The sequence below is a fragment of the endosymbiont of Riftia pachyptila (vent Ph05) genome, assembly GCF_000224455.1.
Lineage (GTDB): Bacteria > Pseudomonadota > Gammaproteobacteria > Chromatiales > Chromatiaceae > Endoriftia > Endoriftia persephonae.
In genome coordinates this window covers 1-53,028 of the sequence record NZ_AFOC01000009.1, presented here as the reverse complement: position 1 = coordinate 53,028, position 53,028 = coordinate 1, and the positions used below count along the sequence as shown (strand labels likewise).

At 58.0% G+C, this 53,028-nt stretch carries 53 protein-coding genes, 1 tRNA gene and 4 pseudogenes; 18 read left to right on the top strand and 40 right to left on the bottom strand.

The features are described 5' to 3' along the window. The 7 genes and pseudogenes from RIFP1SYM_RS02590 to nagZ all read right to left on the bottom strand — a co-directional run. Window positions 1-565: pseudogene (locus RIFP1SYM_RS02590) on the bottom strand (hypothetical protein); the annotation flags it as partial. 133 nt (window positions 566-698) lie between these two features. Beyond that, entirely contained in the window at window positions 699-1,394 is a 696-nt protein-coding gene (locus tag RIFP1SYM_RS02585; protein ID WP_138921796.1) for an SH3 domain-containing protein, read from the bottom strand. 32 nt (window positions 1,395-1,426) lie between these two features. After that, window positions 1,427-2,173: an S-methyl-5'-thioinosine phosphorylase gene (locus RIFP1SYM_RS02580; protein ID WP_005959087.1), complete on the bottom strand. Its 747-nt coding sequence runs from the start codon at window positions 2,171-2,173 to the stop codon at window positions 1,427-1,429. Window positions 2,174-2,307: 134 nt separating this feature from the next. Then, entirely contained in the window at window positions 2,308-2,913 is a 606-nt protein-coding gene (locus RIFP1SYM_RS02575) for a peroxiredoxin (protein ID WP_005959086.1), read from the bottom strand. 213 nt (window positions 2,914-3,126) lie between these two features. After that, window positions 3,127-3,576, bottom strand: coding sequence for a hemerythrin domain-containing protein (locus RIFP1SYM_RS02570; protein ID WP_006474433.1), 450 nt, complete (start codon window positions 3,574-3,576; stop codon window positions 3,127-3,129). Window positions 3,577-3,825: 249 nt separating this feature from the next. Beyond that, window positions 3,826-4,383, bottom strand: coding sequence for a hypoxanthine-guanine phosphoribosyltransferase (locus tag RIFP1SYM_RS02565; protein ID WP_005959084.1), 558 nt, complete (start codon window positions 4,381-4,383; stop codon window positions 3,826-3,828). A 16-nt stretch (window positions 4,384-4,399) separates the two neighbouring features. Continuing rightward, window positions 4,400-5,449, bottom strand: a complete 1,050-nt coding sequence (gene nagZ / locus RIFP1SYM_RS02560; protein WP_005959083.1) for a beta-N-acetylhexosaminidase — start codon at window positions 5,447-5,449, stop codon at window positions 4,400-4,402. 143 nt (window positions 5,450-5,592) lie between these two features. On the opposite strand from nagZ, the gene RIFP1SYM_RS02555 reads away from it, so the two are divergent. Further along, window positions 5,593-5,970 (top strand): flagellar basal body-associated FliL family protein, encoded by a 378-nt coding sequence (locus RIFP1SYM_RS02555; protein ID WP_240991618.1) that lies wholly within the window; start codon window positions 5,593-5,595, stop codon window positions 5,968-5,970. Here RIFP1SYM_RS02555 and RIFP1SYM_RS02550 read toward each other — a convergent pair. The 9 genes and pseudogenes from RIFP1SYM_RS02550 to cysM all read right to left on the bottom strand — a co-directional run bounded on the left by RIFP1SYM_RS02550 (window position 5,963) and on the right by cysM (window position 15,239). Then, entirely contained in the window at window positions 5,963-6,760 is a 798-nt protein-coding gene (locus RIFP1SYM_RS02550) for an ABC transporter permease (protein WP_006474431.1), read from the bottom strand. The two genes, RIFP1SYM_RS02555 and RIFP1SYM_RS02550, sit on opposite strands and share 8 nt — an antisense overlap. Further along, entirely contained in the window at window positions 6,760-7,683 is a 924-nt protein-coding gene (gene nikB, locus RIFP1SYM_RS02545; RefSeq protein WP_005959080.1) for a nickel ABC transporter permease, read from the bottom strand. The genes RIFP1SYM_RS02550 and nikB overlap by 1 nt, the downstream gene beginning before the upstream one ends. Then, window positions 7,676-8,182 carry a L,D-transpeptidase gene (locus tag RIFP1SYM_RS02540; protein ID WP_005959079.1) on the bottom strand — a complete coding sequence of 169 codons (507 nt, stop codon included), beginning with the start codon at window positions 8,180-8,182 and terminating at the stop codon, window positions 7,676-7,678. The genes nikB and RIFP1SYM_RS02540 overlap by 8 nt, the downstream gene beginning before the upstream one ends. Next, on the bottom strand, window positions 8,179-9,681 hold the full coding sequence (locus RIFP1SYM_RS02535; RefSeq protein ID WP_005959078.1) for an ABC transporter substrate-binding protein: 1,503 nt from the start codon (window positions 9,679-9,681) through the stop codon (window positions 8,179-8,181). Before RIFP1SYM_RS02535 ends, RIFP1SYM_RS02540 begins: the two co-directional genes overlap by 4 nt. Before the next feature lie 9 nt (window positions 9,682-9,690). Beyond that, window positions 9,691-10,158: a CYTH domain-containing protein gene (locus RIFP1SYM_RS02530; protein ID WP_005959077.1), complete on the bottom strand. Its 468-nt coding sequence runs from the start codon at window positions 10,156-10,158 to the stop codon at window positions 9,691-9,693. A 3-nt stretch (window positions 10,159-10,161) separates the two neighbouring features. Then, window positions 10,162-11,495, bottom strand: a pseudogene (rlmD, locus tag RIFP1SYM_RS02525) (23S rRNA (uracil(1939)-C(5))-methyltransferase RlmD). Between the two features lie 136 nt (window positions 11,496-11,631). Then, window positions 11,632-12,093 (bottom strand): YdbL family probable chaperone protein, encoded by a 462-nt coding sequence (locus RIFP1SYM_RS02520; RefSeq protein ID WP_005959075.1) that lies wholly within the window; start codon window positions 12,091-12,093, stop codon window positions 11,632-11,634. Between the two features lie 161 nt (window positions 12,094-12,254). Continuing rightward, window positions 12,255-14,366 (bottom strand): translocation/assembly module TamB domain-containing protein, encoded by a 2,112-nt coding sequence (locus RIFP1SYM_RS02515; RefSeq protein ID WP_005959074.1) that lies wholly within the window; start codon window positions 14,364-14,366, stop codon window positions 12,255-12,257. Then, window positions 14,347-15,239 (bottom strand): annotated as a pseudogene (gene cysM / locus RIFP1SYM_RS02510) (cysteine synthase CysM). Before cysM ends, RIFP1SYM_RS02515 begins: the two are co-directional and overlap by 20 nt. A 182-nt stretch (window positions 15,240-15,421) precedes the next feature. On the opposite strand from cysM, the gene RIFP1SYM_RS02505 reads away from it, so the two are divergent. Further along, on the top strand, window positions 15,422-18,136 hold the full coding sequence (locus RIFP1SYM_RS02505; RefSeq protein ID WP_005959071.1) for an ATP-binding protein: 2,715 nt from the start codon (window positions 15,422-15,424) through the stop codon (window positions 18,134-18,136). A gap of 7 nt (window positions 18,137-18,143) precedes the next feature. Here the strand turns inward: RIFP1SYM_RS02505 and pdxJ are convergent, their stop codons facing one another. The 13 genes and pseudogenes from pdxJ to rpoE form a co-directional block, all read right to left on the bottom strand. Continuing rightward, the gene (pdxJ, locus tag RIFP1SYM_RS02500) at window positions 18,144-18,881 is read right to left on the bottom strand and encodes a pyridoxine 5'-phosphate synthase (RefSeq protein WP_005959070.1); all 738 of its coding nucleotides are present in this window, start codon (window positions 18,879-18,881) and stop codon (window positions 18,144-18,146) included. A gap of 39 nt (window positions 18,882-18,920) precedes the next feature. Then, the gene (gene recO / locus RIFP1SYM_RS02495; RefSeq protein WP_005959069.1) at window positions 18,921-19,631 is read right to left on the bottom strand and encodes a DNA repair protein RecO; all 711 of its coding nucleotides are present in this window, start codon (window positions 19,629-19,631) and stop codon (window positions 18,921-18,923) included. Beyond that, window positions 19,631-20,526 (bottom strand): annotated as a pseudogene (era, locus tag RIFP1SYM_RS02490) (GTPase Era). The gene recO and the pseudogene era overlap by 1 nt, the downstream one beginning before the upstream one ends. After that, window positions 20,519-21,196, bottom strand: a complete 678-nt coding sequence (gene rnc, locus RIFP1SYM_RS02485; protein WP_005959066.1) for a ribonuclease III — start codon at window positions 21,194-21,196, stop codon at window positions 20,519-20,521. The pseudogene era and the gene rnc overlap by 8 nt, the downstream one beginning before the upstream one ends. Further along, window positions 21,193-21,540: a DUF4845 domain-containing protein gene (locus RIFP1SYM_RS02480; RefSeq protein ID WP_006474417.1), complete on the bottom strand. Its 348-nt coding sequence runs from the start codon at window positions 21,538-21,540 to the stop codon at window positions 21,193-21,195. The genes rnc and RIFP1SYM_RS02480 overlap by 4 nt, the downstream gene beginning before the upstream one ends. Window positions 21,541-21,599: 59 nt before the next feature. Continuing rightward, a complete protein-coding gene (gene lepB, locus RIFP1SYM_RS02475; protein WP_006474416.1) occupies window positions 21,600-22,412 on the bottom strand; it encodes a signal peptidase I in 813 nt (270 codons plus the stop codon). A 99-nt stretch (window positions 22,413-22,511) separates the two neighbouring features. Beyond that, window positions 22,512-24,314 carry a translation elongation factor 4 gene (gene lepA / locus RIFP1SYM_RS02470; protein ID WP_005959063.1) on the bottom strand — a complete coding sequence of 601 codons (1,803 nt, stop codon included), beginning with the start codon at window positions 24,312-24,314 and terminating at the stop codon, window positions 22,512-22,514. Window positions 24,315-24,412: 98 nt separating this feature from the next. Then, entirely contained in the window at window positions 24,413-24,655 is a 243-nt protein-coding gene (locus RIFP1SYM_RS02465; protein WP_005959062.1) for a glutaredoxin family protein, read from the bottom strand. Further along, complete coding sequence (locus RIFP1SYM_RS02460) at window positions 24,652-26,082, bottom strand: DegQ family serine endoprotease (RefSeq protein ID WP_005959061.1); 1,431 nt, start codon at window positions 26,080-26,082, stop codon at window positions 24,652-24,654. Before RIFP1SYM_RS02460 ends, RIFP1SYM_RS02465 begins: the two co-directional genes overlap by 4 nt. Before the next feature lie 39 nt (window positions 26,083-26,121). Continuing rightward, complete coding sequence (locus RIFP1SYM_RS02455; RefSeq protein ID WP_005959060.1) at window positions 26,122-26,592, bottom strand: SoxR reducing system RseC family protein; 471 nt, start codon at window positions 26,590-26,592, stop codon at window positions 26,122-26,124. Further along, window positions 26,589-27,590, bottom strand: a complete 1,002-nt coding sequence (locus tag RIFP1SYM_RS02450; RefSeq protein ID WP_006474413.1) for a MucB/RseB C-terminal domain-containing protein — start codon at window positions 27,588-27,590, stop codon at window positions 26,589-26,591. The genes RIFP1SYM_RS02455 and RIFP1SYM_RS02450 overlap by 4 nt, the downstream gene beginning before the upstream one ends. 227 nt (window positions 27,591-27,817) lie before the next feature. Continuing rightward, window positions 27,818-28,198, bottom strand: a complete 381-nt coding sequence (locus RIFP1SYM_RS02445) for a sigma-E factor negative regulatory protein (protein WP_005959057.1) — start codon at window positions 28,196-28,198, stop codon at window positions 27,818-27,820. Window positions 28,199-28,212: 14 nt separating this feature from the next. Then, the gene (gene rpoE, locus RIFP1SYM_RS02440; protein ID WP_006474411.1) at window positions 28,213-28,791 is read right to left on the bottom strand and encodes an RNA polymerase sigma factor RpoE; all 579 of its coding nucleotides are present in this window, start codon (window positions 28,789-28,791) and stop codon (window positions 28,213-28,215) included. Between the two features lie 185 nt (window positions 28,792-28,976). On the opposite strand from rpoE, the gene nadB reads away from it, so the two are divergent. The 4 genes from nadB to RIFP1SYM_RS02425 all read left to right on the top strand — a co-directional run bounded on the left by nadB (window position 28,977) and on the right by RIFP1SYM_RS02425 (window position 33,182). Next, complete coding sequence (gene nadB / locus RIFP1SYM_RS02435) at window positions 28,977-30,605, top strand: L-aspartate oxidase (RefSeq protein ID WP_005959055.1); 1,629 nt, start codon at window positions 28,977-28,979, stop codon at window positions 30,603-30,605. A gap of 143 nt (window positions 30,606-30,748) precedes the next feature. Further along, complete coding sequence (locus RIFP1SYM_RS16815) at window positions 30,749-31,162, top strand: transposase (RefSeq protein WP_081417688.1); 414 nt, start codon at window positions 30,749-30,751, stop codon at window positions 31,160-31,162. A gap of 104 nt (window positions 31,163-31,266) precedes the next feature. Beyond that, window positions 31,267-32,280, top strand: coding sequence for a phosphotransferase (locus RIFP1SYM_RS02430; RefSeq protein ID WP_005959054.1), 1,014 nt, complete (start codon window positions 31,267-31,269; stop codon window positions 32,278-32,280). Beyond that, window positions 32,247-33,182, top strand: coding sequence for a 3'(2'),5'-bisphosphate nucleotidase CysQ family protein (locus RIFP1SYM_RS02425; protein WP_005959053.1), 936 nt, complete (start codon window positions 32,247-32,249; stop codon window positions 33,180-33,182). Before RIFP1SYM_RS02430 ends, RIFP1SYM_RS02425 begins: the two co-directional genes overlap by 34 nt. 60 nt (window positions 33,183-33,242) lie before the next feature. Here the strand turns inward: RIFP1SYM_RS02425 and RIFP1SYM_RS02420 are convergent. After that, a tRNA-Ser gene (locus tag RIFP1SYM_RS02420) sits at window positions 33,243-33,333 on the bottom strand. A 171-nt stretch (window positions 33,334-33,504) separates the two neighbouring features. On the opposite strand from RIFP1SYM_RS02420, the gene RIFP1SYM_RS02415 reads away from it, so the two are divergent. Beyond that, window positions 33,505-34,173 (top strand): Bax inhibitor-1/YccA family protein, encoded by a 669-nt coding sequence (locus RIFP1SYM_RS02415; protein WP_005959052.1) that lies wholly within the window; start codon window positions 33,505-33,507, stop codon window positions 34,171-34,173. Window positions 34,174-34,245: 72 nt separating this feature from the next. Then, on the top strand, window positions 34,246-34,425 hold the full coding sequence (locus RIFP1SYM_RS02410; RefSeq protein ID WP_005959051.1) for a hypothetical protein: 180 nt from the start codon (window positions 34,246-34,248) through the stop codon (window positions 34,423-34,425). A gap of 41 nt (window positions 34,426-34,466) precedes the next feature. Here the strand turns inward: RIFP1SYM_RS02410 and serS are convergent, their stop codons facing one another. The 7 genes from serS to ald form a co-directional block, all read right to left on the bottom strand. Continuing rightward, the gene (serS, locus tag RIFP1SYM_RS02405; RefSeq protein ID WP_005959050.1) at window positions 34,467-35,735 is read right to left on the bottom strand and encodes a serine--tRNA ligase; all 1,269 of its coding nucleotides are present in this window, start codon (window positions 35,733-35,735) and stop codon (window positions 34,467-34,469) included. Window positions 35,736-35,738: 3 nt separating this feature from the next. Further along, complete coding sequence (locus RIFP1SYM_RS02400; RefSeq protein WP_005959049.1) at window positions 35,739-36,050, bottom strand: DUF190 domain-containing protein; 312 nt, start codon at window positions 36,048-36,050, stop codon at window positions 35,739-35,741. Then, on the bottom strand, window positions 36,047-36,418 hold the full coding sequence (gene crcB, locus RIFP1SYM_RS02395; protein WP_005959048.1) for a fluoride efflux transporter CrcB: 372 nt from the start codon (window positions 36,416-36,418) through the stop codon (window positions 36,047-36,049). The genes RIFP1SYM_RS02400 and crcB overlap by 4 nt, the downstream gene beginning before the upstream one ends. A 249-nt stretch (window positions 36,419-36,667) precedes the next feature. Beyond that, window positions 36,668-37,996, bottom strand: coding sequence for a replication-associated recombination protein A (locus RIFP1SYM_RS02390; protein ID WP_005959047.1), 1,329 nt, complete (start codon window positions 37,994-37,996; stop codon window positions 36,668-36,670). Beyond that, window positions 37,993-38,634 carry an outer membrane lipoprotein periplasmic chaperone LolA gene (gene lolA, locus RIFP1SYM_RS02385; RefSeq protein WP_005959046.1) on the bottom strand — a complete coding sequence of 214 codons (642 nt, stop codon included), beginning with the start codon at window positions 38,632-38,634 and terminating at the stop codon, window positions 37,993-37,995. Before lolA ends, RIFP1SYM_RS02390 begins: the two co-directional genes overlap by 4 nt. A 1-nt stretch (window position 38,635) precedes the next feature. Beyond that, window positions 38,636-40,894: a DNA translocase FtsK gene (locus tag RIFP1SYM_RS02380; RefSeq protein ID WP_240991621.1), complete on the bottom strand. Its 2,259-nt coding sequence runs from the start codon at window positions 40,892-40,894 to the stop codon at window positions 38,636-38,638. Between the two features lie 83 nt (window positions 40,895-40,977). Further along, window positions 40,978-42,066, bottom strand: coding sequence for an alanine dehydrogenase (gene ald / locus RIFP1SYM_RS02375; protein WP_005959044.1), 1,089 nt, complete (start codon window positions 42,064-42,066; stop codon window positions 40,978-40,980). 265 nt (window positions 42,067-42,331) lie between these two features. Between ald and trxB the strand changes: the two genes are divergently transcribed. Beyond that, entirely contained in the window at window positions 42,332-43,297 is a 966-nt protein-coding gene (trxB, locus tag RIFP1SYM_RS02370) for a thioredoxin-disulfide reductase (protein ID WP_005959043.1), read from the top strand. 50 nt (window positions 43,298-43,347) lie between these two features. On the opposite strand, the gene RIFP1SYM_RS16245 is transcribed toward trxB, so the two are convergent. Beyond that, a complete protein-coding gene (locus tag RIFP1SYM_RS16245; protein WP_010087871.1) occupies window positions 43,348-44,013 on the bottom strand; it encodes a flagellar brake protein in 666 nt (221 codons plus the stop codon). Between the two features lie 175 nt (window positions 44,014-44,188). Between RIFP1SYM_RS16245 and aat the strand changes: the two genes are divergently transcribed. The 3 genes from aat to infA all read left to right on the top strand — a co-directional run bounded on the left by aat (window position 44,189) and on the right by infA (window position 46,011). Then, window positions 44,189-44,905, top strand: coding sequence for a leucyl/phenylalanyl-tRNA--protein transferase (aat, locus tag RIFP1SYM_RS02360; protein WP_005959041.1), 717 nt, complete (start codon window positions 44,189-44,191; stop codon window positions 44,903-44,905). After that, the gene (locus tag RIFP1SYM_RS02355) at window positions 44,902-45,654 is read left to right on the top strand and encodes an arginyltransferase (RefSeq protein ID WP_005959040.1); all 753 of its coding nucleotides are present in this window, start codon (window positions 44,902-44,904) and stop codon (window positions 45,652-45,654) included. Before aat ends, RIFP1SYM_RS02355 begins: the two co-directional genes overlap by 4 nt. A 138-nt stretch (window positions 45,655-45,792) precedes the next feature. Continuing rightward, window positions 45,793-46,011, top strand: coding sequence for a translation initiation factor IF-1 (gene infA, locus RIFP1SYM_RS02350; protein ID WP_005959039.1), 219 nt, complete (start codon window positions 45,793-45,795; stop codon window positions 46,009-46,011). Window positions 46,012-46,041: 30 nt separating this feature from the next. Here infA and clpA read toward each other — a convergent pair whose 3' ends face one another. Further along, window positions 46,042-48,291, bottom strand: coding sequence for an ATP-dependent Clp protease ATP-binding subunit ClpA (clpA, locus tag RIFP1SYM_RS02345; protein ID WP_005959038.1), 2,250 nt, complete (start codon window positions 48,289-48,291; stop codon window positions 46,042-46,044). Between the two features lie 24 nt (window positions 48,292-48,315). Then, window positions 48,316-48,636, bottom strand: a complete 321-nt coding sequence (gene clpS, locus RIFP1SYM_RS02340) for an ATP-dependent Clp protease adapter ClpS (RefSeq protein ID WP_006474402.1) — start codon at window positions 48,634-48,636, stop codon at window positions 48,316-48,318. A 325-nt stretch (window positions 48,637-48,961) separates the two neighbouring features. Here clpS and RIFP1SYM_RS02335 point away from each other — a divergent pair, with 325 nt between their 5' ends. The 6 genes from RIFP1SYM_RS02335 to RIFP1SYM_RS02310 form a co-directional block, all read left to right on the top strand. Beyond that, on the top strand, window positions 48,962-49,171 hold the full coding sequence (locus RIFP1SYM_RS02335) for a cold-shock protein (RefSeq protein WP_006474401.1): 210 nt from the start codon (window positions 48,962-48,964) through the stop codon (window positions 49,169-49,171). A 209-nt stretch (window positions 49,172-49,380) separates the two neighbouring features. Next, window positions 49,381-49,944 (top strand): pseudouridine synthase, encoded by a 564-nt coding sequence (locus tag RIFP1SYM_RS02330; protein ID WP_005959036.1) that lies wholly within the window; start codon window positions 49,381-49,383, stop codon window positions 49,942-49,944. Continuing rightward, window positions 49,941-51,038, top strand: a complete 1,098-nt coding sequence (gene mnmA, locus RIFP1SYM_RS02325; protein WP_006474398.1) for a tRNA 2-thiouridine(34) synthase MnmA — start codon at window positions 49,941-49,943, stop codon at window positions 51,036-51,038. The genes RIFP1SYM_RS02330 and mnmA overlap by 4 nt, the downstream gene beginning before the upstream one ends. Before the next feature lie 9 nt (window positions 51,039-51,047). Continuing rightward, on the top strand, window positions 51,048-51,674 hold the full coding sequence (gene hflD / locus RIFP1SYM_RS02320) for a high frequency lysogenization protein HflD (RefSeq protein WP_005959034.1): 627 nt from the start codon (window positions 51,048-51,050) through the stop codon (window positions 51,672-51,674). 126 nt (window positions 51,675-51,800) lie between these two features. Beyond that, a complete protein-coding gene (locus RIFP1SYM_RS02315) occupies window positions 51,801-52,250 on the top strand; it encodes a hypothetical protein (protein ID WP_006474397.1) in 450 nt (149 codons plus the stop codon). Window positions 52,251-52,314: 64 nt separating this feature from the next. Then, on the top strand, window positions 52,315-53,028 hold a 714-nt coding region (locus RIFP1SYM_RS02310), incomplete at its 3' end, for a YciK family oxidoreductase (protein WP_039959605.1).

Sequence of the window (53,028 nt, the reverse complement as noted above, 5' to 3'; positions counted from 1 at the left end):
GATTCTTAGCCAAGGACCGGATGTAGGCGAAAGCGACTATGATTATCAATAGTGCCACAACCACCTTCATCCAGAATCCGGAAGATGATGAACTCTCTGTAGACGACATTGGGGGGCTCTCCTTTTGCTTGATAGTTGTCGATGAATGGGAGTTTGCAGGGGCGGGAGTCTCAATTTCCTGACTCGCTTCAACTGGCGAATCCGGTTTCTTCCTCCCTTGAGAGGATTGCACTTGCCCTACAACCATCTCAGATGTCTGTGTTGTGGTTGTGTCAGATTTCTGACTAATGGAGGCAACAGCTACTAAGGCGGCAGTTTTTTTATCTGCTTGGGGGCTATCTGAAGAATCCGTGCTGGATGCCTGACTTTTTGCAACCCTCTTTTTCGCCACTTTTTTCTTTGAGGCTTTCTTTTTAACGGCCACCTTTTTGGCGACCTTCTTCTTTGCCGTTTTCTTCTTTGCAGCTTTTTTCTTGCTTACCTTCTTCTTCGCTGTAGCCTCCTCCGCTGGGGGAGCCAAGTCAGCGGAATCAGGGCCCAGTTCTTTCTCTTCCGTATCAGCCATGGCGATTTAACTCCAGATTCGAAAAATACTGATGCGGGCAATCGTATCAGCCGGCTCCTGATAGGTAAATGAATCTCCGAATTTCAGATCAGAGTGTTCTAATATTATCCGGAGAGATGGAAAGTGATTTTGCTTACGGAGTCGTTCTTACGGTAAGCCAATCGGCGATCCAACCGCGTTTTTTCGTATCAGGATTGATGATATACGACCAGTTGCCATGGTGGCCGATCTCGACCAATTCTGAACCTTCAGTCACAGTTTCGACAATCTCATTGCCAGTTCCTGGACCAGCGCGCAGATTAGCGCGCTTCACCTTCACACGAAGTCTATCCCCGATCCAGGGGAGCTGAAGAATGCCATTGAGGTGCTCGTCCACCAGCGAGCTACCAACTTGTACAAACTCTCTGATGATCTCCTGAGCATCGGTTTGTCCGCCACGTGCTGCCTTCAGAAACCAGCGCAATGCGGCTTCGGTATCTTTTTTGATGCCCTCCCCGGTTGTATAGGTGAGTCCAAGGGTAAATTGGGCCTCAAGATGGCCTTGCATGGCCGCAGCTTCCCACCAACGGATAGCTTTCTCCACATCAACCCGGAGGCCATTACCGTTAGCATAGAGCCAGCCCAGATTATAGGCAGCCTCAGCATCGCCTGCATTTGCCAATGGTCGCCAAATGCAGAACGCCTCGGCAAAATTGCCTTGACGTAGAGCATCAAGCCCCTCCTCCACTGTCTCTGAGGCAGCAAAAATTGGACTGGATATGGGCAAAAAGAGAAGTGCCCAGATTAGGCTGGTAAAAAAGCGGGGACTGCTTGTGCGGTCAGCTGTCATTTCGCTATCCAATCTCGCGTACCTTGAAAAGATCAGGTTTGAGAGGTTTGAAGCAGATTTTCCAGGAGCGCCCTAACATTGCGCATACCCACCAGCAGGTTTTTCTCGATCTCTTCCATGCTGATCGGCTGATCACCCTTGCCTGCCGCCCAGTTGGCGACAACTGCGCAACTTGCGTAGCACAGATCGAGTTCACGGGCCAAGGAGGTCTCCGGCATCCCGGTCATCCCCACCAGATCACAGCCATCTCTCTCCATGCGGGAGATCTCTTTTGCTGTCTCCAGTCTGGGACCTTGGGTCACTCCATAGGTACCGGTATCTGCAATATTTTGTCCGGTCGTGATGCCCGCAACAATGAGTCGCTTGCGCAGCTGTTCGCAGTAGGGTTGAGTAAAGTCGATATGAGTGACCTGATTCAGGTCATACTCAAACAGCGTATGGTCTCGCCCGTAAGTGTAATCGATAATCTGGTCTGGAATAATCACCCGTCCTGGCGACATTTCAGCGCTAATACCACCAACAGCGGCGACACCGATCACCCTGTCGACACCAATGTGTTTCAAGGCCCAGAGGTTTGCCCGATAGTTGACTTTATGGGGGGGAATGTTGTGAGCGGGACCATGCCGGGGTAAAAAGATGACCTCGTTATCAGTTAACACGCCATGAGTCAGTGCCGCAGAGGGTTCACCAAAAGGCGTATGGACAACCTCTCTTCGGATGACATGAAAATCCGACATCTTGTTGAGCCCAGTTCCCCCGATTATTGCCAGTTTTGCCATTATTTTTCTGTCCAGCGGTCATCAAGAACCTCGGATTGTAACCCGAGCCGCCAGGCAAACATACTCGCCTGTGTAAACGCAAAAAAGCCGGCTGGATATCCAGCCGGCTTCATGAAGCGCTCATGGCGTCTCAATCAGAGCTCATCAGCATGCGCATCCAGATATTCTGCCACGCCATCGGGGGTGCCTTTCATGCCTGCATCGCCTTCTTTCCAGCCCGCCGGGCAGACTTCACCGTGCTCTTCAGTAAACTGCAGCGCATCGATCATCCGTAGCATCTCGTCAATGTTACGGCCCAGGGGCAGATCGTTGATGACCTGATGACGAACCACGCCACTCTTGTCGATCAAAAAGGAACCGCGGAAGGCAACGCGACCATTCGGAGTTTCCACATCGAAGGACTTACAGATGGCGTGATCGAGGTCGGCAATCAGCGGGTAACCCACAGCACCAATACCACCGTCATTGACCGGGGTATTGCGCCATGCATTGTGAGTGAAGTGGGAGTCGACAGAGACACCGATGACTTCGACACCGCGCTTTTTGAACTCATCGAGGCGATGATCAAAAGCAATCAGCTCAGAAGGGCAAACAAAGGTGAAATCCAGCGGATAAAAGAAGATGACGGAGTATTTGCCATCAGTAGTTTCTTTGAAGTTAAAAGTGTCGACGATGGTTCCGTCGCCCAGCACAGCGGGTGCGGTAAAATCAGGTGCCTCGCGGCCAACAAGTACGCCCACGGTTGTTCCTCCTCATGGGTTGACTGGAATCTGACCAACCATCGAAACGATGACTGGCCTCTAAACTCGAACGGAAATCATAAGTGTTTTTGTCGGGAATTAGAATAGAAGGATTCTAAATTTTCATTAAATATTCATATGCACCCATAACTTTTTATTCTAGATACTAGAAAAGGGGCCGTCAGCCCCCTTCTCAACGACATCTGTCGCTCCCTAATGTGCGGCGATCGACTGCTCGTACATGCCGGCTGATCTAAGCGTCGGTACCAGTACCTTTGTCTCGCGTTCGATCCGCTCCTCGATCATTTTAAAGAGTTCATGCGTATCGCTAAGGAACTCCTCGGTAAAGTTGAAGTCGCACTCTTTCAACCACTTTTGATGATACGCATCGAACTGGCTGCGCATCGGTTTCTGGCCGTTGATAAAGCCCCAGGCCATTGACTTCAGCTTCGCATCCTCGTGAACCAGCAGATCAGGGTAGATCCCCGCGTCCTGATCAGCAATGTGCGCCTTCATCTTGTCCGACAGTTCACATATCAGCTGATGGGCAGTCTTTGCCGTGGGCAGGATCTTCAGCTGCTGCATGGTCATCATAGCCCTGAGGTCAGAGATAATCTGCAGCATCTCGGCATGGCGTCCTTCAATCGAATCGATCATATTCACTTCTACATCCTCCATCTGATCGTAGCCCGGATGCCCCCTAAAAAAAGCAACGGCATATCCGGGAATCGTTGTGTTTGGGGAGCTATCGGTCTCTGCCGGTTTCTACCCGATGGAGAGATAGTGAAACAAAACCACGGAAATGGCAATAGGTATTTAATTTTATTAGAGTTTTTTGGAATTCTTGAAGGGAAACCCCTAGCCGGAAAGATATGTTGTTAAGGGATTTCCCTAGATAGTCTGCAAGGTTATTTAGCCATCTTTTACTGCATAGATGCCATGCGCGTTACGCAGATAATCTTTGTAGTCCATTCCATAGCCAAAAACATAGCGATCCTCTACCTCAAGTCCGACAAAATCAGCCTTGAAGCCGTTGCTTCGGTCGTGACGTTTCTCCACCAGGACGGCACTGAACACCTCTTTTGCACCCGCTTTCTGGCAGGCCTCGACAATCGCCTTAAGAGTGATACCTTCGTCCAGGATGTCATCGATGACGAGAATCGTCTCACCTTCCAATGCGGTCGAGGGATGACCGATCCACTTCAACTCCGCACCGCCGCTGGTCTCCCCCCTGTAGCGGGTTGCATGGATATAGTCCTGGCGTAACGGAAACCCCAACCGGGTAAGCAAGTGTCCGGAGGGAATGAGCGCCCCGTTCAAAACGCAGAGAATGATCGGGTCGTGCCCCCCTAGCCGTCCAGTGATCTCCATCGCCATGCGATCGAGGGTCCGCTCCACCTCATCCGGGGAATAGAGAAGATCAGCGGTTGCCAGAACCTCAGCCGCCTCTTCCTGGGAGATTTTTGCCACCTCTGTTACTCCACTATCAATTGAAATTCAGATCAAGACTAGCACCGTCTTCAGCCTGAACGAGCCGGTTGACCGCCGTTTTCCACTCAGGATCCAGATGCAGAGACTCAGAGGTTATGTCGCCGCGACCATGCATCCGCACCAGCCGCAGATGGGACACCGGATCCATATCCTCCCGCAGCTGTTCCAATACTTGAACTGCTGCCTGCCGATTGTTACAGACCAGCACCATATCGCATCCTGCGGCGCGGGCGGCCAGCGCCCGTTCACCAAATGAGCCGGCCTCTTCAGCTGCCGCCATGCTCAGGTCATCGCTGAAGATAACCCCCTGAAAACCGAGCCGTTTGCGCAAGATCTGTTGCAACCAGAAGGGGGAGAAGCCGGCCAGATTCCGGTCTACCTTTGGGTAGACCACATGCGCTGGCATGATCGCTTCAAGACCCGCGTGGATCATCCGCTCAAATGGGCGCAGATCATCGATCTCGATGTCTTCCAGCCGGCGCTGATCCACCGGCAGCGCATGATGGGAGTCGGCCCTGACCGCCCCATGTCCGGGAAAATGCTTACCCACGGCGGCCATGCCGGCCCGATGAACGCCCCTCATCCAGGCCCGAGCTAGATCGGCGACCACTTCCGGACTGGACGAGAATGCGCGATCCCCAATCACCTCGCTCACCCCCATATCCAGATCGAGCACCGGGGCAAAACTGAAATCAACACCCACAGAACGAAGTTCAGCGGCCATCAGCCAGCCCCCCTGCTCTGCCAAAGAGAGACCGAGTTGCGACTTCTCGCGGTAGTTCTCACCATACCAAGCCGCCGCAGGCAGAGAGCTGAAGCCCTCCCGAAAACGCTGTACTCGCCCGCCTTCGTGGTCCACCGCGATCAGCAGATGGGGCTCACGCAGCGCATGGATCTCGGCTGTCAGCTGTCGGATCTGCTCTGGATTCTGAAAATTTCGGCTGAACAGGATCACGCCGCCGCAGGCCGGATGGTTCAACAATTCGCGATCTTCCGCCGAGAGTTGCGTGCCCTCGACATCGAGCATTACCGGACCAAGTGTCATATTTAGTTTGGCTTTTTCCTTTAACTTTCACGGCAGTATGCCGCAAAGGGGGAGACAGGGAAAACGTTTCATCACACTCTACAAACTAGAACCTGACAGGTTGGAAAATGTTCAGAAAACACCTCTTGATGCAAATCGCCTGCTTGATCCTGTTCTCAGCTGGACTCTTTGCCACTCCGCTCAAGGCAGGAGAGGATGGTTCTTCAGGCTCGGTCCTCTACTACGAAATCAGCCCCTCACTGGTCGCCAACCTGGCCAAAGGGGGGAAATATATCCGCTGTGATGTGCAGTTGATGACGAAAGATGAAGATTTTCTGGAGCAGATGAGGTTGCACGGCCCGGCAATCCGCCATGAACTGCTTCTGCTGCTGAGCGAGCAAGATGGCAAGGTGATCAAGACCTCACAAGGCAAAGAACAACTGCGCAAACAGGCGCTCGAATCAGTCAGCCGAGTGATGAAGAAGATAGCCGGCAGCGACAGCGTGCAGGCCCTCTACTTCACTACTTACTATGTCAAATAGCGCGACTGTCTAAACGATCCCTCAGCTGGTCGCCCAGCAGGTTGAGGCTGAGTACCACCAGCGACATCGCCAGCCCCGGCGCCAACACCATATGCGGTGCCACCAGCATATAGCCCGCGCCATCCCTAATCATATTGCCCCAGGAGGCATCCGGCGGCTGCACCCCCAGGCCGAGAAACGAGAGCCCCGCTTCCGCCACCACCACCCCAGCCACACCGAAGGTCGCCTCAATGATCAGCGGTGCGCTCATCAGCGGTAGAAGATGGTGTAGCAGGATGTACGGGGTGCGACTGCCCAGCGCGATCGCCGCTGTTACATACTCCCGCTGGCGCAGCGACAGGGCCTGGGCACGGGCTAGCCGGGCGTAGCCCACCCATCCCACCGCAGCAAGAGCAATGATCAGATTATCCAATCCCGGCCCCATCACCGCCGCCAGCGCGATCGCCAGCAGGATGCCGGGAAAGGCGAGAAACACATCGATCAGACGCACCAGCAACAGGTCGACCCAGCCGCCGAGGTAGCCCGCCAACAGGCCAACCAGGATGCCGATGAGCGCCGAGCTGGTGACAACGGCGGCGGCCACCAGCAGTGACGATTGCGCTCCGGCGATCAGGCGGTCAAACAGTGGTCGGCCCAGATCATCGAAACCGAACCAGGCCACAGCCCCCGGCGGCTCAAGGATTCTCTGCAATCCGACCTCGTTAGGCGTCAGGCTGAACAGAGGCGCGCCCAAGGCAGCAAGCACCCAGGTCAGCAGCACCAGCAACGGAAAGGTCGAGCCAGACCGCATCAATCGGTGGCTCGGATGCGCGGGTCGACCAGCTGATAGAGCAGGTCGGTCAGGTTGTTCACTAGCAGATAGGCAAGGCTGATGAAAAGCACACACCCCTGCAGCACTGGATAGTCCCGCTTCTGGATGGCGTCGATCATCAGCGAGCCCACCCCCGGCCAGTCGAACACCACCTCAGTTACCACTGCCCCACCCAGCAGCGCCCCCAGTTGCAGGCCGATAATCGTCAGCAGTGGCAGGCTGGCGTTGCGCAGCGCATGCAGGCCGATCAGCCGCCCCTCCCCCACCCCCTTGGCCCGGGCGGTGCGGATATAGTCCTCACCCAACACCTCCAGCAGGGTGCTCCTGACCATCCGCGCCAGCACCGCAGCAAAGGCGCTGCCGAGAGTGATCGCCGGCAGAATGACACTGGTCAGGCCGTTGCGGCCGCTCACCGGGGTCCAGCCGAGCCAGAGCGAAAACAGCAGGATCAGCATCGGTCCGAGCCAGAAGTTGGGGATCGAGACTCCCAGCATCGACATCCCCATCGCCCCCCAATCCCAGCCCGTGCCACGCCGGACTGCCGCCATCATCCCCAGCGGCAGAGCAATCAGCAGCGCACAGAGCAGCGCCACCGCGGCCAGCTGCAGGGTCGCCGGAATACGTTGGGCGAGCAGCTGAGTAACCGGCTGTTTGGAGTGGAGTGATTGCCCCAGATCAAATTGTGTCAGAGAGGCGAGATAGTCGAACCACTGCTGCGAGAGGGGGTGGTCAAGCCCTAGGGATTGACGTAGCGCCTCCCGGTCGGCCGGCAGGGCTGACTCCCCCAACATCACATCTACCGGATCGCCCGGCACCAGATGGATCAGCAGAAACACCAGGCTGACCACGCCGAACATCACCAGCAGCATGCTCAGCAGCCGGGAGAGCAGGCGCTCAGCCACCGCACACCTCGTTTGATTCGAGGATCTCCACCGGTGTCCCTGCCCTGACCTGCTCAAAGAGTTCCAGCAGATCCGCGCAGCGCATGCGGATGCAGCCATGCGAGCGGGGTGCCCCCATCGGCTCAGAATCTGGAGCGCCGTGGATATAGATGAAGCGGCACAGGCTGTCGACCTGCCCACCCCGGTTGCGCCCTGGCTCATCCCCGGTCAGCCAGAGGATCCGCCCCAGGATCCAGTCCCGTTCAGGGAAGGCCTCGGCCAGCGCCGGGGTGTATCGCTCCCCGGTGGGCCGCCGCCCGACAAATACCGTGTCGGCTGGGCAGCCTGCCCCGATCCTGATCCGGATATGGTGATGCCCACGGGGGGTGCAGCCGCTGCCGTTGAACTCGCCGACACCGTTCAAGGCGGTGGAGACCGGATAGCGCTGCAGCAGGTTCTCCCCCTCCAGCAACCTCAACGACTGCTGTGCAATATCGATCAGGATTCGCCTGTCGGTCACTGCCGCTCCCTCTGCTCCAGGTTCAACACAACATTCTGTAACCCATCATAGTTGCCGTCGGCCATTAGCCGATAGCCCTCCAGCCGCTCAGCGCTGGCGCTGTACTGATGCTCATACCAGAGTGGAATATAGGGCAGATCCTGATGCAGGATCTGTTCGATCTGCCTATAGCGCAGCGCCCGCTGCTGCAGGTTTTCAGTGCCTTCCGCCTGGTCGATCAGCCGATCGACCTCCGGACTGGCGTAGCGGCCCCGGTTGGCGCCGCCCGGCGGCAGCGAGTCGCTGGCGAAGATGTAGCGGAAGATATCCGGTGTGCGCACGCCAACCCAGCTGAGCGAGTAGAGCTGAAATCGCCCCGCCTTGATGTCGCCAAAGAAGGTACCCCAGTCGTAACTGTGGATCTCGATTTCCACCCCAATGTGCCGTAACTGACTTTGCAGGATCACCGCCAGCCTGAGCCGAAACGGATCGCTGGATGTTTTGTAGCTGAGCCTGAGCGGTCGATCCGGCCCGAAGCCCGCCTCCCGGAGCAGTGCGCGGGCACGCTCCGGATCGTAAACATAGGGCGGCAGCTCAGCGGTCCCGGCCCAGTGTTCCGGAGGAAAAATCGTCTCTGCTGGTCGCGCATCGCCACGGAACAGATGTTGGATAATCGCAGCCCGGTCGATGCCGTGGGCAAGCGCCTGGCGGATCAGCGGATTGCCGGTCAGCGGATCGGCCAGATTCAGGCCGATGTAGCTGAAATTGCTGCCTGGACGAGCATCGACCCGAACCTCGCGCTCCTCCCGCAACAGGCCCAGCAATTCTGGAGAGAGATCGTTCTGCAACAGGTCGATCTCGCCACGCAGCAGCTTCAGCAGCCGCACCGTGGGGTTCTTCACCTCAACCAGCTCGATCCGCTGGCCGTCACTGCGCCGCTCCAGCAGCAACTGCCCTGGCCCTGGGTAGGAGAGAAACTGAAATGGACCGCTACCCAGCGGCTGTTGGTGGAAGTCGTGAGCCGATTGGATCAGCCGCTCCGGCAGGATGCCCAGCACCAGGTAGGCGGGAAACAGCGCATCGGCCCGCGCGAGATGAAAATCGATCGTCTCCTGATCCACCACCGCAATCTGTTCGATCAGCGCAAGTGCGGAGCGATGCGGTGAACCGTTTTCTAGATCGAGCACAAAACGGTAAGTGGCGGCTACATCCGCAGCACTCAGGGTAGCCCCATCGCTGAAGCGAGGACGTGGCGACAGCAGGGTGAAACGGTAGTGGTATGGGCTTAACTGCTGCCAGCTGGCGATGCCAGGCATCGGCATGCCCCGCGCATCAAAATCGATCAGCCGTTGATAAAGCAGCCGGTTGATGCGCTCCGAGGTGGCGTCGGTGGCGAAACGGGGATCGAGATTGAGCGGGGCCGAGGCGATGCCAAAGCGGATGCGGTCGGGATCCGCTGGCTGCTCACAGCCACTCAGCGACAGAATCAGCCCAAGCGAGAGCAGGAGGCGAGCAAACACGCCCTGCGCTCACCAACTTTTGTAGGGGTGTTTCACCAGACTGGCGTTATAGTAGCGCGGATCATCCGAGACCTCTTCCCCGGCCCACTCCGGCATCTGGAAGCTCTCATTCTCCTGCTGCAACTCGATCTCCGCCATCACCAGACCGGCGTTGTCGCCGTGGAACAGATCCAGATCCCAGATATGCGCACCGCAGCGCACCCGGTAGCGAATCTTGTCGATGACCGGGCCATCCACCAGCTCCGCCAGCATCGCCTCCCCCTCCGAGCGTGGGATTGAATACTCGAACTCGCTGCGGCTGATGCCCTTGGCGGCCCCCTTGAGGGTCAGCAGCGCCTTCTCTCCCTTCAACCTGACGCGCACGCTAGCGTTCGGCAGATTGGCAATATAGCCTTGCTTGATGGCCTGCTCTGAGACCACATCTGACTTCCATTTATCATTTTTAACCAAAAACTTACGTTCTATTTCTAATCCCATCTGTCATCCCTTTTCGAAGAGTGCGATCGACTCCACATGGGCGGTGTGGGGGAACATATCCATGACCCCCGCGGAAACCAGCCGATAGCCATGCTGATGGCAGAGGATGCCCGCATCCCGCGCCANGTGCCTGGATAGCAGGAGACGTAGACGATCCGCTCCACCCCCAGCTTTGGCAGATGCTCCAGCACCTCCTGGGCGCCGCTGCGGGGTGGATCGAGCAGCGCCTTGTCAAAGCGCTGCAGCAGCCAGGGTTCCTGCTCCAGCGGCTCGTAGAGGTTGGCAGTGAAGTAGTCGACGTTGTCGATGCCGTTGCGCTTGGCATTGGCGCGGCCCCGCGTCACCAGGCCGGCATCTCCCTCCACGCCGACCACCTCACCGGCACGGCGCGCCAGCGGCAGGGTGAAGTTGCCCAACCCGCAGAAGAGATCGAGCACCCGCTCATTGGCACCGGGGTCGAGCATCTCCACCACCCGCGACACCATCTGCCGGTTGATGCCGGTGTTGACCTGAGTGAAGTCGATGGGCAGAAAGTCGAGGCTGAGGTCGAAGTCGGGCAGCCGATAGTTGAGATCGGCGGGAATGCCAGAGAGTGGCTGGATGGTGTCGAGTCCTCCCTCCTGAATATAGATTTCAATCTGGTGCTCAGCGCCGAACTGCGCCAAGGCCTGCCGGTCGGCCTCGTTCAGCGACTCGAGGATGCGGAAGATCAGCACCAGGGTCTCATCCCCCATCGCCATCTCGATCTGCGGGACTTGCCGCTTGACGCTGAGGCCCTCGATCAACTGGCTCAACTGCGGCAGCAGTTGCCCGACCCGGGGATGGAGGATGTGGCACTGTTCAATGTCGGCGATAAACGAGGAGCCGCGCTCGCGGAAACCGATCAGCACCTTGCCCTTCTTCGGTACATCGCGCACGCCGAGACGCGCCTTGCGTCGGTAGCCCCAGGGGGTCTCATTGAGCAACGGCTCCAGTACCGTTTCAGGTTCCACCTTGCCGAGATGCTCGAGGGCATCAAGCAATGCCTGCTGTTTGGTCTGGATCTGCGCCGCCGGCGCCTGATGCTGCAGACTGCAGCCGCCACAGATACCGAACTGAGCGCAGCGAGGTTCGACCCGCTCCGGGGAGGCCTGCAACACCTCGACCACCCGACCTTCGTCATATTTGCGGCGCTGTTGAGTATAGAGAAAGCGCACCCGCTCGCCGGGTAGTCCGCCCACCAGAAAGGTGGCCTTGCCCTCGATGTGGACCACGCCCTTGCCGTCGTGGCTCATGGATTCGATGTTTGCCTCTACCGGCTCGGCAGGCAGCTTCTTTCTGCGGCGCGATCGCCCCATAGTATTTACCTTCTCGGCTGAAAAGCGCTCGATTCTACGCCGAGTCGAGGGGTGGCACAAAAGCGGCAAACCCGCAGGAGCGCTGCTTGTAGCGCGAATCGAGGGCATTGGGCCATTCGCGCTGCGCGCAACACCCCTACTTCTGTTTCCAATTGCCGCCGGCATCCTGATACCACCAGCCGGCAGCGGCCTCTTTAATCCAGGTGCGGGCAAAGATGTTACGCACATCGGTCTCCCACTCCGGATGGCCGTTGGCCTTGGCAATCTCCTGATAGAGCTGGTTGCGCTCGCGGTTCTCGGCGGCCACCAGTTTTTTCAGATGGCTGCGCTGTTTCAATGGCACTGCCGACTGCTGCCGTACACCCACCAGCGCCTTGTTGGTGAAGCCGATGGCACCGTTCTTATAGAAGGCGACCAAAGCGCCATGACGCTGCTTCATCGCCGCCTGCAGCTTACGCACTGTGGGGGTGTTGATATTGAAATCGGGCGTGGCCGCCGCCTGAGCGCTGGGAATCAGCCACTCCAGCGGGTTGATCACAATAAACTGATGGCGGCCGGGGAGCCGCATCGACTGGTCGTCTTTGCCAGGTTTATCCACCTTCTCCTTGCCGAGGATATCCTTGACGATCTCCTCCGCTGCCTGCTGTGCCTCAGCGGCCGGAAAGTAGATATTGATGGTGACACAGGCGCCAGGAACAGTACACCGAACGCAAACGCTGCCAATCTTAAGCTCTTCATCATCGACTCCATCTTCATTTACTACTGGATCACCGGCGCAGCACCACCTGACTGGGTGATCCCTTTCAACTGCTCGAGCAGGCTATCCCAATTGGCAGTGCGATTGTAGCCGATCACATCGATGCGGGGGATGCCACCGCCCTCCACCAGATAGTAGCCCCGATCCGTCTCACCGACACCACTCATCTGACAGACGCCCGCCTGCAGTCGACAGCCGATACCCAGACGACTGTAGCCAAACTCCTCGAAAAAACGCAGGAAGGAGCGTGCCAGAGAACCGGAGATGCCGCTACCGCCAAGGTTGGAGATGTTATCCACTGCCTGCTGGCTGATCCGGCGGCGCGAGTCGTCATCTTCGGGTGTGTGGAAGAAGGCGTCGAAGCTGACTGGCCTCCACGCCTCCATCTGTAGTTCACGCATGTAACCATCGAGCCGGCCGGTGATGCGGCCAAAGGAGAAGGTTCTGGTGAGGGTCTCCAGATCGAGCCCCTGCATCTCAATATCGGCCTGCAATCTGGGATAGACACCCAACAGATCCTGCAGCTGCAGGTCTCGGATCAGGATATCGCCATCGAACACCTTAACCAGCAGCGTGCCATCGATGCTCAGGCTGCCGTTCGCGTAGTTCATCCCCGGGATCATGCCAGAGAGCTTACCCGACAGTGGTGGCCACTCCAGCGCCTGGCTCAGACTGGCCATTGAGATCGGAGTGAGAAAGCCGTCAAACTGCAGCTGCGGCTCATCGCCATCCACCTGCAGGATCAGCTGCTCCAGCTGCAGCGCGCCATCCAATACTGGAATCTGGCTCGGCTGCTCGAGCTGAAAACGTTGTCCGGTGAGAGTGAAATCGAGCCGGCCCGGACCGATGGGAATCCGCTCCAGTAGGTGGCCACCCTGCCAGCGCAGCCAGGAGGCGACGGCAGGCCCGCCCTGGCTCCAGTGCAGATGGCCATCAACCCCCTGCAGGCCCAGCCGACGCTGATTGATGCCGTCAGCCTGGTCGTCCCACTGCCCCCCTTCGAGTATTGCATCCAGGCGGGAGTGACCTGGATGCAGCTGCAGGCTGCCGCTGAGCGAACCCTGCAGGGTGAGTCGCTCCCAGGGGGTGCCGAGCAGCACCGGTTGCAACAACTCGCGATGCAGATCGCCAAGCGCCACTGGCTCCAGTTGCAGAGCCAGTTGCTCGACCTTGGCGTGCTCACCCAGGCTGAAGCGGCCATCCAGGGAGAGATCGATCAGTTGCCCCTGTCGATGGTGCAGAGAGATGAGTTCGAGCTGATCCCCCGCCTCATCCAGTCGAAAATCGCCACTGAGATGGAGGGGGTGGTCTGCCAGATTCGCATAGAGAAATGGCGTTAGGGCCTCTCCCCCATCGAGCTGCAGTGCCAGACTCCCCTGCCAGCCAGCCGCAACAGCACCAATCTGCCCCGCAATGCTCCCCTGCAACCCTTCCGCAAGATAGGTTCCATCCGCGTCACTGAAGCTGGTCTCTCTCAATCCGATGGAGCCGCTGATCTGGGTGAGTTTTTGCTGGCTTCCAGTGAGTTCGAGCTGTGCATCGATCTGGCTCTGCAGTGACCATTCGGCCAGATTGACTGGGATGCCTGCAGCGGCGGTGAGTTTGGTCAGCTGCTGTAGCTGCAGCGCCTTGGCGTCGACCGTCGCCTGCCAACCCTGTGCATCGAGTTGCAGCTCAATTCGGGCAGTGCCGTCTGCCAGCCGGAGCCGGTTCAGTCTTGCCTGAAGATGTGGCTGCTGCAGATCCATCAACAGACTGCCCGTGCTCTGCTGCCGACCCAGCAGGGGGTGATCGAAGCCGATGCGAACCGAGGGACACTCCAACTGTCGCCCCTGCAGGCGTCCGTTGCTGCATTTAAAACTCAACTGCTGCAGTGGCTGCGCGAGGCCAGGCAGGTGGAGCTTGGCGATGCTGATCAGGAAGTTTTCCCGGCCGGGCGCTGGTTGGAGCAGTTGCAGGTTGATCCCTTCGGCGCTCCAGCCGGGAGCGGCGAGACTGCCGAGCTGCAGCGTCAACCGGCCGCTGGCAAAGATCGAGTGAAACAGAAGTGCAAACAGTAAACCGCCCAACAGGGCGGCCAGGAGCAGGCTCTGCCTACTCCGCAGGAAAGACATTGGTGGAGAGGTAGCGGTCACCACGATCGCAGATGATCGTGACGATAACCGCATCGCTCACCTGCTTCGACAGCTCCAGCGCCGCCGCCACCGCACCACCAGAAGAGATGCCGCAGAAGATCCCCTCTCGCGCTGCCAGCTCGCGAGTGGTCTGCTCGGCCGCCTCCTGGGAGACGTCGATGATCCGGTCGACCCGGCTGGCATCGTAGATCTTTGGCAGATAGGCCTCAGGCCAGCGGCGAATACCGGGGATGCTCGCCCCTCCTGGGGCTGCACACCGACGATCTCGATCGCCGGGTTCTGTGACTTGAGATAGCGGGAGGCGCCCATGATGGTGCCAGTGGTGCCCATGGCGCTGACAAAGTGGGTGATCTCGCCGCTGGTGTCGCGCCAGATTTCCGGGCCGGTGCCGGCGCTGTGGGATGCCGGGTTGTCGATATTGGAGAACTGGTCGAGGATCAGGCCCACCCCCTCTCCCTCCAGCTCCCGAGCCTTGTCGATGGCCGCCTCCATGCTGCCCTCTTTGGGGGTCAACACCAGTTCCGCGCCGTAGGCCTTCATCACTGCGCGGCGCTCCATGCTCATGTTCTCCGGCATCACCAGGATCATGCGGTAACCGCTGATTGCCGCCGCCATCGCCAGTGCGATGCCGGTGTTACCGCTGGTGGCCTCGATCAGGGTGTCGCCGGGCTTGATCTGGCCTCGTGCCTCGGCTTGGCGGATCATGCTCAGGGCCGGCCGATCTTTGACCGATCCGGCAGGATTATTGCCCTCTAGCTTGACCAGCAGGGTATTGCTGGTGTCGCCTGGAAGGCGCTGCAGCCGCACCAGCGGAGTGTTGCCGATGAAATCTTCGATGGTTTTGTAGAGCATGTCGGGATTAGATAGCTGCGTGTCAGAATGTTAGCTGGTTGGAAATTCTACCCTTTCCAGGGAACAGAGACAGAAACCAGTGACGCTAGATTTAGCCGTTCAAGTTACAATCAAAGCGGGTCAGATGCGAGTATTTTGATGAGTGGATTAACAACCGTTTAGGGCGTGGAGGCGTTCGAGGCTTGATAAACCAAAAATTTTCATGGATTCGCCGACGGATCTTTGCTCTAGCGGTCATCCCTGTTGTCATGCTCTCCCTGCTATTGGGCTGGTATCTACTTGAAACCCGCTTCAACGAGATCGAGGCGGATTTCAAGCAGCGGGCCGGGTCGATGACCCAAGAGCTTGCGGCGCTGAGCATCATGCCGTTAAGACAACAGGATGTGGATCGCCTGCAACAACTGGCACAGCAATTCCTGCAGCACCATGAAGTGGTTGGGGTGATTATCGGCGATCGCAATGGACGCATCAAGATTCGCGAGCTGGAGCCCGCTCGCCATTTCAACACCATCGAGAATTTTTTCTTCTCCCAGCATCCGAGCCGATTCAGCGCACCGATAACCAGTGCCGACACAGATATCGGTGAGGTGCGGCTGTTGTTCGATCCAGGCCCCTCCACCCTGAAAAAGGCCCATCTTCTGATCAATGGCTTTGGCCTGAGCCTGGTTGGACTGCTGTCGGCCATCCTGCTCGCCATCGTCCTGGGCAGGGGGGTAACCCGCCCCATCGAGGGAATGATGGAGGTGGTCAATCGGATCGAAAAGGGCGACCTCTCCAGCAGTGTAGTGGAACGCTCAACCGGTGAGTTGGGGCGTCTCGAGGTCGTCTTCAATCAGATGATCGCACACTTGAAGACCAGTCAGGCGGATCTACAGCAGCAGGTCGAGCAGGCCACCTCAGACCTGATGCAGACCATGGAGGCGCTGGAGGTGCGCAATGTGGAGCTCGATCTGGCACGCAAACGGGCGCTGGAGGCGAACCAGGTAAAGTCCGAGTTCCTGGCCAACATGAGTCATGAGATCCGCACGCCGATGAACGGCATCCTGGGATTTGTGAACCTGCTGAAGAACTCAGGGCTCAACGAGCTGCAGCTCGACTACACCAATACTATCCATCGCTCGGCCTCGAGTCTGCTGCAGATCATCAATGACATCCTCGACTTCTCCCGTCTCGAGACCCGCCAGTTTTCACTGGAGGTAGCCAACTTTAGACTGCGCGAGAATATCGAGGATTGTGTGGCGCTGCTCGCCCCAGGAGCCCATGAAAAGGGGCTTGAGATCGTGATACTGGTCTACAATGATGTGCCCGATCTGCTGATTGGCGACATCTCACGGATCCGCCAGATCCTGATTAACCTGGTGGGAAATGCGATCAAATTCACCTCCCACGGAGAGATCATTGTACGTGTGATGTTGGAGGATGAAGACGATCAACAGTGCACCCTCGCGATCTCGGTACAGGACAGCGGCATCGGCATTCCCGACGAGTTACAACCACAGCTCTTTGAACCCTTCAATCAGGGCATGTTGTCCGCCTCACGCATCTATGGAGGTACCGGCCTCGGTCTCTCCATCTGCAACCGTCTGGTGAAGGTCATGAACGGCTCCATCTCCATGCAGAGCGAGCAGGGCAAGGGCTCCACTTTCACGGTGCAGCTAAGCCTGCCCTATGAGGCAGATGGCCAGTCAACCCGCTATCCCCAGCTGCTACAGGGAAAACGCATCGCCTGCTACGACAGCCATAAACTGGCGGGCACCGCCAATCAGCACCGTCTGACTCTACTGGGTGCCAGTGTCGAGCGTTTCTATACCGCGGATGAACTGCTGGCGGCGATCCAGGCCCAGCCCCTGCTGCTGGATGCGATCCTGCTCGGATTCTCCCGTCGGGATTTACTGGATGAGAGTGTAAAGGCGCTGGTGCTGCGGCTACGCAATATTGCCAACATCCCGATGATCACGCTGATCAGTTCGTCGGACCAAGCGGTATTGGATGAGATTCGCGCCCTTGGGAGCGACGAGTGTCTGTCAAAACCAACCCCAATCCAACTGCTGCAGCGCAGTTTTCGCAAACTGCTGCAACTCCCGATCCACTCAGGTTATCCGAGCCTGGCCGTCGAGACGGAACCAATGGCCATCCCCAGCTACCCTGGCCTGCGGGCGCTTGTGGCAGACGACAATGAGATCAACCTCCACTTGATCGAAGAGCTGTTGAAGCGCACCGGTGCCGAGGTGGTGCTAGCCCACGATGGCGAAGAGGTGCTGGAGATCGTAGCCTGCCAGGCCGCCTTTGACCTGATCCTGATGGATATCCACATGCCAAAGATCGATGGAGTGGAGGCCACGATCCGCTTGCGACAGCAGGAGTCGGAAGATAGCCATCTGCCAATCGTCGGTCTGACTGCCGACGTGTTGCCACAGAACTTCAACCACGCCCTTGAGTCGGGGATGGATGCCTGTCTGATGAAGCCGCTGGAAGAGCTACGTCTGTGGGAGCTGATCGATCAGATCACCAGCCATACCCTGCCCGAACGCCCGTTACTGGTCAGCCAACCGCCTGAGGTGCACGATCAAAAGGAGAGTCCGCTGCGGGACACTGAGCGCGCCCTCTCCATCGCCGGAGGCAATCCGGAGCTGGCTCAGGAGATGTATGCGTCCCTGCTCAAAGAGCTACCAGGGGCACAGCAGGAACTCAGTCAAAAAGTCGCTGCACGGGACTGGATGGGGTTGCGAGAGAGCGCCCACAAGACCCGCGGCTCGGCACGATACTGTGCAGCGGTGGCCCTTGATCAGCTGCTGACCAGGCTGGAACTGGCGGCGGATGCCGACTCGGCCACCCGCACCACTGAGCTGCTTGGTGAGCTGGATGCGCTGATCCTGCGCATGACGCAGCAGAGCTGAGCTCGATTCAGGGCCTCTGCAGCAACAGCTGTTTCATCTCGGCCACCGCCGCGGCCAGGCCGCTGAATACCGCACGGCTGATGATCGAGTGACCGATGTTCAACTCCCGGATCTGCTCGATCGCCAGAATCGGCTTGACGTTATGGTAGTCGAGGCCATGTCCGGCGTTGACCTGCAGACCCAGGCTGTTGCCATACTCCACTGCCTGGATAATTCGCTCCAGCTCTGTCTGACGTTGCTGGGGGTTGGCGGCGTCCGCATAGTGCCCGGTATGGATCTCCACCACCGGCGCACCCACCGCCACGGCTGCATCGAGCTGACTGGGGTCTGCATCGATAAACAGAGAGACACGGATCCCCGCCTCCTTTAGTTCTGCGCAGTAATCGGTCATGTAATCCTGGTTTGCAGCGACCTCAAGCCCCCCCTCCGTGGTCAACTCCTCGCGACGTTCCGGCACCAGGCAGCAGTCGGCGGGACGAAATCGGGAGGCAATTGCCGCCATTTCGGCGGTGGCCGCCATCTCCAGGTTCATGCGGGTCTGCAGCATGCCTGAGAGGATCTCCACATCCCGGTCTTGGATGTGGCGCCGATCCTCCCGCAGATGCAGGGTAATGGCATCAGCCCCTGCCTGCTCGGCCACCAGCGCCGCCTGCACTGGCTCCGGATAGCGGGTGCCTCGGGCCTGACGCAGGGTCGCCACATGATCGATATTGACCCCCAGCAAAATCTCTCGCTCTCTGCTCATTCCCAGTCCTTCAAAATGTAGTGGTGTGGTTTTCCCGGTTCAGGGTGTGCTGCGGAACAATTCACGGCTCTTCAGCGGTTTATTGCCAAGATAGAAGGCCAACACTCGGCGCATCAAGCCACGTGCCTCCTGAATGGTGCGGCGCTCGCTGAAGTCGCGTCGATGCATTCCGAGCATAGTGGCGCCATGCACCACCATCGGTGAGCGCGTACGTCCCGTCTCAAACACCACAGGCCCATGTTCGATATGGAACTCATAGAGCCGCTCTGCCTCGATTTTGTCGCCGTTATCGGCCTCCTGGTCCAGCAGCAGTCCATAGCCAAGCTCATCCAGTAACTCCAGCTCGAAGTGGCGCAGAACCGCTTCCATCGGCTCTGCTGTCGCCAGTGCGGCCAGGGTATTGCTGTAGTGGAGAAACAGCTGGGGATGGGGATCTTCCCGCTGCAGCAGGCGGGTCAGCAATTCGTTCAGATAGAAGCCACAGTAGAGGTGGTTGCCCTGCAGTAGCAGTGCGCGCCCCTCCAGTTCCGATTTACTCAGGGTCTTGACCTCGCCCCGCCCTTTGAGAGAGACCAGCAGCGGTCTGAAGGGCTGCAGTATCGCTCCCAGCATCGAGCGCCCAGAGCGCGCGCCTCGCGCAATCGCCGGCAGCCGTCCCTGCTCCGGGGTGAAGAGCTCCAGCAACAGGCTGGTGTTCCGGTACTCCCGGCGGTGCAGAATAAAGCAGGGTTGCAGCGCGTTATCGACCACTAATCGCTATATCCGAGCCGCGCCAGCGAGGCCTCGTCGTCAGACCAGCTCTTTTTCACCTTGACCCAGACCTCGAGATACACCTTGCAGCCAAAGAACTGTTCCATCGCCTTGCGTGCCTGGCTGGCAACGATCTTCAGCGCCCCACCCTGCTTGCCGATGATGATAGCCTTCTGCCCCGGCTTCTCCACCCAGATCACCGCGTTGACGCGGTAGATGCCACCCTTCTCCTCGAACCGTTCGATCTCCACCGAGACCGCATAGGGGAGCTCTTTGGCGTAGCGACGGGTAATCTGTTCGCGCACCATCTCGGCGGCGAAAAACTTCTCCGGCCGGTCGGTTAGCTGCTCTTCAGGGTAGAAGTTATCCGCCAGCGGCAGACGCTCGAGACCAGCTTCTCCAGCGCATCGACATTGTGACCGTTGCTCGCCGAGATCGGGATGATCTCAGCAAAATCATAGCGCTCAGCCATCTCAGCCAGAAACGGCAACAGCGCCTCTTTCTGGTTCACCTGGTCGACCTTGTTGACCGCCAGAATCACCGGCATGGTGCGTTCCTGCAGCAGTCCTAATACCTTGGCATCCTCTCTGGTCCAGCGCAGCGCCTCCACCACGAAGATCACCACATCCACATCCACTACCACCGTCTTTGCAGTGCGGTTGAGATAGCGATTCATGGCATGGTCCGCCCGCTCGTGGATGCCAGGGGTATCCACATAGATCACTTGCCCCTGCTCGAGGGTCTTGATGCCGAGAATGCTGTGTCGGGTGGTCTGCGCCTTGTGCGAGGTGATGGCCAGCTTCATACCGATGATCCGGTTGAGCAGGGTCGATTTGCCTACGTTGGGACGTCCAGCGATAGCAGCATAGCCGCAATGGTTGTTCAGCTCACTCATCTTCCAGTCTCTGTAACATAGCTGCCGCAGCGGCCTGTTCGGCACGACGACGGCTCGAACCTGAGCCATCGCTCTCCTGTTCAAGGGCCTCGCTCCGGCACTTCACCGTGAAGGTCTGGGCGTGTTGATCACCGGTGATGTCGATCACTTGGTAGCTCGGTAGTCCGATCTTGCGCGCCTGCAGGTGCTCCTGAAGGCGGGTCTTCGGATCCTTCTGTTGCGTNTTCAGATCAAGCCCGGTGAGCAGTGACTCGAATATCTGCAGGATAACCCGACGGGTAGTTGAGTAGTCGCTGTCGAGGTAGATGGCTGCCAGGATCGCCTCCACCGCGTCGGCCAGTATTGAATCCCGAGTCTGACCACCACTGCGCAACTCACCGGGCCCGAGTCGCAGATGGTCGCCAAGTTTCAGCCCGCGGGCGATCTTGGCCAGGGTTTCGCGTTTGACCAGCGATGAGCGCAACCGGCTGAGTTGTCCTTCGCTGGCGCGCTCGAATTGCTCAAACAGGGCATCGGCGATGACAAAGCCGAGGATAGCATCGCCCAGGAACTCGAAACGCTCGTTGTTTTTGCCACCGACACTGCGGTGGGTCAGCGCTTGCTGCAGCAGCGCTGGATTGTGGAATTCATAGCCGAGGGCCCGGCAGAGGCTACTGAGTGGAGGGGTCAATTGGCGGCTAATTCGACAGTGTCATTAAAGGAGACGATGGCGTCCAGATTCCCCATCAGGGGGATGCGTACCTCATAGGATACCCTGACGATGGTGGTACTCCCTTGGCGCTCCACCTTGACGTGCTCTTTCTTCACTGTACTGATGTAGTTGACTTCCATCCGGCGCAGGAACGCCTTACGAATCTCGGACAGTGATTTACGCCCGATGAGGGACTCGGCCTGCAGCGATTCCAGCGCTGACCTGACGGTAAAATGCTCCGTGTAGACCGGTATGATCTTGATCGCCATCAGCGCAACCGCGCCTACCATGACAAATACCAGCAGCATGCTGATAGCTGTCATGCCACTCTCTCTGTGCGTGCTATACATTATCAAATACCTTTCCTATGCTATTGATATTATTAATTTATTGCCCGCCCAATTCGTTCCCATGAGATCGGGAAACCCGTTTTCTCACCATCCCAGTTCATCCAGATGGCAAATGCTTCTCCGATCAGATTCTCTTCAGGCACCAGTCCCCAGCAGCGACTGTCGTTGCTGTTGTCCCGATTGTCCCCCATCACAAAGTAGTGGCCCTCCGGTATCGTGAAGGGGCCACGTGACAGCACATTACATCCCATAGCGAGATCGGGCGCCATGGGGTGCATCAGGATCTCGTGCTCAACCCCATTCAAATCTTCCACCGCCCTGAGATAACCGCTGATCCTGGCACCACCGCCAGTACCGTTGTAGATCCCCACCGGGGTCTGTTGCATCGGTTTACCATTAATATAGAGGACCTTGCCGCGGTAGTGGATGGTATCACCGGGTACCGCCACGATACGTTTGATATAGTCAATCCAGGGTTGTTTGGGATAGCGGAAGACCGCCACATCGCCGCGCTGCGGTAGATCGATATCGATAACCTTTTTGTTCAGCACCGGCAGGCGGATACCGTAGCTGAACTTGTTAACCAGGATGAAGTCCCCCACCAGCAGCGTCGGCATCATCGAGCCGGAGGGGATGCGGAAGGGCTCCACCAGAAACGAGCGCAACACCAGCACCGCGAATATCACCGGGAAGAAGGAGCGCGCATACTCCACCATCAGGGGATCGCGCGGTGCGCCTACGGCCCGTTCGTTTCTCGCTGGCGCAAAGAAGAGCGCATCGATCAACCAGATGCCGCCAGTGATGGCGCTCGCCACCACCAGGAATGTGGGGAAATCGAAGTTCATAAGCGTCTATCTACTCCAATATCGAGTTGCCGAAATCGCTGGCTAGACTGGTCATCTACACTCAGCTGAATCTTTTCAAGAAAACCGCTGCAGGCCGACTCAATCCTTGCCGACCTTCAACACGGCGAGAAAGGCTTCCTGCGGGATCTCCACCCTGCCCACCTGTTTCATACGTTTCTTGCCCGCCTTCTGTTTCTCCAGCAACTTGCGCTTGCGGGTGATATCACCGCCGTAACATTTAGCGGTGACATTTTTGCGCAGTGCCTTGACCGTGGTGCGGGCGATAATCTTGCTGCCGATGGCGGCCTGGATCGCCACCTCGAACATCTGCCTAGGAATGATCTCCTTCATCTTCGCAGTCAGATCCCGGCCACGGGAGTCGGCCTGGCTCTTGTGCACGATGATGGAGAGTGCATCAACCTTCTCACCGTTGATCAGGATATCGAGCTTGACCAGCGGTGCCGTCTGAAAGCGGGCAAACTCATACTCAAACGAGGCGTAACCGCGGCTCACCGACTTCAGCCGGTCGAAGAAGTCGAGCACCACCTCGTTTAGTGGCAGTTCGTAACTGAGCTGCACCTGGCCACCCAGGTACTGCATATTCTTCTGTGTGCCGCGCTTTTCGATACAGAGGCTGATCACATTGCCCAGATGCGCCTGCGGCACCAGGATGGTGGCGTTGATCAGCGGCTCACGCACTGCCTCGAACTTACCGGGATCGGGCAGGTCGGAGGGGTTCTCGATCTGGATTGTGCTGCCGTTATTCAACAGCACCTCATAGACCACCGAAGGCGCAGTAGTGATCAGGTCGAGGTTATACTCCCGCTCCAGCCGCTCCTGGATGATCTCCATGTGCAGCATGCCGAGAAAGCCGCAGCGGAAACCGAAGCCCAGCGCCTGGGATGTCTCCGGCTCATAGTGCAGGGCGGCATCGTTGAGGCGCAGTTTCTGCAGCGCATCGCGCAGGTTTTCGTAGTCGTCGGAGCTGACCGGATAGAGCCCGGAGAAGACCCGCGGATGCATCTCCTCGAAGCCCGGCAGCGCCTGCTCTGCCTTGCGGTTCTCCAAAGTGATGGTGTCGCCCACGGGTGCGCCGTCGATCTCCTTGATGCCGGCGATGACAAAACCTACCTCGCCGCTGGAGAGCAGCTGCTTGTCGAGCCGCTTGGGGGTGAACACACCCACCTTCTCCACCTGATAGCTGCGTCCGGTGGACATAATGTGCATCTTGTCCTTGCGGCGGATCTCGCCGTTCATCACCCGGATCAGTGAAATCACACCCACATAGGGGTCGAACCAGGAGTCGATAATCAACGCCTGCAGTGGTGCCTCCCTGTCTCCCTCCGGCGGCGGAATTGTGGCCACCAGGTCTTCCAACAGATCGGGAATGCCGAGACCGGTCTTGGCGCTGACCTTGGTGGCATCGGTGGCGTCGATGCCAATGATCTCCTCGATCTCGCTGATCACCCGCTCCGGCTCCGCCGAGGGCAGGTCGATCTTGTTCAGCACTGGCAACACCTCCAGCCCCTGCTCGATGGCGGTGTAGCAGTTGGCGACACTCTGCGCCTCTACGCCCTGGGCCGCGTCCACCACCAGCAGCGCACCCTCGCAGGCGGCTAGAGAGCGGGAGACCTCGTAGGAGAAGTCCACATGGCCAGGGGTGTCGATAAAATTGAGTTGGTAGATCTGGCCATCCCGCGCCTGGTAGTCGAGGGTGACACTCTGCGCTTTGATGGTGATACCGCGTTCCCGCTCCAGCTCCATCGAATCGAGCACCTGCGCCTCCATCTCGCGATCGCTCAGACCACCGCAAGCCTGGATAAAGCGGTCGGCAATCGTTGACTTGCCGTGATCGATATGGGCGATGATGGAAAAGTTACGGATGTGACGCAAATCTGTCATTGGCTCAGTGTTACCTTGGCGCGGAAAAAACGGAACTTGCCTGATTAGGCAAGTTCCGTCTGTCGGCGTACAACGCCGAAGCGGTCGATCATACCAAATCAACCGCCATTCAAATAGTTCCGCAACCCTATTTCATCCAGAAAGTACTCACTGAGCAGTTCACCATCGCTTCCCACCAGCACTGGTACACGCGTGTCATAGCGGGCACGGAGGGCAGCATCGGCATCGATCTCCACCAGCTGCAGCTGAAAGCTATCCGCCCCATCTATGGACTGTAGCTGTGTCAGCATATCCTCACACAGATGACAGCCGGGGCGGATATAAAGGGTCAGCTGCCTCATTCCGCCGGCATGCGTAGCGCCAAAAAGATCGGTCCGCTACGGCGGTGAACCAGCACTGCCACGGTCTTGTTGGCTGGCAGTTCTGCCACCAGCTGGTTGAACTGCTGTACACTCTCGACCTTGCGCTCGTTGATCATCAGGATCACATCCCCCTCCTGAATACCGGCAACCCGAGCGGCCTCGCCAGTTACCGAATCGACCATCACCCCCTGATAGGGCGGTACTGCCAGCTCACTGCGCTGCTCACGGCTCAGATCGGAGACCATCAGCCCGAGACGATTCGACATCACCTTGGGCGCATGGGTCTCGGCCAGCTCGATCGCATCTTCCGCGGGCAGCTCACCGATCTGGACCATTACCTCGAGGGTGCGACCGCCGCGCTGCACGGTCACAGCCACAGGGCGATCAATCGGGCTAGCGCCCACCAGCGGCGGCAGATCTGAGGAGCTCTTCAGCTTGGTGCCGTTATAGCTGAGGATCACGTCGCCCACCTGCAGGCCCGCTTTGGAAGCGGGGCTGCCGGGCAGTACCCGTGCAACCAGAGCGCCTTGGGGGTGTTGCATGCCAAAGCTCTCGGCCAGATCGCGGGTAACATCCTGGATCAACACCCCGAGCCAGCCGCGACTGACCCGACCTTTGCTCTTCAGCTGCTCGGCTACGTTCATCGCCACCTCGATGGGGATGGCAAAAGACAGTCCCATGAAACCACCAGAGCGGCTGTAGATCTGTGAGTTGACCCCCACCACCTCGCCATCCAGGTTGATCAGCGGGCCGCCGGAGTTACCCGGATTGATCGCCACGTCGGTCTGGATAAAAGGTACATAGTTCTCGCTCGGCAGGTTGCGCCCCTTAGCGCTGACGATGCCGGCGGTGACCGAGTGATCGAAGCCAAACGGTGTGCCGATCGCCAGCACCCACTCGCCTACTTTGAGCTTTTCGGCACTGCCGGTCTTCACCACCGGCAGATCCTCCGCCTCGATCTTGATCAGTGCGATATCGCTGCGCTCGTCGCTGCCGATCACCCGCGCGCTGAACTCACGGCGGTCATTCATACGCACGATGATCTCATCCGCACCGGCGACCACATGATTGTTGGTGAGGATGAAACCATCGGGGGAGATAATGAAACCCGAGCCCAGCGACTGCTGCTCCCGCTCCTGATCCGGCAGGTCGAAGCCATGTTCACCGAAGAAACGTCGCAGCAGCTCACCAAAAGGACTGTTCTCTGGAATATCAGGGATGTTGAAGCGCTCCATCTGCCGCCGGATGCTCTGCTGCTGACGAGTGCTGATGTTGACCACCGCCGGCGCATTCTGCTCAACAAGCTCGGTAAAGTCAGGCAGGCTTCTCGCCTGTAGCGGGGCGGTAAAGAGCAATACAAGGAGAAGAAACGGAACTGTGGATACCGTTCGCTGCATAAAACTCATTGGTAACTCCTGGAGGTTATTCGATTCGGATCGTGGGGCTCAGCCCAATCTGATCGGATGGGAATACGCTGAACGCAAGATCTCCGGCTCATACAGTGCGTCAGTTCGATGCCGACTGGCGAAGCCTCTTGCACCGATCAACCCGGCTATCAGTCCCAGTAGACCGCCGATAATGCTGCCGAGTTCCCCTTGACCTATTTCCATCCAGCGAACCAGTTCCAGGCCCGCAATGGCACACAGGATGAGTGTAAATATCGGCAGCAGGTAGGAGACCAAAGAGGCACGGAGCAGAGCCCGCTCATCGAGACCGATCACCACCTGCTGGCCTGCCTTTGCCTCGATTGGATTGCGCACCCGAAGCTGCGGATGACGACGTTTGAAGAAGCCAGCGATCACCGAGGTGCCACAACTCGATCCGGCCTGGCAGTTCCCGCAAGCCGCCTGCTGCTGGGTCTCCACCAGAGCATAGTCGCCATCACAGGTGATGACTCTGGCAGACTCCTCGATCATGGCGATTCGGCAGCGTTGTAGCGCATCGCCTCGACCACACTCAACAGGGTGATCGCCGGCACTTCGCCCACTGCGGTGATCTGGTGATCAGCACGCCGCCCACCCCAAGCGTTGATCGCACCCAGACGTGATGCGCCCTCCAGCGCCCCCCCCTCGCCTGCCGCTTCGATGAAGATGGAGAGAGAGGCTAGCCCGTCACTTAACACATAGTGGTCGATTACACCGCCATTAGCGGTGTCTGGCACCCTGGAACGGCTGGTCACCACAAAACCGGCGGGCAAGGATTCAAAGTGCCACTGAGGCCTGTCCGACTCTATTTCACTCCGTGGCAGGTCTGATTTACGGATGGTGATGCCACGCTGTTTGTTGGATTCGTCGATGTTCCACTCGGCGACACCGATCTCGAGGCTGGTGAACATGGTCTGTTCCAGCGCCTGCCCCTGCTCATCCATCAGGTCCGACTTGAGTGGCAGGGCGCTCTCCTGATCGAGATAGAAACGATAGCCGTAGCGGTAGTCATCCCGTGGGATGATCGCCACCACCTTCGACTGATGGCCCGCAATCCGGGCCGTGCCGAGGGTACGAAATGCGTAGTGAGGGGTGAGTTTGTCGAGGTCTTGGGGTAGCAGATCGAGAAACTTGTTGCTGGGTGGGCGCTTATCGATGGAGATTTGCTGGCTCTCGGGGCGAACGCAGGTGATTGAGCGTTTATCGCGAATCACCTCCCGCGGGGCACCGTTGAGTGAGATCAGATGCTCCCTGATCTGGCCATCCTCTACTGCATGCACCACCCGGATACTCTCCAGCTGGTTGTCGTGCAAATAGATGAATGTGCCCTGATAGTTCAGAGCGCGTACCGCGGTCATCATCCGTTCCAGCCATCGGGCGGCCTCCCGCTCTTTCTCGGCCGTTGCGGCCAATCCTGTGGTCAGGTTCAGCGCCAGCAGGACACCAAAAAAAATCTGTGCAGCGATGCCCGCTGGACGACCTATCTGCATGCCTCTCCACTCCAACACGACAAACCTGTCGAATAACGGTTGATCATTTGGCCACGTCATAACTGACAAAGGTGGCGTAAGGCATGATGCCTTTCATGGTGTTGGCCGGAGCGTATCCTGATGATTGACCAGATAACTATTGAGTTTGGTCTCAACGTCGGGGCGGGCCAGCAGCTCCCAGCGGGTGCCCCCAGATTGGCTATAGATGGTCTCTACCGGTGGCTTTTTCACCGCCACCGTGGGGGAGAGTGTGGCGACCGGTCATCATTGATCAGCTGTGGGACCATAGTGACCGCAACCAGCGCCACTGAGGCGGCGATGGCAGTACCTGCCACCGGTTTCAGCCAGGACGCCGGGCGGCGTTTGACCATTCCCGGCGCAATGATGGTAGGTTCACGCTCCAGGCTGGCGCTGATGGCGCTTGCCAGATCCGGCTGCACCAGCGAACCCAGTTCCTGACGCATCGCATCGCCTATTAGATGATAACGGGCCCAGGCCTGTTGCTCTGACGGTGTTTCAAGCAGCCGACCGATGTGCCGGCTGATTTCGTGTTCGCTTAGCTCGTCATCCACCAGTGCAGATACTTTTTCGCGTTCTTGTTCGCTCATCTCACCACCCGTGCTTATGGGTTAATCAACGGTTGTAACCGTTTGTCTATCGCCTCTCGCGCCCGGAAGATACGGGATCTCACAGTTCCCACCGGGCAGGACATCGCCTCAGCGATCTCCTCGTAACTCATGCCTTCCAGTTCACGCAGGATGATGGCAGTGCGCAGGTCTTGCGGAAGCGCGTCGATGGCATCCTGAACGGCGGCACTGATCTCGCTGCTGAGCAGATGATTTTCCGGTGTGCCGTACTCTTTCAGACGATGCCCCTCATCCAGCTGTTCGGCGATCTCGGGCTCCACATCCCCACTCGGCGGGCGACGACTCTGGGCAACGAGGTGGTTCTTTGCGGTATTAATCGCAATCCGGTACAGCCAAGTGTAGAAAGCGCTGTCACCACGAAATCTAGGGAGCGCCCGGTAGGCCTTAATAAAAGCCTCCTGGGTAACGTCCAGCACCTCGTGTGGATCCCGAATGTAACGGGAGATCAGATTCGCGATCTTCTGCTGATACTTGAGCACCAACAGGTCAAATGCCTTTTTGTCGCCCTTCTGCACACGGATGACCAGTTCCTGATCCACTTGTCGCTCGCCCATCCGGGCCCTACCCTCCCTCATGACCTGACACGTCCCTGCGCTCAGTCTGATTGACACTCCAGATTCTGAATAGTTCGCCGCATCTACCGGTAGATTAATTCTGTTCTACAAGCCCTTGATTTAGGCTAGGATGCGGCGATGCAATGCGAGTCGCATTATCGCTGTAATAGTAGGCCTCCGCAATCATGTCCACCGACCATCAGCACGACGTTTTGATCATCGGCAGCGGTGCTGCCGGTCTTTCCCTGGCGCTGCGTCTGCACCCTGATCTGAAAGTCGCGGTAATCTCCAAACGCCAACTCGAAGAGGGCAGCACATTCTATGCCCAGGGGGGCATCTCTGCGGTGCTAGACGAGGAGGATACCCTCTCCTCCCATGTGGAGGACACCCTTAACGCCGGCGCCGGGCTCTGCGAAGAGAAGACGGTTCAACTGGTGGTGGAACAGGGCCCGGAGAATATCCGCTGGCTGATGGAAAACGGTGCCAAGTTCACCCGTGACGACAACTCGGCCAGTAGCGGCGGCTACCATCTGACTCGTGAAGGGGGGCACTCCCACCGGCGGGTGATCCACGCCGCAGATGCCACCGGCCGCGAGGTGGAGACCACCCTCGAGGCCCAGGTGATGGCGCGCGCCAACGTGGAGCTGTTCGAATACCATATCGCCATCGACCTGATCACCAACCGCAAGCGCCGCCAGAGCGGCGTCAACCGCTGTGTGGGAGCCTACATTCTTAACCAGAAACAGGGCCGGGTTAAGACCTTCCGCGCCCGTTTTGTAGTGATCGCCTCCGGTGGCGCGAGCAAGGTCTACCTCTACACCAGTAATCCGGACGTCTCTACCGGCGACGGCATCGCCATGGCCTGGCGCGCTGGCTGTCGGGTCGCCAACATGGAGTTCATCCAGTTTCACCCCACCTGCCTCTACCATCCCGAGGCACGTAACTTTCTGATCAGCGAGGCGGTGCGCGGTGAAGGGGGCCGGCTGTTGCTGCCCAACGGGGAGCGTTTCATGCAGCGCTTCGACCGGCGCGGAGAACTCGCCCCGCGAGATATCGTCGCCCGCGCCATCGACCATGAGATGAAACGTATCGGCGCCGAATGCCTGTTCCTCGATATCAGCCACAAGCCGGCTGAGTTCATCACCGAACACTTCCCCACCATCTACCAGCGCTGCCGCGACTTGGGGATCGACATCACCCGCGAACCGATTCCGGTGGTGCCCGCCGCCCACTACACCTGCGGTGGCATCTACACCGATCATCACGCGCAGACCGATCTGCCGGGGCTCTACGCTATCGGTGAAACTGCCTACACCGGCCTGCATGGCGCTAATCGGATGGCCAGCAACTCGCTGCTTGAGTGCCTAGTGTTTGCCGGGCAGGCCGCCAAAGATATTAGCGAACAGGCAGACCAGGTAGAGATACCCGGTGAGTTGCCTCACTGGGACGAGAGCCGGGTGACCGACTCTGATGAAGAGGTGGTGGTGGCCCATAACTGGGATGAACTGCGCCGCTTCATGTGGGACTACGTGGGCATAGTCCGCTCCAACAAGCGCCTGGAGCGAGCCAAACGTCGGGTCGACATGTTGCGCATGGAGATTGGTGAATACTACAGCAACTTTCGTGTTACCAATGACCTGCTGGAGCTGCGCAACCTGGTGGAAGTGGCCGATCTGATCATCCGCTCGGCGCAGATGCGCCGCGAAAGCCGTGGCCTCCACTACACTCTCGACTTTCCGCGCACCGACGACCTGGCCCAACGCCATCCGACAGTGCTGATCCCAGACAACTACTCTCCCAGGACGCTGCCCTGACGGAATTCGAATTCCGGGGTGGAATTCCGGGGACAGTATACCTATTCCCAGAAGACGCTGATGCAGTAGCATAGACCACCGATTTTTTACAGGCCATTCAGGGAGGAACAGCATGGCAAGGATTGCCCGAGTGGTATTGTCTGATGCCCAACCATGTCCACCTCGTGTTGACCCCAAACACAGAGAGCGGCTTGCGAACCGCTTTGGCTGAGGCCCATCGCCGTTACACCCGGCGTGTCAATTTTCGATATGGCTGGCGGGGTCACCTCTGGCAGAAGCGGTTCCACTCTTTCCCCATGAATGAAACGCATCTTGCGGCGGCGATTCGATATGTCGAGTTGAACCCCGTGCGTGCGATTGTGTCCGGACTGGGCAAATTACCCACCGAGCCTGCTCAGGATGACGTGGAATACATCCGGGTTCATACACGCACCGGCCGCCCACTGGGTGACGCGCCGTTTATCCAGGCAGCTGAGTCACTGACTTGCCGGATTTTGACGCCACAAAAGCCGGGTAGAAAACCGGGGAGCCATTCCGCTGCAGTGAATGGGAAATAAGTATACTGTCCCCGGAATTTCACCCGGAATTCCAATGTAACCATTGATTGAAGCCGTATCCGCTCAGGGTATGATTGCCCATATTCCCTAATTAGCGTTAATTCATGGATTCACACGTACGCCGCATCATCCTCAATGCCACCAGCGCCGATGATCTGTTCGAAGGCGGTTCAATTCAAAGTCTGTGGAGTGGTTACGGTAGTATCGACCGCTACGGCCTGATCGGTTCGAAACTGAACACCGTGGTGGTCAAACACGTACGGTTACCGGATCAGAGCAGACACCCGCGTGGCTGGAATACCGATCGATCCCACCAACGCAAACTGCACTCCTATCAGGTAGAAACCGCCTGGTACGAACATTGGGCCGCACGCTGTGATGATCACTGCCGTATCCCCCATTGTCTGGCCCTGGAACATCACGACGATGAAGTGTTGATGGTGCTGGAAGATCTGGACGGCAGCGGTTACCCGGCCCGCAAGGGCAGCGTTACCGAGGCCGAAATGATCCGCTGCCTGAGCTGGCTTGCCCACTTCCATGCCACCTTCATGGACGAGAAACCGGAAGGGCTGTGGGACATAGGCACCTATTGGCACCTGGACACCCGCCCCGATGAACTGGCCACCATGGAGGAGGGTGAACTAAAGCAAGCTGCAGAGGTTCTGGACCGGACCCTGAACGAGGCCCCCTTCCAAACCTTTGTGCATGGCGATGCCAAGCTGGCCAATTTCTGTTTCTCGCCGGACGGAACCCAGGTCGCGGCAGTGGACTTTCAATACGTGGGCAGCGGTTGTGGCATGAAAGATGTAGCCTATTTCATCGGTAGCTGCCTTAACGAACACGAATGCGAACACAGGGAGGAATCCCTGCTCAACGCCTACTTCGCTGTCCTGAAACAGGCCCTGGCTCTGCACCATCCCCGGATCGATGCTGCGGCTGTGGAAGCGGTCTGGCGGCCCTTGTATAGCGTGGCCTGGACCGATTTCTATCGTTTCCTCAAAGGCTGGAGTCCCGGCCACTGGAAAATTCACAGTTACAGCGAACGCCTCGCCCATGAGGTGGTGAGCCAATTACAGGACACCCCATGCTCTTCAGCAATGATCAACTCTACGAACTGAGCCAACTGGCCTTCAGCGCAGCCCATGCCGCAGGTCATATCATCAAAACCCACCGACAAACCGAGATCCAGGTTCACCACAAAGAGACTGGCACCAGCACCGCTGGTCAGGTGGTCACTGAAGTGGACCACAAGGCTCAAGCCGCTATTTTGGAGATACTAGAACCCAGCTGTGCTGAATATGATCTCGCTTTGCTCACGGAGGAATCCCCCGATGACGGTCAACGCCAGAAAAAACCCGCTTTCTGGTGTATCGATCCCCTGGACGGCACGCTGGCCTTCATCAACAACACTCCCGGCTTTTCCGTCTCTATTGCCCTGGTGGCTCGGAATGGCGACCCGCTGATCGGTGTGGCGTATGACCCGGTGGAGCAAGCCCTGTTTCATGCCATCCGTGGCCAGGGGGCATACAAAAATGGACACCCCATACAGATCCCTGACCTGGACCCGAAACAGCCCCTAATCCTGAGTATCGACTTCAGTTTTCAGTCACATCCCTGGCTGGAACATACCCGGACTGGTTTACATGACATCGCCCGGCAACTGGGCTTGAACGGCTCCGATATTCAGTTTCGCACTGGTGGTGTAATGAATGCCTGCGGCATCCTCGAAGACCCCAATATCTGCTACTTTAAATACCCCCGCAGCGACAATAGCGGTGGCAGTTTATGGGACTATGCTGCTACCGCCTGCCTGTTCCATGAGGCTGGGGCCGTGGCCTCCGACATATACGGCCGACCCATGGATCTCAACCGACCGGATTCCACCTTCATGAACCATCGCGGGCTGTTGTATGCGGGTAACCATGCTCTGGCCGACCACATCATTGCGCTACACCACAGTGTGCTGTTACATCGCAAGGCCGGCAGACTTTCAGAAAATGCTCAGACAAACTTCCAGTAAACGGTGCTAAGTGTTACCAAATAACACATCATCACGCACTAATGAGTTATGCTTATTGAGTGGCGGAGAGGCAGGGATTCGAACCCTGGGTGGGCTACAAACCCACGCCGGTTTTCAAGACCGGTGCATTCAACCGCTCTGCCACCTCTCCAAGAGCGCGCTAGGATACCTGAAATCGACTTGAAAATGCCAGTCGAAACTCTATTTTCATCGTGTTGATCTTTGGCTGGATAGATGTATCCTTGCGGAACCGAAACGGATATCCAGTGTCTTATATACAACCTATTGATTTGCTGGCATTTACCCAGGAGGCAAAGCCGACATGAACCAGATTGATTTCACCTCTACCCGTACCCAGGAATCGGTACTGGCGAGTAATAAGGTGCTGAAGAACACCTATATGCTGCTCTCTGCCACACTGGCATTCAGCGCAGTCATGGCCGGCATCTCGATGTTCATCGCGATGCCGCCGATGACCTACATGGTCTCTGTCATCGTCGCCATGGTGCTCGGCATCTTCGTGCTGCCCCGTACCGCCAACTCCTCCGCCGGTATCGGCGTAATCTTTGTGATCACCGGTCTGATGGGTTTTGGACTGGGCGCCATCCTCTCCATCTACGCCGCACTGCCAAAAGGCCCTGAAATCATCACCACCGCTTTCGGCGGCACCGGCGTGATCTTCCTCGGTCTCTCCGGCTATGCACTGACCACCCGCAAGAACTTCAGCTTCATGGGGGGCTTCCTGTTTGCCGGCATGATGGTTGTGGTGATCGCAATGCTGGCCAATATCTTCCTCGCGATGCCTGCCCTCTCGCTGGCGCTCTCTGCCGGTATCATCCTGCTGATGAGCGGTTTCATCCTGTTCGACACCAGCCGCATCATCCACGGCGGTGAGACCAACTACATCATGGCCACCTATGGCATCTACATCAGCATCTTCAACATCTTCATTAGCCTGCTGCATCTGCTCGGCGTGATGAGTGATGACTGATCAGACCCTTGTCTGACGGCAAACCCCGGCCTGATGCCGGGGTTTTTTTATATCTGCTGAGGAGAAAGATCGATGGACTGGATGAAGATTCTGGCCGCCGCTGCAATGGTGATGATGCTGTTTGCGATGTGGCCCGCCTACAAACACTGGAGCCAGAACGGCCCCAAGGCAGAGAAAGGCGACTGGATGGCGGTGCTGCTGCCGATCGGTGCCGTGATTGGCTTTGTGATCCTGCTGATGGCGATAGTCTGAAGCCTAGCGGCCCCGCCAGTGCCGGGACCGCTTTCCCCTGATCAGATTACCTCGATGCCGCCCATGTAGGGACGTAACGCCTCGGGTACCCTGACCCTGCCTTCCGCATCCTGATAGTTCTCCATCACCGCCACCAGGGTACGACCGACCGCCAGGCCGGAGCCGTTTACAGTGTGTACTAGTTCCGGCTTGCCAGTTTCGGGATTGCGCCAGCGCGCCTGCAGCCGGCGTGCCTGAAAATCCACGAAATTGGAGCAGGAGGAGATCTCCCGATATTTGCCCTGCCCCGGCAGCCAAACTTCCAGATCGTAGGTCTTGGTGGCGGAGAAACCGATATCCCCGGTACAGAGGGTCACTACCCGGTAGGGCAGCTCCAGCTTCTGCAGGATCGCCTCGGCATGCGAGGTGAGCTGCTCCAGCGCATCGAAGGAATCTTCGGCCCGGACTATCTGCACCAGCTCTACCTTCTCAAACTGATGCTGGCGGATCATGCCACGGGTGTCCTTGCCGTAGGAGCCCGCCTCGGAGCGGAAACAAGGCGTGTGGGCCACATAGCGGCGTGGCATCTCGTCGGCGTCGATGATTACATCACGCACCAGGTTGGTGAGCGGCACCTCGGCGGTGGGGATCAGATAGTACTCATGCTCGCCCTGCAGCTTAAACAGCTCCTCTTCGAACTTGGGCAGCTGACCGGTGCCACGCAGGCTGTCGCTATTGACCAGATAGGGCACATAGGCCTCGGTGTAGCCGTGCTGGATGTGGGTATCGAGCATCAGTTGGATCAGCGCCCGGTGCATGCGCGCCAGCGGGCCTGACATCACGGTGAAGCGCGAGCCGGTCAGCTTGGCCGCCGCCTCTGCATCCAGCAGCCCGTTTTCGATGCCTAGATCCACATGATCTTTTGCTTCGAAGTCGAACTGTGGCGGCTCACCCCAGCGACGCTCCTCTCGATTATCCTCCTCATCTTTGCCATCGGGCACCGACTCATGGGGGATATTGGGGATGCCGAGGGTGATCGCGCCCAGCTCAGCCTGGACCTGGTTCAGCGCCTCCTGGGTCTGCTTCAGCCGGTCTCCCAGTGACGCCACCTCGGCCAGTAGCGGCTGGATATCCTCGCCTGCCGCCTTCGCCTTGCCGATCGACTTGGAGTGGCTGTTGCGCTGATTCTGCAGCTCCTGGGCTGCAACCTGCAGCGACTTACGCTGCGCCTCCAGCGTAGTGATCTTATCCGTGTCGAGTTGAAAGCCGCGTCGCGCCAGTTGCGCCGCGACACTCTCCAGATCGTTTCTTAACAGACGAGGGTCCAGCATCGTTTATTCACCCATATTCAAACTTGCGGGCCAGCTCACCACATGGCCCGGTTCCACAATCTTGTTGAGATCCTCGAGGATCCCCTCCACCTTGTCCGTGCGGTCAAAGAACTCCACCACCAGCGGCAGATCCAATGAGACATCGATCAGTGATGAAGTATGCATGCGCCCCGAGGCACCGATACCAGCGATACCACGAAACGCAGTGATACCGCGCACCTTCTCCTCCGCATGCAGAAAGTGCATCAGCCGCTGCATCTGGTGATCACCCTCGGTGAGGTAGACCCGCACCATGGTAACGCTCTCTTGTTTCATAACTGTCTTCCTAGGGTCAATCCCAGCCAGCAGGCTGCGAGACAGGCGATAACGCTGATCAGCACATTCAACATCGCCTTCAGATAGTCCGCCTGCTCCAGCAGATTGAGGGTCTCGATGGAGAAGGTGGAGAAGGTGGTAAAGGCGCCGAGCAGACCGACCAGTAGCGCCGCACGCAGCTCCGGCCCGACACTAGCACGCTCCAGCAGGTAGACGTAGAGAAAGCCCATCAACAGCGAGCCGATGAGATTCACCGCCAGGGTGCCGAAGGGAAAAGCCCGGCCAAGCAGCCCATAAACCCCGCTGGAGACCCAGAACCGGAACAGCGCTCCTACTGCGCCTCCGGCTGCGATGGCGATCATCTGCATCAGAATTCCGAGTCTCTAGAATGATAAACCGCCGCATTCTACACCCATCGCAGCGGGCCGTGAAACGCGGCAGGATGCAGTGAAATCGCTGCAGCCCACAACGATTGAAATAGCCTGCTGTGAATGATAACGGGGCCTTCGTTGGCCAGCTTCGAACAGGCAGGTTGTAGCCCGCCTTCAGACGGACAGGTCAGGCTGAACGGCAGAACGACAGACAGACGCCCCATCCTCTTTCGATCCACTTGTCACTCAACCAGCGCCCTGCTCCCGGTCGAGTCGCTTGAGGAATTCGAGCTTCTCACCAATCTTGATCTCCATGCCGCGATCGACTGGACGGTAGAAGCAGCTTCCTTCCAGCCTCTCCGGAAAGTAGTTTTCAGCGGCGGCGTAGGCGTGGGGTTCATCGTGGGCATAGCGGTAGGCCTTGCCGTAATCGAGTTCCTTCATCAGTTTGGTGGGGGCGTTACGCAGATGCAGCGGTACCTCCAGAGAGCCTGACTTCTTCGCCACCGACAGGGCCTGCTTCCAGGCCATGTAGACCGCATTGCTCTTGGGGGCACAAGCCAGGTAGACCACCGCCTGGGCGATCACCAGCTCCCCCTCCGGGCTGCCGAGGCGCTCCTGGGCCTGCCAGGCGTTGAGCGCGATCTCCAGCGCGCGCGGGTCGGCGTTACCTATATCCTCCGAGGCCATGCGCACCACCCGCCGGGCGATGTAGAGTGGATCGCAGCCACCGTCGATCATTCGCGCCAGCCAGTAGAGGGCCGCATCGGGGGCCGAGCCGCGCACCGATTTGTGTAGTGCCGAGATCTGATCGTAGAAGGCCTCACCACCCTTGTCGAAGCGACGCAGGGTGCCGCTGGCCACTTCGCCGATCAGCTCGACGCCGATCTCCCCTTGCTCTGCCAGATCGGCGGCAATCTCCAGCAGGTTGAGAGCACGCCGCGCATCGCCATCCGCCGCCTCGGCCAGCAATCTACGTGCTTCAGGAGTGATGCCGAGGCCGCTCCCGCCGAGCCCCCGCTCACTATCCTGCAGCGCCTGCTCGATGATCTGTTCGAGCTCCTCTCCCGCTAACGCCCTCAGCACATAGGTGCGGGCGCGGGAGAGCAACGCGTTGTTGAGCTCGAAGGAGGGGTTCTCGGTGGTGGCACCGATGAACACTAGGGTGCCATCCTCCACATGCGGCAGAAAGGCATCCTGCTGGGACTTGTTGAAGCGGTGCACCTCGTCGATGAAGAGCAGCGTCGGGCGGCTCTCCTGCTGTCGTGCGAGCCTTGCCTGCTCCACCGCGGCACGGATCTCCTTGACCCCGGAAAGCACTGCCGAGAGGCTGAGAAACTGCACCCCGGAGTGACGTGCGATGAGCCGCGCCAGGGTGGTCTTGCCGGTGCCCGGCGGACCCCAGAAGATCATCGAGTGGAGGTGGTCGGACTCGATTGCCCGCTGCAGCGGCTTGCCTGTGCCGACGATATGTTGCTGGCCGCTGAATTCCGCCAGAGAACGCGGCCGCATCCGGTCCGCCAGCGGCCGGCCGGCGATCGCCCCGGCCTGAAACAGATCCGCTGACTGGCTCATAGGTCGCCGATCATGTCGATCCCATCCGGTGGATCAAAGACAAACAACTCATGTTCCAGGGCGGGGTTACGCCGCAGATTGGAGAAACGGAAGCGGGTGATCTGACCAAAGCTGTCGATCATTTCCATCTGCACCAGCTGGTTCTGTTTCAGCCCCAGTTTGACCTGATCGATCTCCACATCCTTCTGTTTCGGCTTCAGGCTAAGCCAGTCGATGCCGTCTTTTTGGCCCAGCTCCGTGATGGCAAAGTGCCGCTCGATCGGCCCGGTATCGCTGAGCAGCTGCGCCGGCGTGCCCTTCAGCGCCGCCTGCTGATCCCGGTGGGAGACCTGCTCCAACTCCCTGTCGTGCAGCCAGATGCGGTTGCCGTCAGCAATGATCAGCTGGTGGCTTGGCGCGTCATACTGCCAGCGGAAGCGCCCGGGACGCTGCAGATAGAGGATGCCACTGGTGATATAGATCTGGTCGCTATCGGGCTGGCGCAGAGTCTGTACGAACTCCGCTTGCAGGGTAATCAGATTGGACAGAAACTGCCGCAGCTGTTTCACGCCGGTAGCGCCATCGGCTTCTGTTGCCAATGAAGGCTGAGCGAATCCACTCAGCAGGAGCATCAGCAGCAGGCTAAAAAATCGGGTCATCTCAATCCTCCACGGGTGGCGGCGCGATCACTTCGCGACTGCCGTTGGTCTCGGCTGGGCTGATGATACCGATGCGCTCCATCTCTTCGATCATTCGCGCCGCCCGGTTATAGCCGATCTTCAGGCGCCGTTGCACCCCGGAGATGGAGGCGCGGCGGGTCTCGGTGACGATCTTCACCGCCTCGTCGAAGAGTGGATCAGAACTCTCGACATCGCCATTACCCTCAGCCGGGAAGCCAGGTACCGATTCGGTCGGCTCCTGCAGGATCTCCTCCAAATATTCGGGGGCACCGTTCGCCTTCAGATGATCGACCACCCGATGCACCTCATTGTCATCCACAAACGCGCCATGCATGCGCTGCGGAATGTTGCTGCCGGGGCCCATATAGAGCATGTCACCATAACCCAGTAAATGTTCCGCCCCCATCTGGTCGAGGATGGTGCGCGAATCGATCCGTGAGGAGACCTGAAACGCTACCCGGGTCGGGATGTTGGCCTTGATCAGGCCGGTGATCACGTCCACCGAGGGGCGCTGGGTGGCCAGCACCAGGTGGATGCCGGAGGCCCGCGCCTTCTGCGCCAGCCGTGCGATCAGCTCCTCGACCTTCTTGCGTGCCACCATCATCATGTCGGCCAACTCGTCGATAATGACCACGATGTAGGGCAAGGGTTCCAGGGTCGGGTGGGCCATCGCCTCGATCACTGCGTCAGACTTGGGCTGGAACAGCGGATCTTTGAGCGGCTCACCCTTCTTGATCGCCTCGCTGGCCTTGCGGTTGAAGCCGGTGATATTGCGCACCCCAAGCGCCGCCATCAGCCGGTAGCGCCGCTCCATCTCACCGACACACCAGCGCAGCGCATTGCCCGCCTCCTGCATGTCGGTGACCACCGGGGTCAGCAGATGGGGGATGCCCTCGTAGACCGACAGCTCGAGCATCTTCGGATCGACCATAATCATGCGTACTTCGCTCGGCTTGGCCTTGTAGAGCAGGCTCAGGATCATCGCGTTGATCGCCACCGATTTGCCCGAGCCGGTGGTGCCGGCGATCAGGGCATGGGGCATCTTGCCCAGATCGGCCACCATCGGATGGCCGGCGATATCCTTGCCCAGCGCCAGGGTCAGCTTCGACTTGCTCTTCTCGTAGACCTCGGAGCGCAGCACCTCGCTGAGGAAGACTGTCTCGCGGTTTTCGTTAGGAATCTCCAGACCGACTACCGACTTGCCGGGGATCACCTCCACCACCCGCACCGAGATCAGTGAGAGGGCGCGGGCCAGATCTTTCGACAGCCCGGTGATTTTGCTCGCCTTGGTGCCCGGCGCCAGTTGCAGCTCGAACAGGGTGACCACCGGTCCTGGATGGACCGCCACCACCTCCGCCTCGACACTGAAATCGCGAAGCTTCAGCTCCACCTGGCGCGATAGCAGCTGCAGCGCCTCCTTGGAGTAACCTTGCTCTGAGTGCTTGGCCGGCTCGAGCAGCGACAACGGCGGCAGTTCGCTGTTCGGGTCTACATCGAACAGCGGCACCTGCCGCTCCTTCTCAGCCCGCGCACTGATCTTCACGGATTTGATCACCGGCTCGATCTTCGGCAGCTTGCGTTTCTCAGTCCGCTTCTTCTCCTTTTTAACGCTCTTTGACCGCTCCTTGCGCAGCCGCTTGGCCGCACGCCGCTCACGCCAACCCGACAGACTGCTGAGAATACGCTGCAGCCCATCGAGTACCAGTGCGCCGATCCACTCCATTACCGTCAGCCAGGAGAGACCGGTGAAGAGGGTAAAACCGCTGAGAAACAGTGCCAGCAGCAACAGACTGCTGCCGGAGCGGCTGAATACCGCCTCGAAATAGTGGCCGAGAGAATTGCCCAGCACCCCGCCGGTTCCGGAGGGCAACCACTGCCCCAGATGGGCGGCATGGAGTTGTGTCAGGGCACTACCCGCCGCCAGGGTGATCAGAAAGCCAATCCAACGGAACGCCAGTAGGTTGAGATTGGGTTTGGCGTCCAGATCCCGTTTGCGGAAAATCCAGACCGCACTCCAGGCGAGCATCAGCGGAAACAGATAGGCAAAGAAACCAAATAGATAGAAGAAGACATCAGCAAACCAGGCCCCCACCGGGCCACCGGAGTTTTTCACCTGATTTGAGGGGCCAATATAAGACCAGCCGGGATCGCTCGAATCGTAGCTTCCCAGAGAGAGCAGCAGATAGCCGCTCAGGCAGATCAGCCCCCACAGAGCCGCCTCACGAAGCGCCCGATGCATATGTTCAGAGAAGGCCGAACGATCACTCGCCCCCTGTGGCTTTGCCTGCACGATTCCCCCAATTAACCAGGATAATTATGATTTTATACGACTTTTTTAGTTTGTTTTCTAAGATACTGATCGCGCAACACAGGATAGATTAGTTCACCGCCACTCAGATTGAGTGCCTCGCCAAGAACCGGATCGTCACGCCATTGGCCGCTTGCTAGACGCTGCAGGTAGGGGATCATCGCCGCTGAGAGGGCCTGGGAGGCGCTCTTCGGCACTGCCCCCGGCATGTTGGCGACACCAAAGTGGGTCACCCCCTCCTCTACATAGGTCGGTTCCTCATAGGTGGTGGGACGAATCGTCTCGATACAGCCGCCCTGGTCCACCGAGATATCGACCACTACGCTACCCGGCTGCATCTGCCCCACCAGCTCCCGCGAGACCAAGTGTGGTGTCTGTGCGCCCGGGATCAACACCGCTCCGATCAACAGATCGGCCGTCGCAACCGCTTCGGCCAGGCTCTCCTGATAAGGATAGAGTGCGGTGACATTCGCTCCCAGCTCACGCATCGCCTCCATCCGCGTGCGCTGGGTGTCGAAGATGGTGACTTCTGCCCCCAGTGCCGCCGCCATACGGGCGGCGTTGCCACCGGCCTGTCCGGCACCGAGGATCACCACCCGGCCTCGCTGCGCCGCCGGCAGGCCGCCGAGCAGCAGCCCTTTGCCTCCTTCTGGTCGCCACAACAGATGGCTGCCCGCCTGCACCGCGATGCGGCCGGCGATGTCACTCATCGGTGCCAGAATCGGCAAACCACCACCATCGGCGAGGGTTTCGAAAGCAATAGCGGTCACCCCAGTGGCCAGCAAGCTGTGGGTCAGCGCTTCATTGGCTGCAAGATGGAGGAAACAGAACAGGGTCTGATCTGCACGCAACATCTGCGGTTCGGGGCCATAGGGCTCCTTGACCTTGATCACCAGTTCCGCCCAGTCGTAGATCGCTACTGCATCGGGCAGGATCCCGACCCCAAGCTTGGTATAGGCGCTGTCAGGATAGCCGCTCGCCTCCCCTGCCCCCTGCTGCACGCGGACCTGGTGGCCGGCCGCGATCAAGTCGGCACAGGCCTCCGGAATTAGACCAACTCGGCCTTCAAGTGGCTTTATTTCTGTAGGTATTGCAATGCGCATGGTAATTCAATACTAACTTGAACTTGCGAACATAACCCGCGCAAGTGAAACAGATTTTTGAGGCCAATTCACAGATAACTTGTGAGTATTTTTCTCATGCACGATCCTTTACCCACCGCAGATCATTACGTAACATCCATCAATTATCTTCGTCGGGTTGAAACGCCGCACTTTGTCCCATGCTGATGAGAGCAAATCCTTGGGCGGCTCACGATCCATTCCGATACCCCGGCAATGTCCGGGTCAAAATCTGGAGTAAGTATACATGAGCGAAACCAAGCATTGTCGCCTGTTGATTCTGGGATCTGGCCCTGCGGGTTATACGGCCGCAGTCTATGCCGCCCGCGCCAATCTGCAGCCGGTACTGGTAACCGGCATGGAACAGGGTGGCCAGCTGATGACTACCACTGAGGTCGACAACTGGCCCGGCGATCATGCCGGCGTGCAGGGTCCGGATCTGATGGATCGCATGCGCCAGCATGCGGAGCGATTCGACACCGAGATCATCTTCGATCACATCAACAAGGCCGACCTAAGCAAGCGCCCCTTCGAACTGACTGGTGATCAGGCCACCTACACCTGTGACGCCCTGATCATCTCTACCGGCGCCTCAGCCCGTTACCTAGGTCTGGAGTCGGAACAAGCATTTCGCGGCCGCGGCGTCTCCGCCTGCGCCACCTGCGACGGCTTCTTCTACAAAAATCAGAAGGTGGCGGTAATCGGCGGTGGTAATACCGCGGTGGAAGAGGCGCTCTACCTCTCCAACATCGCCTCTGAAGTGGTGGTGGTGCACCGGCGCGAGCAGTTCCGCTCCGAGAAGATCCTCTCCGATCAACTACGCAAGAAGGCGGAAGATGGCAATGTCACCCTCGAGCTGAATGCTGTTCTCGATGAGGTACTGGGCGATCAGACCGGCGTTACCGGCATGCGCATTAAGAACGTAAAGGATGGCAGCACCAAGGATATCGACCTGCAGGGTGTCTTCATCGCCATCGGCCACAGCCCCAACACCACCCTATTCGATGGCCAGCTTGATATGACCAATGGCTACCTCAAGGTCGAAGGCGGCATGGAGGGCAATGCCACCCAGTGCAGTATTTCCGGCGTGTTTGCTGCTGGGGACGTGCAGGATCATGTCTATCGCCAGGCAATCACCTCTGCCGGCACCGGCTGTATGGCGGCGCTCGATGCCGAGCGCTTCCTGGATGCGTTGGAGGCCGAAAAGGGCTGATCGAAAGCAGATAACAAAGGCTGTATAACCTGCTGTAATTACGGCCTTTGTTATCGTTCAGTAGTGATTTGACTCAGGACGTATGCGCAGAGCAACAGCTGCTGAAAGCGGTTCACTCCCTTGAACTGCACACCATGCACAAACTGACTACCCTGCCCCTCCAACTCAAACTCTCGCAGGTTTTTTATCTCGCCCATGATCTGCATGCTGTCCGAACCATTGCAGACATCGATATTTAGCTGGATCTGGATCATATCCCCTATCGATCCAATAGGTTTCTTGGTAATCAAACGCGCCCCACTATTGCTAAGATCGGCAATCTTTGCGGCTAGATGGTTCTCTGGCGTGTCAGCCACATTGGTGTTGCGGACCTTGGTATCCAAGGTCGTCGAAACTCTTGGCGCATTGCGCACCACGGCACTTGCCACATCTTCCGGATAGGCGAGATGCAGATGCGGATAGGGCCGTGCCGCTGCGTGCATAACCCGTGAGACGAAGCCAAAGACATTGCTGCCCTGAAGCACACGGACGGTAAAATTCTGCCCCTCCCGAACCAGGATCGCCTTTCCCTGTTTTCTAGGGGTAGTGATAACCAAAGATTCATTGGGAAGATAACCAATCAGCTTCACCCCATATCGGTCGGGGATATCACTAGGTGGTGCATGCTGAAGCTGCAGCGTATCGCCAATCTGCAGGGTTCTGATAATGTCAGACAAGGGTTCTCTCCAAGCACCAGATTGAGGGCCTTTTTCTCTGTTGTTGGGCCCGATAGTCAAGGGGAAACAGGGTCTTTACGGCAGCAGATGATGCGAATTTTTCCCTACATACACAAGAGAAAATTTCACTGCTGAGTTACTGTTGCATTGAGATCTGAGCGCTCAACTACTACTGATGATCTTTAAGCTGGATAACAATTCTTACGCACCTTTCCCCGATGTCTCGCTGGCAGAGACAGAACCGGATGGTCTGCTCGCGCTGGGCGGGGATCTCTCCCCCGAACGTCTGATGAACGCCTATCGAAGCGGTATATTTCCCTGGTATGGTCCAGACGACCCGATCCTCTGGTGGTCCCCCGACCCGCGTATGGTGCTCTACCCGGAGAAGCTGAAGATCTCTCGCAGCCTGCGCAAGCGGCTCGCCAGAAAAGAGTTCCAGATCAGCTTCGACCGACAGTTTGAGGCGGTCATCCGCGCCTGTGCTGAACCCCGCACCACATCGCCCGGTACCTGGCTGGCCGAGGAGATGATTCAGGCCTATATCGAGTGTCACCGGCGGGCACTGGCCCACTCCGTAGAAGTATGGCAGGGAGAGATGCTGGTCGGTGGACTCTATGGTATCGCCATCGGTGCGGTCTTCTTCGGAGAGTCGATGTTCAGCCGGGTCTCCGATGCATCCAAGTGCGCCCTGGTGGGGCTTACCCAGCAGCTGACAGCCTGGGGGTTCGAGTTGATCGATTGCCAGGTCTACACTTCCCATCTGGCCTCACTGGGGGCGGAGACGATCCCCCGCAAGCGCTTCAGTCAAGCACTGGATCAGGGCTGCATACTGCCTGACCGAGCGGAAAGTTGGGCTAATGTTCCCATGTTCTTTCCGCGGACTCAGCTATGATAGACGATCCAACATTCCCCTCTAACCCGGCACTGGCACTCTATCTGAGTCAGCCCCATGACTGCTCCTATCTGCCGGGTCGGCAAACCCGCACGCTTTTTTTGGACCCGGCAGCGCAGATCGATCAGCCGATCTATCAGGCTCTTATCGATCGGGGGTACCGGCGCAGCGGCCGCTTTCTCTATCAGCCAGCCTGCCCCGACTGCTCTGCCTGCATCTCGCTGCGGCTTCCGGTCAGGGACTTTCAGCCAACCCGCAGCCAGCGCCGCTGCTGGAAACGCAATGCAGGACGGTTTTGTATCACTGCCCGCCCGCCACAGCTGGAGAGTGAGCAGTTCGTCCTCTACCAAAAGTATCTCGCGCAGCGGCATCCAGGCAGCAGTATGGACTACAGCAATCCGGATCAATATATCGAGTTTCTCCACAGCGAGTGGGGTGAGACCCGCTTTTACGAGTTTCGTCTTGGTGACCAGCTTGCCGCTGTGGTCGTCACTGATCATCTGCCTGACGGACTCTCCTCCGTCTACACTTTCTTCGACCCTGATCTGCAGGCGGACGGTATCGGCATCTTCGCCCTGCTCTGGCAGATCGAGCATGCTCGCCAACTGGGGTTGAAGTGGGTCTATCCCGGCTTTTGGATCAGAGATTGCCGAAAGATGCGCTACAAATCGGAGTTTCGCCCCCTGGAGGCCTGGTCTGGCCAGGGCTGGGTTCGCTTCGCACCTGGTGAGCCCTTACTGGCAGATTAACCCACTGCCGTTCAATCTCCTATGAATGGGCCCTTTTCTGCTGCAGATGCTGTGGTACAATCCCCGGCTTCAACAAACCGGCGACTTCAGCAGATACGCTGTAGTCAGGTCAGACCGGGATAATTTTCAGGTAGCAGAATGGCGAAAGAAGACTTTATCGAGATGGAAGGCACGGTGACCGAGACCCTGCCCAACACAATGTTCCGCGTCGAGCTGGAGAATGGCCATGTGGTCACCGCTCATATCTCGGGCAAGATGCGCAAACACTATATCCGCATCCTCACCGGCGACAAGGTTACCGTTCAGCTAACCCCTTACGACCTGAGCAAAGGCCGCATCACCTACCGCGCCCGCTAAGCCGCTCCCGCCTCAGGTGGAGCACTGGAATCAGTGCACCGCCTCCTCCAGCACTTTGAGACTCAGCTCTCCATCGACTAGCTCGATGGTGACTGTGCCGCCTGTGGCGAGGGAACCAAACAGAAGCTCCTCTGCTAGTGGTTTTTTGATCTCATCCTGGATCAACCGCGCCATCGGCCGTGCGCCCATCTTCTCATCGTAACCACGCTCTGCTAGCCAGGCGCGTGCCTCGACGTCGACCTGCAGCGCCACCCCTTTCTCTTGTAGCTGCCCCTCCAGCTCGAAGATGAACTTGTCGACCACCTTGACAATATGCTCTGGCAACAGTGCTGAAAACTGAATGATGCTGTCGAGACGGTTGCGGAACTCCGGCGTGAACTGCTTCTTGATCGCCTCCAAACCGTCACTGGAGTGATCCTGTCGAGTGAAGCCGATCGACCGCCGGCTCATATCCGAGGCACCCGCGTTGGTGGTCAGCACGATCACCACGTTGCGGAAGTCAGCTTTGCGGCCATTGTTGTCGGTCAGGGTACCGTGGTCCATCACCTGCAACAGCAGGTTGAAGATATCTGGGTGTGCCTTTTCGATCTCATCCAGCAGTAGTACCGAGTGGGGGTGTTTATTGATCTCTTCAGTGAGCAGCCCACCCTGATCAAAACCGACATAGCCGGGAGGTGCGCCAATCAGACGCGAGACCGCATGCCGTTCCATATACTCCGACATGTCAAAACGAATCAGTTCCATGCCCATGATGCGCGCCAGCTGGCGTGTCACCTCGGTCTTGCCGACGCCGGTGGGGCCAGCAAACAAGAATGAACCCACCGGACGCCCCTCCCGCAGGAGCCCGGAGCGGTTCATGCGGATTGCGGCGGTCAGCGCCTCGATTGCGTCATCCTGGCCATAGACTACCATCTGCAGATCCCGCGAGAGATTGCGCAGCGCTTCAGTATCGCTGGCAGAGACCTTTTTAGGAGGGATCCGCGCAATCTTGGCGACGATCGCTTCAATCTCATCCACACCGATCAACTTCTTGCGCTCCTCAGGCGGTTGCAGATGCACATTGGCCCCCGCCTCGTCGATCACATCAATCGCTTTGTCCGGCAGGTGTCGATCGTTGATGTATTTTTCTGAGAGCGTCGCGGCGCTCTGCAGGGCCCCCTGCGTGTATTCGATCTCGTGGTGCTCCTCGAAACGGGACTTCAGCCCCTTGAGGATCTCCACTGTCTCCTCCACTGAGGGTTCTTCCACATCGATCTTCTGGAAGCGTCGTGCCAGGGCCCGATCTTTTTCAAAGATGCCGCGAAACTCCTGATAGGTGGTTGAGCCGATGCAGCGCAGCTCACCCGAGGCAAGCACAGGCTTGATCAGGTTAGAGGCATCCATCACCCCCCCGGAGGCAGAACCGGCGCCGATGATGGTATGGATCTCGTCAATAAAGAGAATCGAATCGGGCTGCTTGCGAAACTCCGCCAGCACTGCCTTGAGCCGCTTCTCGAAATCGCCGCGATATTTGGTGCCCGCCACCAGACTGCCAAGATCGAGTGCATAGATCGTCGCATCAGCCAGTACCTCCGGCACCTGCTCCTCGACGATCATCTTCGCCAGCCCCTCGGCAATCGCCGTCTTGCCGACACCGGCTTCGCCCACCAGCAGCGGATTGTTTTTGCGCCGTCGGCAGAGGATCTGGATGGTACGTTCGATCTCTGCCCGCCGCCCGATCAGCGGATCGATCTTGCCCGCTTCTGCCAGCTTGTTGAGATTGGTGGCATAAGTTTCCAGAGCGCTCGGCTGAGAATCAGCCTGTGGCTGCTCTGTAAGGTCGAGTGAGTCGTCATGCTCCTCTTCATCCTGCTTGGAGAGGCCGTGAGAGATATAGTTGATGACGTCGAGACGGGTAATGTCCTGCTGATCGAGGAAGAACAGGGCCTGGGAGTCCTGCTCGCTGAAGAGGGCAACCAGCACATTGGCGCCACTGACCTCTTTTTTGCCCGAGGACTGAACGTGGAATACGGCCCGCTGCAGCACCCGTTGGAAGCCGAGGGTAGGCTGGGTATCACGCTCCTCTCCCTCAGGGATCAGCGGCGTTGAACCGTCCACAAAGGCGCTGATCTCTTCGCGCAGTTGCTCCAGATCCGCATCACAGGCCCGCAGAACCTCACAAGCCGCAGGATTCTCCAGCAACGCCAGCAGCAGGTGATCTACGGTTATAAATTCATGCCGTTTCTCTTTTGCACGAATAAATGCCTGATTTAACGTAAATTCGAGTTCTTTACTTAACATCTTTTGGCCTTGATCTGGTGGCTGCTATATCTGCTCCATGGTGCAGAGCAGTGGATGCTGGTTGCTACGGGCGTAGTCGTTGACCTGTGTTATCTTGGTCTCGGCCACATCCCGAGTGAAGACACCGCAAACTCCTACCCCACGGGTATGCACATGCAGCATCACCCGAGTGGCTTTCTCCCGATCCATCTTGAAGAACGACTCTAATACCTGTACCACGAACTCCATTGGCGTGTAGTCGTCATTCAGCAGTATCACCCGGAACAGCGCTGGCTGCTTGAGCTTTGGTTTGCTTTCTTCAACAGCCAAACCGTCATCAGATTGATTTTGTTTTCTCTCAGTCATAACAGTGATTCTAGCAGGGCCCGGTGGGCAAAAAACATTACCTCTCACCGGTTTTAACATAGCGCTAACCGAATCTGAAAGCGGAGTGCAATTTTGTCCAAAAGTGTGCCGGAATAGCCCAGATGGTAATAAGTTGACCAGTAATTTCACAACACTATACTTAACCTCACGGTGGTCGATAAACTCTCCGTCAGAGAGAGTGGCTATCGGAGATTGATGTACCAGGTTGTAACCCGAGCCGTCAGACGCTTCCCGGCTTTCATGTCGGAGCTTGCAAACAACAAATAACTGTCTGATTTCCGGGAAAAATGTGAGGAGTTTTGATATGTCCACTGGAGTCGTTAAATGGTTTAACAACGCAAAAGGATATGGTTTTGTAACCCCAGACGATGGTGATGTGGATATTTTTGTCCACTTTTCATCCATTACGATGGAGGGATACAAAACGCTTAAGGAAGGCCAGAAGGTCGAATTTGAGATCAATCAGGGACCAAAAGGTCTGCACGCTGTCAATATCCAGCACGTATCTCAATAGACTAGCACCTCCAAACCGAGCCAAATAGAGACCCGATGGAATGCTCACTTCCATCGGGTCTCTTCATGCCTGGCATTCAGATCGCAACGATGACCGCCCCAATCATTCTGGTTCGTCATCCCCTTGACGCCACTACCCCCGCTATCACCTTTGATCGCTAACTTGCGGTAAGATTAGCGCCTTCACTCTGACGTACTGCTCTGCCTCCAATGCTCATCCTCTTCAACAAGCCCTATGGCGTTCTGAGCCAGTTTACCGATCAGGATTCACGCGCCACCTTGGCGGACTTCATCCCGGTCAAGGGTGTCTACGCCGCTGGTCGACTCGACCGGGACAGCGAGGGACTGTTGGTGCTGACCGATGATGGAAAGCTGCAGCACCAACTGGCCAATCCCCGTAAAAAACAGTGGAAACGTTATCTGGTGCAGGTTGAGGGAATTCCTGAGGAAGAGCCGCTGGAACAACTGCGCAGAGGCGTTGAGCTGAAAGATGGCCCGACCCTGCCGGCAGAGGCGCGCCGTATCGACCCGCCTCCACTCTGGGATCGCGACCCGCCAGTGCGTTACCGCGCCGCCATTCCAACCTGTTGGCTCGAAATCAGAATTCGCGAGGGGCGTAACCGTCAGGTACGCCGCATGACGGCTGCAGTCGGGCACCCGACCCTGCGGCTGGTGCGTACCGAGGTTGGTCCGTGGCGCTTGGGGAACCTTCAACCCGGCCAGTGGCGCAAACTGGGTCAGCCCCAACGCAAACCCAATCTCACTTCACGATGAATCATCCACGAGAGAAGATTATCGTCGGCATGTCTGGCGGGGTGGACTCCTCGGTGGCGGCCCTGCTGTTGCTCGAGCAGGGTTACCAGGTCGAAGGACTGTTCATGAAAAACTGGGAAGAGGATGACACCAAAGAGTACTGCTCAGCTGCGACTGACCTTGCCGATGCCAGCTCGGTTGCCGATCAACTGGGCATCCCGCTCCACAGTGTCAACTTCTCCGCCGACTACTGGGAGCGGGTGTTCGCCTACTTCCTGGACGAATACCGCGCCGGTCGCACCCCCAACCCCGACGTGCTCTGTAACCGTGAGATCAAGTTCAAGGCGTTCCTTGACTATGCGCTGAGCACCCTCGGTGCCAGCCGCATCGCCACCGGCCACTACGCCAGACTCATCGAGTCAAATGGTGAATATCAACTGCAGCGCGCAGTAGATGAGAACAAGGATCAAACCTATTTCCTCTACATGCTGGGCCAACCACAGCTCAGCCGCAGCTATTTTCCGCTCGGTTCGCTGGCCAAGACACAGGTACGCGAACTAGCTGAAAAGGCAGGATTTTCCAACCATAAGAAGAAGGACAGCACCGGCATCTGCTTCATTGGCGAACGCAAGTTTCGCGACTTTCTCAGCCGCTACCTGCCGGCCAACCCGGGAGCAATCCAAACTCCAGAGGGTGAGACCATTGGCCAACACAGCGGACTGATGTACTACACCTTGGGACAACGGCAGGGCTTAGGGATCGGTGGCATCAAAGGCACAGCTGAAGCACCCTGGTTTGTGGTCGCCAAGGATCTGCAGCGCAATCTGTTAATCGTTGCTCAGGGACATCAGCACCCGCTGCTGATGAGCCGATCCCTGGTCGCCGGACAACTACACTGGATTGGTGCGAGGACACCACAGCTACCGCTCAGCTGCAAGGCCCGCATTCGCCATCGCCAACCACTTCAGAGCTGCTGGATTGAAGCCCAGGGAAAGGATGGTTGCCGGGTCCACTTCGACACTCCACAGCGGGCCGTCACTCCAGGCCAATCGATCGTCTTCTACAGCGGCCCGAACTGTCTTGGCGGCGCCATTATCGAATCAAGTGAAAGGTAATCCTCTGCAATGAAATACAGTGATCAGGATCTCTGTCTAGCACTGGCCGGCGTATTCCAGGCAGCCAGTCTGGTACAGAAGATCGCCCGCCACGGGCTGGCCGACTCCGATTCGCTCGAGAGCAGCATCTACAGCTTGTTCCAGACTAACCCTGTCGATGTGCCGTCGGTGTTTCACAACCGTGGCGGGGTGGCACTGGGGCTGCGCCAACTGCACCGCCAGCTGCAGGGTGGCGGGAAGCGTGACGCTGAGATTACCGGCTACATTATCGGTATCATTCAGCTAGAGCGCCGTCTGGCCAAGCAGCCTGAGCGACTTCAGCAGATCGCCTCCAGCATTGCTGAGATCGAGGGGCGTCTCGAGCACTTCCCGCTGATCCACTCCAACATTATTGCCGCAATAGCAGAGATCTATGCGCAGAATGTCAGCACCCAAAAGCCGCGTATCATGGTAAGTGGAGAGCCGGTCTACCTGCAGAATCCAGATAATGCCAACCGAATCCGAGCGCTGCTGCTGGCGGGCATCCGGGCTGCCATGCTCTGGCGGCAACTGGGTGGCCGACGCCTCCATCTGATCTGGAGACGCCGCAACTATGTCGATGCCGCCCATCAGCTGCTCGACTCGATTGCCCCTTAGCCGTTCCAGGATCGACAGCACCATGGAACTGCAGCCAGCAGCAACCGCTGGCATTTGAGCCGACAAAAACAATCCTTTGTGCAGATCCAACGCTCCCAACCTCCTCAGGAAAACCAGGAATATCCGATGAAGATCAAACCGGCCTCCACTCTGTTACCGCTAGTCACCCTGCTCGTCGCCTGTTCGCAGGAGGGGGCCGCCCAAGCCGGCGCACCTGTGCAGGAACGTTCCATGGATGCCCCAAGTCAATTGAGCACGGAGCAGCAATCCAAGGGCTCCCCCTCCCTGACCAAGCAGACCAAGGCAATCGGTGAGTCAGCCTGGCAAACCACCAAGGAGTACAGTCAAAAAGTCTATGATGCAGCCGTCGATAGTGGTAGTGAGATCTACGAATCGGCCAAACAAGGCGCATCCGATATTGGGGACTCCATTGCCGACAAGAGCAGAGATGTTTATGAATCAACCAAAGAGAAAGCAGCAGAAGTTGGCCGATCGATCGGTGACAGCGCTTCAGAACAGTATGAGTCGGCCAAGAAAAAGGGGAGTGATGCCATGCAGGAGTTGATGGTTCGTTAATCCCCTCCCCTCCATCTCGGTTATAATCAGCTCTCACGTTGTACCCCGCATAAGAGATTTTTTCATGCAAGCAGACTACTCCCCAGCCCCTGATCTTCTGAAAGAGAGAGTTATTGCAGTCACTGGCGCGGGGAGTGGCTTTGGACAAGCTGCCGCCAAAGCCTATGCCGCCCATGGTGCCACTGTCATCCTACTGGGCCGAACTTTAAGCAAACTGGAAGAGACCTATGATGCCATCGAGGCCGCTGGCGGAGCGCAACCGGCAATCTTCCCCATCAACCTGGAGAGCCTGACCGAACAGGAGTATTACGCTCTCAGCGAGACCATCTATAAGGAGTTCAATCGTCTCGACGGCCTGCTGCACTGCGCCGCACAACTGGCATTGCTTAGCCGCATCGATGATTATGATCTGGAGACATGGAACAAGGTAATGCAGGTCAATCTGACGGCCCCATTCATGCTGACCCAGGTCTGTCTGCCACTACTGAAACGGGCGGATGACGCCTCGATTATCTTCACATCCGATCAAGTCGGGCGCAAAGGCAAAGCCTACTGGGGCGCCTACGGGGTTTCGAAGTTTGGAGTCGAAGGATTGATGCAGATACTCGCCGAAGAAACCGAGGACAGCCCGCTACGAGTCAACTCGATTGCGCCAGGAGCAGCCCGGACCGCTCTCCGCGCTTGGGCCTATCCCGGCGAAGATCCACAGGAGCGGCCGCTCCCCGAGGCCTTCATGCGCCCCTTTCTCTACCTAATGGGGCCAGACAGCGCTGGTGTC

Bases quoted from the DNA above. Each gene is read 5' to 3' on its own strand.
- RIFP1SYM_RS02585 (WP_138921796.1), bottom strand. From the start codon at position 1,394: ATGACAGCTGACCGCACAAGCAGTCCCCGCTTTTTTACCAGCCTAATC.
- RIFP1SYM_RS02580 (WP_005959087.1), bottom strand. From the start codon at position 2,173: ATGGCAAAACTGGCAATAATCGGGGGAACTGGGCTCAACAAGATGTCG.
- nagZ (WP_005959083.1), bottom strand. From the start codon at position 5,449: ATGACACTTGGTCCGGTAATGCTCGATGTCGAGGGCACGCAACTCTCG.
- RIFP1SYM_RS02550 (WP_006474431.1), bottom strand. From the start codon at position 6,760: ATGCGGTCTGGCTCGACCTTTCCGTTGCTGGTGCTGCTGACCTGGGTG.
- RIFP1SYM_RS02530 (WP_005959077.1), bottom strand. From the start codon at position 10,158: ATGGGATTAGAAATAGAACGTAAGTTTTTGGTTAAAAATGATAAATGG.
- RIFP1SYM_RS02515 (WP_005959074.1), bottom strand. From the start codon at position 14,366: ATGTCTTTCCTGCGGAGTAGGCAGAGCCTGCTCCTGGCCGCCCTGTTG.
- pdxJ (WP_005959070.1), bottom strand. From the start codon at position 18,881: ATGAGCAGAGAGCGAGAGATTTTGCTGGGGGTCAATATCGATCATGTG.
- RIFP1SYM_RS02480 (WP_006474417.1), bottom strand. From the start codon at position 21,540: ATGACAGCTATCAGCATGCTGCTGGTATTTGTCATGGTAGGCGCGGTT.
- lepB (WP_006474416.1), bottom strand. From the start codon at position 22,412: ATGAACTTCGATTTCCCCACATTCCTGGTGGTGGCGAGCGCCATCACT.
- lepA (WP_005959063.1), bottom strand. From the start codon at position 24,314: ATGACAGATTTGCGTCACATCCGTAACTTTTCCATCATCGCCCATATC.
- RIFP1SYM_RS02465 (WP_005959062.1), bottom strand. From the start codon at position 24,655: ATGAGGCAGCTGACCCTTTATATCCGCCCCGGCTGTCATCTGTGTGAG.
- RIFP1SYM_RS02460 (WP_005959061.1), bottom strand. From the start codon at position 26,082: ATGAGTTTTATGCAGCGAACGGTATCCACAGTTCCGTTTCTTCTCCTT.
- RIFP1SYM_RS02455 (WP_005959060.1), bottom strand. From the start codon at position 26,592: ATGATCGAGGAGTCTGCCAGAGTCATCACCTGTGATGGCGACTATGCT.
- RIFP1SYM_RS02450 (WP_006474413.1), bottom strand. From the start codon at position 27,590: ATGCAGATAGGTCGTCCAGCGGGCATCGCTGCACAGATTTTTTTTGGT.
- RIFP1SYM_RS02445 (WP_005959057.1), bottom strand. From the start codon at position 28,198: ATGAGCGAACAAGAACGCGAAAAAGTATCTGCACTGGTGGATGACGAG.
- rpoE (WP_006474411.1), bottom strand. From the start codon at position 28,791: ATGGGCGAGCGACAAGTGGATCAGGAACTGGTCATCCGTGTGCAGAAG.
- nadB (WP_005959055.1), top strand. From the start codon at position 28,977: ATGTCCACCGACCATCAGCACGACGTTTTGATCATCGGCAGCGGTGCT.
- RIFP1SYM_RS16815 (WP_081417688.1), top strand. From the start codon at position 30,749: ATGCCCAACCATGTCCACCTCGTGTTGACCCCAAACACAGAGAGCGGC.
- RIFP1SYM_RS02430 (WP_005959054.1), top strand. From the start codon at position 31,267: ATGGATTCACACGTACGCCGCATCATCCTCAATGCCACCAGCGCCGAT.
- RIFP1SYM_RS02425 (WP_005959053.1), top strand. From the start codon at position 32,247: ATGCTCTTCAGCAATGATCAACTCTACGAACTGAGCCAACTGGCCTTC.
- RIFP1SYM_RS02415 (WP_005959052.1), top strand. From the start codon at position 33,505: ATGAACCAGATTGATTTCACCTCTACCCGTACCCAGGAATCGGTACTG.
- RIFP1SYM_RS02410 (WP_005959051.1), top strand. From the start codon at position 34,246: ATGGACTGGATGAAGATTCTGGCCGCCGCTGCAATGGTGATGATGCTG.
- serS (WP_005959050.1), bottom strand. From the start codon at position 35,735: ATGCTGGACCCTCGTCTGTTAAGAAACGATCTGGAGAGTGTCGCGGCG.
- RIFP1SYM_RS02400 (WP_005959049.1), bottom strand. From the start codon at position 36,050: ATGAAACAAGAGAGCGTTACCATGGTGCGGGTCTACCTCACCGAGGGT.
- crcB (WP_005959048.1), bottom strand. From the start codon at position 36,418: ATGCAGATGATCGCCATCGCAGCCGGAGGCGCAGTAGGAGCGCTGTTC.
- RIFP1SYM_RS02390 (WP_005959047.1), bottom strand. From the start codon at position 37,996: ATGAGCCAGTCAGCGGATCTGTTTCAGGCCGGGGCGATCGCCGGCCGG.
- lolA (WP_005959046.1), bottom strand. From the start codon at position 38,634: ATGACCCGATTTTTTAGCCTGCTGCTGATGCTCCTGCTGAGTGGATTC.
- RIFP1SYM_RS02380 (WP_240991621.1), bottom strand. From the start codon at position 40,894: ATGCATCGGGCGCTTCGTGAGGCGGCTCTGTGGGGGCTGATCTGCCTG.
- ald (WP_005959044.1), bottom strand. From the start codon at position 42,066: ATGCGCATTGCAATACCTACAGAAATAAAGCCACTTGAAGGCCGAGTT.
- trxB (WP_005959043.1), top strand. From the start codon at position 42,332: ATGAGCGAAACCAAGCATTGTCGCCTGTTGATTCTGGGATCTGGCCCT.
- aat (WP_005959041.1), top strand. From the start codon at position 44,189: ATGATCTTTAAGCTGGATAACAATTCTTACGCACCTTTCCCCGATGTC.
- RIFP1SYM_RS02355 (WP_005959040.1), top strand. From the start codon at position 44,902: ATGATAGACGATCCAACATTCCCCTCTAACCCGGCACTGGCACTCTAT.
- infA (WP_005959039.1), top strand. From the start codon at position 45,793: ATGGCGAAAGAAGACTTTATCGAGATGGAAGGCACGGTGACCGAGACC.
- clpA (WP_005959038.1), bottom strand. From the start codon at position 48,291: ATGTTAAGTAAAGAACTCGAATTTACGTTAAATCAGGCATTTATTCGT.
- clpS (WP_006474402.1), bottom strand. From the start codon at position 48,636: ATGACTGAGAGAAAACAAAATCAATCTGATGACGGTTTGGCTGTTGAA.
- RIFP1SYM_RS02335 (WP_006474401.1), top strand. From the start codon at position 48,962: ATGTCCACTGGAGTCGTTAAATGGTTTAACAACGCAAAAGGATATGGT.
- RIFP1SYM_RS02330 (WP_005959036.1), top strand. From the start codon at position 49,381: ATGCTCATCCTCTTCAACAAGCCCTATGGCGTTCTGAGCCAGTTTACC.
- mnmA (WP_006474398.1), top strand. From the start codon at position 49,941: ATGAATCATCCACGAGAGAAGATTATCGTCGGCATGTCTGGCGGGGTG.
- hflD (WP_005959034.1), top strand. From the start codon at position 51,048: ATGAAATACAGTGATCAGGATCTCTGTCTAGCACTGGCCGGCGTATTC.
- RIFP1SYM_RS02315 (WP_006474397.1), top strand. From the start codon at position 51,801: ATGAAGATCAAACCGGCCTCCACTCTGTTACCGCTAGTCACCCTGCTC.